The sequence below is a fragment of the Stenotrophomonas sp. YJH_SMC_130 genome (assembly GCF_059369035.1).
This window is the reverse complement of the sequence record NZ_JCAFSH010000022.1, coordinates 1-45,995: the sequence shown is the minus strand read 5'-3', so window position 1 is coordinate 45,995 and position 45,995 is coordinate 1. Positions and strand designations below refer to the sequence as shown.

Annotated in this window: 45 protein-coding genes and 2 pseudogenes; 23 read left to right on the top strand and 24 right to left on the bottom strand. The window is 67.9% G+C overall.

Annotation, left to right across the window (positions count from 1 at the left end; genetic code table 11):
• Positions 1-492: 492 nt before the first annotated feature.
• On the bottom strand, positions 493-1,221 hold the full coding sequence (locus AC5P5V_RS16825) for a response regulator (RefSeq protein ID WP_134969072.1): 729 nt from the start codon (positions 1,219-1,221) through the stop codon (positions 493-495).
• Between the two features lie 127 nt (positions 1,222-1,348).
• Between AC5P5V_RS16825 and rlmD the strand changes: the two genes are divergently transcribed.
• The 9 genes from rlmD to AC5P5V_RS16780 all read left to right on the top strand — a co-directional run bounded on the left by rlmD (position 1,349) and on the right by AC5P5V_RS16780 (position 8,708).
• Positions 1,349-2,683, top strand: a complete 1,335-nt coding sequence (rlmD, locus tag AC5P5V_RS16820) for a 23S rRNA (uracil(1939)-C(5))-methyltransferase RlmD (protein WP_134969073.1) — start codon at positions 1,349-1,351, stop codon at positions 2,681-2,683.
• Between the two features lie 34 nt (positions 2,684-2,717).
• The gene (locus AC5P5V_RS16815) at positions 2,718-3,203 is read left to right on the top strand and encodes a CYTH domain-containing protein (protein ID WP_031270571.1); all 486 of its coding nucleotides are present in this window, start codon (positions 2,718-2,720) and stop codon (positions 3,201-3,203) included.
• 113 nt (positions 3,204-3,316) lie between these two features.
• On the top strand, positions 3,317-4,012 hold the full coding sequence (locus AC5P5V_RS16810; RefSeq protein WP_134969074.1) for a DsbA family oxidoreductase: 696 nt from the start codon (positions 3,317-3,319) through the stop codon (positions 4,010-4,012).
• Positions 4,013-4,176: 164 nt separating this feature from the next.
• Positions 4,177-5,184, top strand: coding sequence for a beta-N-acetylhexosaminidase (nagZ, locus tag AC5P5V_RS16805; protein ID WP_061479808.1), 1,008 nt, complete (start codon positions 4,177-4,179; stop codon positions 5,182-5,184).
• Positions 5,184-5,738, top strand: a complete 555-nt coding sequence (locus AC5P5V_RS16800; protein ID WP_005418223.1) for a hypoxanthine-guanine phosphoribosyltransferase — start codon at positions 5,184-5,186, stop codon at positions 5,736-5,738. The genes nagZ and AC5P5V_RS16800 overlap by 1 nt, the downstream gene beginning before the upstream one ends.
• A gap of 81 nt (positions 5,739-5,819) precedes the next feature.
• Entirely contained in the window at positions 5,820-6,566 is a 747-nt protein-coding gene (locus tag AC5P5V_RS16795) for an S-methyl-5'-thioinosine phosphorylase (RefSeq protein ID WP_005418222.1), read from the top strand.
• Positions 6,567-6,654: 88 nt separating this feature from the next.
• Entirely contained in the window at positions 6,655-6,861 is a 207-nt protein-coding gene (locus AC5P5V_RS16790) for a cold-shock protein (RefSeq protein ID WP_005410590.1), read from the top strand.
• 128 nt (positions 6,862-6,989) lie between these two features.
• The gene (locus AC5P5V_RS16785) at positions 6,990-8,258 is read left to right on the top strand and encodes an FAD-dependent oxidoreductase (protein WP_134969075.1); all 1,269 of its coding nucleotides are present in this window, start codon (positions 6,990-6,992) and stop codon (positions 8,256-8,258) included.
• A 180-nt stretch (positions 8,259-8,438) separates the two neighbouring features.
• Positions 8,439-8,708, top strand: coding sequence for a hypothetical protein (locus tag AC5P5V_RS16780; RefSeq protein ID WP_053500349.1), 270 nt, complete (start codon positions 8,439-8,441; stop codon positions 8,706-8,708).
• A gap of 1 nt (position 8,709) precedes the next feature.
• On the opposite strand, the gene pdeM is transcribed toward AC5P5V_RS16780, so the two are convergent.
• From pdeM to AC5P5V_RS16755, 5 genes and pseudogenes are all read right to left on the bottom strand, one after another.
• Positions 8,710-9,351, bottom strand: coding sequence for a ligase-associated DNA damage response endonuclease PdeM (gene pdeM, locus AC5P5V_RS16775; RefSeq protein WP_061479805.1), 642 nt, complete (start codon positions 9,349-9,351; stop codon positions 8,710-8,712).
• Positions 9,341-11,576 (bottom strand): annotated as a pseudogene (locus tag AC5P5V_RS16770) (ligase-associated DNA damage response DEXH box helicase); the annotation flags it as partial. The gene pdeM and the pseudogene AC5P5V_RS16770, both read right to left, overlap by 11 nt.
• Positions 11,571-11,798: pseudogene (locus AC5P5V_RS16765) on the bottom strand (hypothetical protein); the annotation flags it as partial. The pseudogenes AC5P5V_RS16765 and AC5P5V_RS16770, both read right to left, overlap by 6 nt.
• Complete coding sequence (locus AC5P5V_RS16760) at positions 11,795-13,402, bottom strand: ATP-dependent DNA ligase (RefSeq protein WP_231352242.1); 1,608 nt, start codon at positions 13,400-13,402, stop codon at positions 11,795-11,797. The gene AC5P5V_RS16760 and the pseudogene AC5P5V_RS16765, both read right to left, overlap by 4 nt.
• Positions 13,399-14,397, bottom strand: a complete 999-nt coding sequence (locus tag AC5P5V_RS16755; protein WP_061479802.1) for a ligase-associated DNA damage response exonuclease — start codon at positions 14,395-14,397, stop codon at positions 13,399-13,401. The genes AC5P5V_RS16760 and AC5P5V_RS16755 overlap by 4 nt, the downstream gene beginning before the upstream one ends.
• A 113-nt stretch (positions 14,398-14,510) precedes the next feature.
• Here AC5P5V_RS16755 and AC5P5V_RS16750 point away from each other — a divergent pair, with 113 nt between their 5' ends.
• Positions 14,511-16,148, top strand: a complete 1,638-nt coding sequence (locus AC5P5V_RS16750) for an acyl-CoA dehydrogenase family protein (RefSeq protein ID WP_134969109.1) — start codon at positions 14,511-14,513, stop codon at positions 16,146-16,148.
• Between the two features lie 278 nt (positions 16,149-16,426).
• On the opposite strand, the gene AC5P5V_RS16745 is transcribed toward AC5P5V_RS16750, so the two are convergent.
• The 3 genes from AC5P5V_RS16745 to AC5P5V_RS16735 form a co-directional block, all read right to left on the bottom strand.
• Positions 16,427-16,837 (bottom strand): hypothetical protein, encoded by a 411-nt coding sequence (locus tag AC5P5V_RS16745; protein WP_005418205.1) that lies wholly within the window; start codon positions 16,835-16,837, stop codon positions 16,427-16,429.
• 154 nt (positions 16,838-16,991) lie between these two features.
• On the bottom strand, positions 16,992-17,333 hold the full coding sequence (locus AC5P5V_RS16740) for a hypothetical protein (RefSeq protein WP_005418203.1): 342 nt from the start codon (positions 17,331-17,333) through the stop codon (positions 16,992-16,994).
• A gap of 124 nt (positions 17,334-17,457) precedes the next feature.
• On the bottom strand, positions 17,458-18,633 hold the full coding sequence (locus tag AC5P5V_RS16735; protein WP_049413060.1) for a thiolase family protein: 1,176 nt from the start codon (positions 18,631-18,633) through the stop codon (positions 17,458-17,460).
• 182 nt (positions 18,634-18,815) lie between these two features.
• Between AC5P5V_RS16735 and AC5P5V_RS16730 the strand changes: the two genes are divergently transcribed.
• Positions 18,816-21,659, top strand: coding sequence for an autotransporter serine protease (locus AC5P5V_RS16730; RefSeq protein WP_231352241.1), 2,844 nt, complete (start codon positions 18,816-18,818; stop codon positions 21,657-21,659).
• 47 nt (positions 21,660-21,706) lie between these two features.
• Here AC5P5V_RS16730 and AC5P5V_RS16725 read toward each other — a convergent pair whose 3' ends face one another.
• Positions 21,707-22,804 (bottom strand): Glu/Leu/Phe/Val dehydrogenase dimerization domain-containing protein, encoded by a 1,098-nt coding sequence (locus tag AC5P5V_RS16725; protein WP_049413064.1) that lies wholly within the window; start codon positions 22,802-22,804, stop codon positions 21,707-21,709.
• Between the two features lie 277 nt (positions 22,805-23,081).
• On the opposite strand from AC5P5V_RS16725, the gene AC5P5V_RS16720 reads away from it, so the two are divergent.
• The gene (locus tag AC5P5V_RS16720) at positions 23,082-24,158 is read left to right on the top strand and encodes an HDOD domain-containing protein (protein WP_231352763.1); all 1,077 of its coding nucleotides are present in this window, start codon (positions 23,082-23,084) and stop codon (positions 24,156-24,158) included.
• A 3-nt stretch (positions 24,159-24,161) separates the two neighbouring features.
• Here AC5P5V_RS16720 and AC5P5V_RS16715 read toward each other — a convergent pair whose 3' ends face one another.
• The 3 genes from AC5P5V_RS16715 to AC5P5V_RS16705 form a co-directional block, all read right to left on the bottom strand.
• Complete coding sequence (locus tag AC5P5V_RS16715) at positions 24,162-25,718, bottom strand: phospholipase D family protein (RefSeq protein ID WP_231352240.1); 1,557 nt, start codon at positions 25,716-25,718, stop codon at positions 24,162-24,164.
• Between the two features lie 163 nt (positions 25,719-25,881).
• Complete coding sequence (locus AC5P5V_RS16710; RefSeq protein WP_231352239.1) at positions 25,882-26,580, bottom strand: RNA pseudouridine synthase; 699 nt, start codon at positions 26,578-26,580, stop codon at positions 25,882-25,884.
• Positions 26,581-26,627: 47 nt separating this feature from the next.
• Positions 26,628-27,128, bottom strand: coding sequence for a M48 metallopeptidase family protein (locus AC5P5V_RS16705; RefSeq protein WP_049414246.1), 501 nt, complete (start codon positions 27,126-27,128; stop codon positions 26,628-26,630).
• A 63-nt stretch (positions 27,129-27,191) separates the two neighbouring features.
• Between AC5P5V_RS16705 and AC5P5V_RS16700 the strand changes: the two genes are divergently transcribed.
• Both AC5P5V_RS16700 and AC5P5V_RS16695 read left to right on the top strand, forming a co-directional pair.
• A complete protein-coding gene (locus AC5P5V_RS16700; protein ID WP_134969447.1) occupies positions 27,192-27,749 on the top strand; it encodes a DUF2058 domain-containing protein in 558 nt (185 codons plus the stop codon).
• A gap of 170 nt (positions 27,750-27,919) precedes the next feature.
• Positions 27,920-28,186: a DksA/TraR family C4-type zinc finger protein gene (locus tag AC5P5V_RS16695; RefSeq protein WP_061479821.1), complete on the top strand. Its 267-nt coding sequence runs from the start codon at positions 27,920-27,922 to the stop codon at positions 28,184-28,186.
• Positions 28,187-28,789: 603 nt separating this feature from the next.
• Here the strand turns inward: AC5P5V_RS16695 and AC5P5V_RS16690 are convergent.
• Together AC5P5V_RS16690 and AC5P5V_RS16685 are read right to left on the bottom strand one after the other, a co-directional pair.
• Positions 28,790-29,383, bottom strand: a complete 594-nt coding sequence (locus AC5P5V_RS16690; RefSeq protein ID WP_134968338.1) for a mechanosensitive ion channel family protein — start codon at positions 29,381-29,383, stop codon at positions 28,790-28,792.
• 35 nt (positions 29,384-29,418) lie between these two features.
• On the bottom strand, positions 29,419-29,598 hold the full coding sequence (locus AC5P5V_RS16685; protein ID WP_134968337.1) for a hypothetical protein: 180 nt from the start codon (positions 29,596-29,598) through the stop codon (positions 29,419-29,421).
• 132 nt (positions 29,599-29,730) lie between these two features.
• On the opposite strand from AC5P5V_RS16685, the gene AC5P5V_RS16680 reads away from it, so the two are divergent.
• The 3 genes from AC5P5V_RS16680 to AC5P5V_RS16670 are packed head-to-tail and all read left to right on the top strand — an operon-like array spanning position 29,731 to position 31,732.
• Positions 29,731-30,309 (top strand): RNA polymerase sigma factor, encoded by a 579-nt coding sequence (locus tag AC5P5V_RS16680; RefSeq protein WP_005418173.1) that lies wholly within the window; start codon positions 29,731-29,733, stop codon positions 30,307-30,309.
• The gene (locus AC5P5V_RS16675; RefSeq protein WP_134968336.1) at positions 30,306-30,839 is read left to right on the top strand and encodes a hypothetical protein; all 534 of its coding nucleotides are present in this window, start codon (positions 30,306-30,308) and stop codon (positions 30,837-30,839) included. The genes AC5P5V_RS16680 and AC5P5V_RS16675 overlap by 4 nt, the downstream gene beginning before the upstream one ends.
• Before the next feature lie 11 nt (positions 30,840-30,850).
• Positions 30,851-31,732: a DUF4097 family beta strand repeat-containing protein gene (locus AC5P5V_RS16670; RefSeq protein ID WP_061480626.1), complete on the top strand. Its 882-nt coding sequence runs from the start codon at positions 30,851-30,853 to the stop codon at positions 31,730-31,732.
• Positions 31,733-31,781: 49 nt separating this feature from the next.
• On the opposite strand, the gene AC5P5V_RS16665 is transcribed toward AC5P5V_RS16670, so the two are convergent.
• The 3 genes from AC5P5V_RS16665 to AC5P5V_RS16655 all read right to left on the bottom strand — a co-directional run bounded on the left by AC5P5V_RS16665 (position 31,782) and on the right by AC5P5V_RS16655 (position 33,860).
• Positions 31,782-31,964 (bottom strand): hypothetical protein, encoded by a 183-nt coding sequence (locus AC5P5V_RS16665; RefSeq protein ID WP_005410566.1) that lies wholly within the window; start codon positions 31,962-31,964, stop codon positions 31,782-31,784.
• Between the two features lie 11 nt (positions 31,965-31,975).
• Positions 31,976-32,269: a YkgJ family cysteine cluster protein gene (locus tag AC5P5V_RS16660; protein WP_072169117.1), complete on the bottom strand. Its 294-nt coding sequence runs from the start codon at positions 32,267-32,269 to the stop codon at positions 31,976-31,978.
• Between the two features lie 229 nt (positions 32,270-32,498).
• A complete protein-coding gene (locus AC5P5V_RS16655; protein WP_231352237.1) occupies positions 32,499-33,860 on the bottom strand; it encodes an Hsp70 family protein in 1,362 nt (453 codons plus the stop codon).
• A gap of 179 nt (positions 33,861-34,039) precedes the next feature.
• On the opposite strand from AC5P5V_RS16655, the gene AC5P5V_RS16650 reads away from it, so the two are divergent.
• Positions 34,040-34,375, top strand: coding sequence for a zinc ribbon domain-containing protein YjdM (locus AC5P5V_RS16650; RefSeq protein ID WP_010482882.1), 336 nt, complete (start codon positions 34,040-34,042; stop codon positions 34,373-34,375).
• Positions 34,376-34,382: 7 nt separating this feature from the next.
• On the opposite strand, the gene AC5P5V_RS16645 is transcribed toward AC5P5V_RS16650, so the two are convergent.
• Positions 34,383-35,534: a transglutaminase domain-containing protein gene (locus AC5P5V_RS16645; RefSeq protein WP_134968335.1), complete on the bottom strand. Its 1,152-nt coding sequence runs from the start codon at positions 35,532-35,534 to the stop codon at positions 34,383-34,385.
• A 229-nt stretch (positions 35,535-35,763) separates the two neighbouring features.
• Here AC5P5V_RS16645 and AC5P5V_RS16640 point away from each other — a divergent pair, with 229 nt between their 5' ends.
• From AC5P5V_RS16640 to AC5P5V_RS16625, 4 genes are all read left to right on the top strand, one after another.
• Entirely contained in the window at positions 35,764-36,366 is a 603-nt protein-coding gene (locus AC5P5V_RS16640) for an HD domain-containing protein (RefSeq protein ID WP_088496759.1), read from the top strand.
• A gap of 49 nt (positions 36,367-36,415) precedes the next feature.
• Positions 36,416-36,589: an oxidoreductase-like domain-containing protein gene (locus tag AC5P5V_RS16635; protein ID WP_061480629.1), complete on the top strand. Its 174-nt coding sequence runs from the start codon at positions 36,416-36,418 to the stop codon at positions 36,587-36,589.
• On the top strand, positions 36,586-37,203 hold the full coding sequence (locus AC5P5V_RS16630; protein ID WP_134968334.1) for a DUF998 domain-containing protein: 618 nt from the start codon (positions 36,586-36,588) through the stop codon (positions 37,201-37,203). Before AC5P5V_RS16635 ends, AC5P5V_RS16630 begins: the two co-directional genes overlap by 4 nt.
• Positions 37,204-37,281: 78 nt before the next feature.
• Complete coding sequence (locus tag AC5P5V_RS16625; protein ID WP_308140859.1) at positions 37,282-38,628, top strand: virulence factor family protein; 1,347 nt, start codon at positions 37,282-37,284, stop codon at positions 38,626-38,628.
• Between the two features lie 128 nt (positions 38,629-38,756).
• On the opposite strand, the gene mprF is transcribed toward AC5P5V_RS16625, so the two are convergent.
• Positions 38,757-41,321 carry a bifunctional lysylphosphatidylglycerol flippase/synthetase MprF gene (gene mprF, locus AC5P5V_RS16620; protein ID WP_134969371.1) on the bottom strand — a complete coding sequence of 855 codons (2,565 nt, stop codon included), beginning with the start codon at positions 41,319-41,321 and terminating at the stop codon, positions 38,757-38,759.
• A gap of 192 nt (positions 41,322-41,513) precedes the next feature.
• Between mprF and AC5P5V_RS16615 the strand changes: the two genes are divergently transcribed.
• Positions 41,514-41,861, top strand: a complete 348-nt coding sequence (locus AC5P5V_RS16615) for a RidA family protein (protein ID WP_005418155.1) — start codon at positions 41,514-41,516, stop codon at positions 41,859-41,861.
• Between the two features lie 50 nt (positions 41,862-41,911).
• On the opposite strand, the gene rnfB is transcribed toward AC5P5V_RS16615, so the two are convergent.
• The 4 genes from rnfB to AC5P5V_RS16595 all read right to left on the bottom strand — a co-directional run bounded on the left by rnfB (position 41,912) and on the right by AC5P5V_RS16595 (position 45,636).
• Positions 41,912-42,325 carry an Rnf electron transport complex subunit RnfB gene (gene rnfB / locus AC5P5V_RS16610; protein WP_061480619.1) on the bottom strand — a complete coding sequence of 138 codons (414 nt, stop codon included), beginning with the start codon at positions 42,323-42,325 and terminating at the stop codon, positions 41,912-41,914.
• Between the two features lie 24 nt (positions 42,326-42,349).
• The gene (locus tag AC5P5V_RS16605) at positions 42,350-42,940 is read right to left on the bottom strand and encodes an HAD family hydrolase (protein ID WP_061480618.1); all 591 of its coding nucleotides are present in this window, start codon (positions 42,938-42,940) and stop codon (positions 42,350-42,352) included.
• 78 nt (positions 42,941-43,018) lie between these two features.
• Positions 43,019-45,091: a methionine--tRNA ligase gene (gene metG / locus AC5P5V_RS16600; protein WP_061480617.1), complete on the bottom strand. Its 2,073-nt coding sequence runs from the start codon at positions 45,089-45,091 to the stop codon at positions 43,019-43,021.
• Between the two features lie 101 nt (positions 45,092-45,192).
• Positions 45,193-45,636: a DUF2147 domain-containing protein gene (locus AC5P5V_RS16595; protein ID WP_049415741.1), complete on the bottom strand. Its 444-nt coding sequence runs from the start codon at positions 45,634-45,636 to the stop codon at positions 45,193-45,195.
• Positions 45,637-45,995: the final 359 nt, after the last annotated feature.

Genomic DNA, 45,995 nt, shown 5'->3' with positions numbered 1-45,995 from the left:
CGACTCGGCCAACTCCACGGCTTGGTGCTTGAACTCATCGGTGTAGCTACGACGGGTGATACGGGACATAAGGGACCTCCAAGTGCGATCAAAGTATCGCTTCTTGGCGTCCGCTGACGGGGGGCCAGATCACACGCCCCCTCAACCGGACCCACCCCGCCTTCGACAGATTCTTGCGAGCTGTCGGAATGGCATGGGATCGGATCCGTTTTCCACAGGAAAACGGATCCGAACCCAGATTGATTTCGATATCTGACAGAGATTCATCCACGCATGGCGTGGATCTACCCGATCGCGGAAAACTGTCAGAGGTGGGGCGGTATCGGAGGGCGGGGTGTCAGCCGCATGGATGCGGCTGCCAAGCCTACAGGGACGTACTTGCGGCGTCCCCGCACTCCGACACCGCCCCGCCAGCCCACGGAATGCCAGCTTTTGCTGTTGCCTTGGCTTGAAGCCTCTGCGGGTGCAGGGCGCAGCCCTGCCGAGCAACCCTCAATGCAGCAGGGCCGCCACCGCGTCGCGGAACCCCGCCTGGGCCTGCCCGGACTCGGGCGCGTGATGCAGTTGCCGCACCGCGCGCCCCAGCCGTGCCGCGCCGACGAAGCCACAACTGGCCTGCAACCGGTGCAGCTGGCTGCGCAACTGGCGCTCGTCGTGCTGGTCGACCGCCTGCTCGACCGCGTCGCGCACGCCCGGCAACTCGGCCAGGAACAGTTCGCGCAGTGCGATCAGGTGGTTGCGCTGGCCATTGAGCGCTGCCAGGGCTGCGGTCTCGTCCCAGTCCTGTACGGCCAGTTCGACCGCGGCCGGGGCCTGTGCCACGAAGATCCCCGCCGGGCTGTTGACCAGCGCTCGGCGCACGGCCTTCAGCAGCTGGTCGCGGCCCAGTGGCTTGACCAGGGTGTCGCTGAAACCAGCTTCGCGCAGGCGGGCGTGAATGGAGGCATCGCCGTCGGCGGTATGTGCCAGTGCCGGCGTGTCGGGATGTGAACGGCGCAACTCACGCAACAGCTGCGCGCCATTGCCGTCCGGCAGGTTGACGTCGATCAGCCACAGGTCATGCGAGCCGGGCTCGGCACTGGCCAGGGCACTGGCCAGCGAATCTGCGGTATCCACATCCGCCGGTAACGTTTCCAACGCCGCCTTGAAAAAACCGCGGCTGATGATGTCGTCCTCGACAAGCAGGAAGCGGGGCCGTGTGGCCCGCGGGGTCATCTGCATCAGGGCTGCCTCCATGTCAGCTGTCCCAATCATCAAGCACGGCGGCCACGGGCGCAAGCGGGTCCGGGCCCCATCGGTCAGGATCTGCGACAATACGCCCCCATTTTTGCCCGCAGCCTGTTGCCACGTGGCCCGATCCCGCTCCCGCACCGACCGTACCCCGTTCCAGACCGAGATCCTCGACCTCAGCCATGATGGTCGCGGTGTCGCCCGCCGTGAAGGCGAGGGCGGCAAGGTCACCTTCGTCAGCGGCGCCCTGCCCGGTGAGGTGGTGATGGCTGAACAGACGGCCCGCAGCCGCCATTTCGACGAGGCGCGCACGCTGGAGGTGCTGCAGGCCTCGCCGCAGCGGGTGACCCCCAAGTGCCCCCATTTCGGCACCTGTGCCGGCTGCGTACTGCAGCACCTGGACGAGGCCCAGCAGATCGTCGCCAAGCAGCGCGTGCTGATGGACAACCTGGAGCGGATCGGCCATGTGAAGCCGGGCACCGTGCTGCCGCCGCTGGTCGGCGAGAGCTGGGGTTACCGCCGCAAGGGCCGCTTCTCGGTGCGCCGGGTCGAGAAGAAGGACAAGACCCTGGTCGGCTTCCGTGAACAGGATCCGCGTTTCGTCGCCGACCTCAGCCAATGCCTGACGGTGATTCCGGAAATCGGCACCAAGGTCGAGGCGCTGTCCACCTTCATTGAAACGCTCGATGGCAAGCGCGACATCCCGCAGATCGAGTTCATCGCCGGTGACCAGGCGGTGGTGCTGACCGTGCGCCACCTGCAACCGCTCAGCGATGCGGACCGCGCGGCCTGGGCTGCCTTCGGCCAGCAGCATGGGTTCGTGATCTACCTGCAGTCCGGCGGCGTGGACACCGTGCAGCCGCTGGACGGGCAGGGCGTGCCGCTGTCGTTCCGGCTGGCGCCGTGGGATGTCGAGCTGGCGTTCCGCCCGTTGGATTTCATCCAGGTCAACGCCAAGCTCAACGAGAAGATGATCGCCCACGCCCTGGACCTGCTGCAGCCGGGTAAGGACGAGCGCGTGCTGGACCTGTTCTGCGGCCTGGGCAACTTCACCCTGCCGCTGGCCCGCCGTGTGCGTGAAGTGGTGGGTGTGGAAGGCGATGCCGGCCTCGTCGCGCGTGCACGTGAGAACGCGGAGCGCAACGGCCTGGCCAACGCGCAGTTCTTCAGCGCCGACCTGACCCAGGACCAGCGCAGCACGGCGTGGATGCGCCAGGGCTTCGACAAGCTGCTGCTGGATCCGCCGCGCTCGGGCGCGATCGAAGTGCTGCAGCAGCTGCCGCTGAAGCAGTTCAAGCGCATCGTCTACGTCAGCTGCCACCCGGGCTCGCTGGCGCGCGATGCCGGCTATCTGGTCAACGAACAGGGCTTTACCCTGGTCAGCGCCGGTGCCATGGACATGTTCCCGCACACCGCGCACGTGGAAAGCATCGCGGTATTCGAAAAGCGCTGAGCAGCTGTCATCACCCGTGGCGCATAATTGCGCCATGGGCATCGAAATCGAACGCAAATTCCTGGTCAGCAGCGATGGCTGGCGCACCGCCGCGCATCGGGTGATCCCGATGGCGCAGGGCTACATCAACGACATGGGCGCGCTCGACCGCGGCACCCAGAACGCCTCGGTGCGCGTGCGCATCGAAGGCGACCACGCCGCGCTGAACCTGAAGTCGCGCACCCTCGGCCACACCCGGCAGGAGTTCGACTACCCGATCCCCGTGGAGGACGCGCGCGCACTGCTGGCGTTGTGTGTCGGCGGCCTGATCGACAAGCGCCGCCATCTGGTCGAACACGCCGGCCTGACCTGGGAAGTGGACGAGTTCCTCGGTGACAACGCCGGCCTGGTGGTGGCCGAAGTCGAGCTGGAAAGCGCGGACCAGGCCATCGACCTGCCGGACTGGGTCGGCGCCGAAGTGACCGATGACGCCCGCTACTACAACGTTGCCCTGGCCAGCCGCCCGTATTCAGAGTGGTGAACCCCCAAAAAGGGGACGGAGGGGATTAAGTCGTCTTTACCCCGCCTGTGCGGAAAGCGACTTAATCCCCTCCGTCCCCTTTTATCGAGGAAGGCGGTCCCCATGTCGTGGGGATGAGAATCGACATCTACTCCGACGTGGTCTGCCCCTGGTGCTGGATTGGCAAGCATCGTTTCCAGCAGGGCGTGCAGTTGCTGGGCGCCAATGCGCCTGACCTCGATATCCACTGGCAGCCGTTCCAGCTGGACCCGGATGCGGACGACACCCCGGTGCCGCTGCGCGAGGCCTATGCGCGCAAGTTCGGGGGCGTCGAGCGCACCGAGCAGATCCTCGGCCAGACCCAGACCACCGCGCGCGCGGAGGGGCTGCCGATGGATTTCAACCAGGGCCAGGTGCGGGTGACCACACTGCCGGCGCATCGGGTGTTGTGGCTGGCCGGCCAGCATGGCGTGCAGGATGCGGTGGGTGAAACGCTGTTCCGCGCCCACTTCGAGCATGGCCAGAACCTGGCCGATACCGCAGTGCTGGTGAAGGCCGGCGTGGCGGGCGGCCTGGACGGTGGTGAAATCGCGCAGATGCTGGCCTCCGACCGGGGGCTGGCCGAGGTCGAAGCCAAGCTGGCGCAGGCCCATGCACTGGGCATTTCTTCGGTGCCGACCTTCGTCATCGATGGGAAGTGGGCGATTTCCGGGGCCCAGCCGCCAGAAGCGTTCGCCCAGGCCCTGCAGCAGATCGCGGCCGAACAGGGCGCCCCGGCCACCCCGGCTGACGGCGACGAGGCCTGCGGCCCGGACGGCTGCAAGGTCTGACCGGCTCCTCAAAAGGGGACGGAGGGGATTAAGACGTATCCAGCCCCTTGGGGCCGATTGCGCCTTAATCCCCTCCGTCCCCTTTTTCTGACCACTGCGCCTGTCGGCCGGTTCTGCGACAATGCGGCACTGCGCCATGCGGGCGCGCGTTGTGGAGATCGACCATGCTGCTGATCGGCGTTGCCGGCACCGAACTGACCGCCCAGGAACGTGACTGGCTGCAGCACGACGCCGTGGCCGGAGTGGTGCTGTTCAAGCGCAACTTCGCCTCGCGCCAGCAGGTGACCGATCTGAGCGCGGCCATCCGTGCCGCTGCCCCGCGCCCGCAGCTGATCTGCGTGGACCAGGAGGGCGGCCGCGTACAGCGCTTCCGCGAGGGCTACAGCGATCTTCCGCCGCTGCAGGACATTGGTGCCCTGTACGCCACCGACCCGCAGCAGGCCCTGGCGCTGGCCGAGCAGCACGCCTGGCTGATGGCCAGTGAAGTCCGCGCCAGCGGCCTGGATCTCAGCTTCGCCCCGGTGGTTGACCTTGGCCGCGGCAACCGCGCCATCGGCAACCGCGCCTTCAGTGAAGACCCGCAGGTCGTGGCCGCGTTCACCGCAGCCTATGTGCGCGGCATGCACGCGGTCGGCATGGCCGCCACGCTCAAGCATTTCCCTGGCCACGGCACCGTGCTGGAAGACACCCACGTGGATACCGCGATCGATCCACGCGCGCTGGACGAACTGCGCGCGCAGGACCTGGTGCCGTTCCAGGCCGGCATCGCCGCCGGTGCCGATGCGGTGATGATGGCGCACGTGATCTATCCGCAGGTGGCACCGGAGCCCGCCGGCTATTCCCCACGCTGGATCCAGGACATCCTGCGCGGCGAACTCGGCTTCCGCGGCGTGGTGTTCTCCGATGACATCGGCATGGCCGCCTCGCACAGCGCCGGCGGCGTGCCGGCACGCGTGCACGCGCACCTGGACGCCGGCTGCGACGTGGTGCTGGTCTGCCATCCGGAACTGGTCGATGAAGCCCTGCATGCGGTGCAGGGACGCTCCCTCAATACTGCTGCGCTGCTGGGCCTGCTCGGCCGCGGCGCACTCGGCTGGGACGGCCTGCTGGCCGATGCCCGCCATGGCGACACCCAATCCCGTCTGCTTGAAACCCTTGGAAGAACCGTCTGATGCCCAACCTCACCATTTCCCAGGCCCTGGCCCAGGCTGACCTGCTGGTCGACCGCCCCACCATCGACAAGGCCATCGCTGCTATCGCCGACGCCATCGCGCGCGATTACAAGGGCGAGGTGCCGTTGTTCCTGTCGATCATGCATGGTGCGCTGCCGTTCGCCGGCCAGCTGGCGCTGGAACTGGGCGCGCGCGGCCAGGACGTGCAGTTCGATTACCTGCACGCCACCCGCTACCGCGGCGAAACCACCGGCGGTGACCTGGTCTGGAAGCACAAGCCGGCCACCTCGCTGTTCGGCCGCCGCGTGCTGCTGGTCGACGACATCCTCGACGAGGGCTACACCCTGCAGGGCGTTCGCACCTGGTGCCTGGAGCAGGGCGCGACCGATGTGCGCATCGCTGCGATGACCGTGAAGAAGCACGACCGTGCGCTGCCTGACGTGACCGCCGATTACGCGGGCATCGAGCTGCCGGACCGCTACGTGTTCGGCTTCGGCATGGACGTCAACGAGACCCTGCGCTGCGTGCCGGCCATCTACGCAATGAAGGAATAACGGCGCGGCCGCCCGCGGCGCGTCTTTTCCATCGCCGGCATCCTCGGGTGCCGGCGTTCGTCTTTTCATGGAGTGCTTCGAATGCAACAGATCGCCCTGGCCGTGATCGGCGGTACCGGTGTCTACAACCTGGCCAAGCTTGACGACGTGCAGACCCACGAGGTCGACACCCGCTTCGGCCGCCCATCGGGCCCGGTGCGCGTGGGCACGCTGCTCGGCCATCGCGTGGCGTTCCTGGCGCGGCATGGGGAGGGGCATTCGCTGCCGCCGCACAAGATCAACTACCGCGCCAACCTGGCTGCGCTGCAGCAGCTGGGCGCGCAGCGGGTGCTGGCATTGAACACGGTGGGTGGCATCACCGAGAACTTCGGTCCGCGCGTGCTCGCCTGCCCGGACCAGATCATCGACTACACCTGGGGCCGCATCAGCACGATCTGTGAAGAAGAAGGCTCCGACGTGGTCCACGTCGATTTCGGCCATCCGTACACGCCGATGCTGCGCAGCAAGATCCTGGCGGCAGCCAAAGTGACCGGTGTCACGGTCCATGACGGTGGCTGCTATGGCGCAACGCAGGGCCCGCGCCTGGAAACGATCGCCGAAATCGCCCGCATGCGCCGCGACGGTTGCGATCTGGTGGGCATGACCGGCATGCCGGAAGCCGCACTGGCGCGGGAGCTGGGGCTGGATTATGCCTGCCTGGCGATCATCGCCAACTGGGCCGCCGGCTGCGGTGATGGCGAGGAGATTACGATGGCCGAAGTGCTGGCCAATGTGCAGGCGGCCAGCAACGGACTTCCGGAACTGGTGGGCGAATTGGCGCGGGGGTGATTGTCTTCCCCGAGCAAGCTTTGCATACTCAGCTTGTGCGCGGGTTCAGCGTACACCACCCATTCATTGCATAAGGTCTCGCATCACCATGCCGAACGGTACCGTCAAGTGGTTCAACGACGCCAAGGGATTTGGCTTCATCTCGCCGGAGGATGGCAGCGCCGACGTGTTCGCGCACTTCTCCGCCATCAACTCCAAGGGCTTCCGCAGCCTGCAGGAAGGCCAGCGTGTCACCTATGACGTGACCCAGGGCCCGAAGGGCGCCCAGGCTTCGAACATCACGCCGGCCGAGTGATCCACTCGACAGTGCGTTGAAAACCCCGCTCCGGCGGGGTTTTTTTTTTTGCGCTGCGACAAGAATTGCGCTGCCGTGGGCGGAGGCCCCGCTGGGCATCCGGATTTGCGCTCGGGCACAATGCGCCCATGAAGGAACGACTGCGCATCGCCGTGATCGGCTACGGCACCGCTGGACAGGCATTGTCCATCCTGCTCTCCCGTGATGGCCACGAGGTGGAGATCTTCGAACGTGTGCCCACGCCGGGACCGGTTGGCGCCGGTTTCCTGCTGCAGCCCAGCGGCCTGCAGGTGCTGTGGCAGATGGGCCTGCTTGACGCCGTGCGCGCGCATGCCGCGCCGGTGCATCGCCTGTACGGCGATACGCCGTGCGAACGCGCAGTGATGGACATGCGCTACGCCGGCCTGGACGCGCGCCTGCACGGCCTTGGCATGCAGCGCGGCGCCCTGTTCTCGTTGCTGGATGATGCGCGTGCAGGTGCGGGCCAGCTGCATGCCGGCGTCAGCATTGCCGCAGTGGATGCCGAGCACGGCCGCCTGCGTGACAGCGAAGGGCGCCTGCACGGTGCGTTCGACCTGGTGGTGGCCGCCGATGGTGCGGCCTCGACGCTGCGCGGCACGATCAAAGACGGTAACGGACTGGATCGCGTGTATCCGTGGGGTGCGCTGTGGTGCCTGTTGCCGGCCGAAGACTGGCCACACCTGCAGGAGCTGCGGCAGCGCTACGTGGCCGCGCGCAAGATGATCGGGCTGTTGCCGGTCGGTACGCGGCCCGGTGATGACACGCCGCGCCTGAGCTTTTTCTGGAGCCTGCCACGCGCCGATTTCGAACGTTGGCAGGCCGACGGCATGACGCCCTGGCTGGACGAACTGCATGCGCTGTGGCCGCAGGCCAGTGCACGCTTCGCGCATCTGCGTGATGCCGGCCAGCTGGCACGGGCCGTCTACCGCGACGCGGTGATGACGCGCTGGCATCACGGCCGCATGGTGCTGGCCGGCGATGCCGCGCATGCGATGAGCCCACAGCTGGGCCAGGGCGTGAACATGGCGCTGCTCGATGCGCTGGCGCTGCGCGATGCCTTGCGCGCGCATGGTGGCGGTGCCGCGGCATTGCAGGCCTACCAGGCGCAGCGCAGGGCACACGTTGCGGTCTACCAGCGCTGGAGCCGTTGGCTGACGCCGCTGTTCCAGTCCGATCGCGATGCCTGGGCCAAAGCGCGCGACGTGCTGCTCGGCCCGATGGGGCGCCTGCCGGGTGGACGTGGTCACATGCTGCGTGTGCTCAGCGGTACCCAGCATGGCTGGTTCGGTTCGCTCGCGCTGGATCCGGCTTTCGTCGACGCGCTGGCCACTGCGGCGCAGGTGCCTCGCATCAACGCGATCACAGCCACTGCGTGAAACGCGTCGTCACGTGAATTAACGGTTGCCTCACTGCGCATATGCGAGAAGTAGGTTGCACGCGATTGCGCGTCGCCCGTTTTCCTTTCCGTGATCAACATCGCGCGTGGCCCGGGAGGCGCTGCCGTCGCGGCCTGTTGCGGCCCGGATGTGCCGCCTGTTGTCGAAGAGGAGGATGCCATGTTGTTCGCGGTCGAGGAGCTGGAATCGGAAATCTGCAAGCTGCGCGGTCTGTTGCAGATGCTGCACGAGGACCAGCCCGACGTACTGGAGGACGTGTTCGAGTTCCATGTCGGCAGCCTGATCAGTCATGCGTCGCCTGAGCACCACACGCGCATCCGCACCTGCGCGCAGGAGATGCTGGCGGCGATCCAGGCATTGCCGCGGCGACGGGAAGAGGACACGCCTGAGTTCCAGCTGATGCCGCAGCTGGATATCCGTCCGGCCTGATTCAAGCCAGGGGCAGTGCCACCAGGCCGTTGTCCACGCAGGCGACCATCTGTTCGCCGGCAGCGGGAACAGGAACGATTCCGGCGGTGAACGCGGAGAAGGCCGGCAGGAGCGTCATCCTGTCACGCAGCCAGAATGCGGGGAAGCGCCGCCGCAACGGAGGCAAAGCGATCTGTGGATGCAGATGCCCGGCGATCACATGCAGCTCCGCATCGGGCACCGGCTCATGCCGAAGCAGGAACGGTGGCAACCGTACTTCGTCGTGGATCTGCACCTGCAGCTCGGCATGCGGCAGCTGCCGGTCATGATTTCCGCGCAGGACATGCACGTCCAGTGCGGCATTGCGTTCGCGCCATCCCAGCCATTGCTGGTACCACGCAGCACGATGCGCCGGGCCATGCAGGATGTCGCCCAGGATCCACACCTCGCGGCAGGCACGCGCGTCCAGCAGCCCCTGCAGGCGTTGCAGGTCCTTGCCGGTACCGCCGCCGGGCAGCGCGATGCCTGCGCGGCGGAAGACATCGGCCTTGCCCAGGTGCAGATCGGCGAGCAGCAGTGCCTGCCGCGCGGGCCAGTACAGTGCACGCGCGCCAAGCAGCACCAGCGGCTCGCCTGCGCGCAGCAGCGGCAGTTCATCGGCCATGCCGACGCTCCAGCTGCTGGGCCACGCGTTGCACCCGGGTACGCCAGTCTTCGTTGCTGAACTGCCCGCGCAGGCGTTCGGCCCACAGCGGGAAACCCAACGGCGTCAGTGACGCCGGGCGCTGCACCGAGAGGGTCTGCATCCGAATCCTGGCCAGTACCTGTTGCAGCCCCGGCATGTCGAGGCTGTCATTCAGCACTTCCTGTTCCGCCAGCGCCAGCAGCAGGTGATCCGGGTCGTGCTCGCGCAGTACGTCGTAGAGCAGTCCCGCGGACGCCTGCAGCTGGCGCAGTGCCCGTGGCATGCCACCGGGCAGGCTGGGGACCAGCAGGCCGGCGACGCGTGCGATGCCGCGGAACTGGCGACGCGCCAGCTCGCCCAGGTTCACCGCAGCACGCAGGTCATCCAGCAGCTGATCGGAGGCGAACAGCGCCCGCCATTGCGCCGCGTCCAGATCGATGGCCTGTGCCGGTGCCAGCACCAGGCCGTGATCGTTCACCGCATAGCCGATGCTGTTGCGCTGCCGGCGGGTACAGCGCAGCGCCAGCAGGGCGGCCAGCGCCTCATGCACGTGGCGGCCGGCAAAGGGATAGACGAACAGGAACTGGCCTTCGCGACGCCGCACCTCTTCCACCAGCAGGTGGTCCGGGCCGGGAAGCGCCGACAACTGTTGCTGCAGTGCCAGCAAGGGCGACAGCCAGCGTGATTCGGCGCTGTCGTCAGCACCGGACAGTACCCACTCCAGCTCGCGTCCGAGTGGCATCGACAGCGGCAACTGGCCTCCCTGCCAGCGTGGCACGACACCGTCTCCGCGCCCTCGTGCCAACCGCACGAAGGCGGTCATGTCGCGCAGCTGCACAAGCTCCAGCAGGCGCCCGGCGAACTGGAAGCGGTCGCCACGGCGCAGGCGGCTGGCGAACTGCTCCTCCACGGCGCCCAGGCTGCCGCCGCGCAGGAACTGCACGCGCACGCTGCCATCGCTGCTGATGGTGCCGATCGACAGCCGATGACGCAGCGCCTGGCGGCGGTCGTGCATGCGGTACCACCCATCGGCATCTCGCACGACCTTGTGGAAATCGGGGTACTGGGCCAACGCCTGCCCGCCCTGCACGATGAACGTGAGCACGGCCTGCCACTGGTCGTCGCCGAGCGACGCGAAGGCATGGGTACGCCGGACCTGTGCCAGCAGCGCAGTGCTGTCGAAGCCGCCCGCCAGTGCGCGGCTGACCGCGTGCTGGGCCAGCACATCCAGCGACAGCGTCGGCGGCCTGCGCGCTTCGACCACACCTTCAGCCAAGGCACGGCGCACCGCAGCGTACTCGGCCAGTTCCAGCGCATGGCTGGGCACGCACAGGATGGCGCCGCTGGCACCCGGGCGGTGGCGTGCGCGTCCGGCGCGCTGGCGCAGGCGCGCCACGCCCTTCGGGCTGCCCAGCTGCAGGACCTGCTCAACCTCGGGGAAGTCGACACCCAGGTCGAGGCTGGAGGTGGCAACCACGCAGCGCAGCGCGCCCGCGCGCAGGCCATCCTCCACCTGCTGGCGCAGCGCCGGATCCAGCGAGCCGTGGTGCAGCGCAAGCGTGTCCGGTTCTTCCGGCCAGACCGCCGCCAGCGCCTGATGCCACAGTTCCGCCTGTGCACGGGTGTTGGTGAACAGCAGGCTGCTGCGTGCCTGCATCAGTGCCTCCAGCACGCGTGGCAGCTGTGCCAGGCCCAGATGCCCCGCCCATGGGAAGCGCTCGCCGGGGTCTGGCAACAGGCTGCGCACGCTCAGTGGGCGCGGTCGTACGCCCTGCACGATCGGTGCTTCCGGTCGCCCGGGCAGCAGCACGTCGCGCGCCTCCTGCAGATTGCCCAGGGTGGCTGACAGTCCCCACAGCTGCAATGCCGGCGTGGTATCGCGCAACACCGCCAGGTTCAACTGCAGCAGGACGCCGCGCTTGTTTCCCAGCAGTTCGTGCCATTCGTCCACCACCACGCAGCGCAGCCGCTGCATGCGCGGCAGCGTATCTGGATAGCTCAGCAGCAGCGCCAGTGATTCCGGCGTCGTCACCAGTACGTCGATGCGGCCTTCGCGCGCCTGGCGCCGCTCGCGGTTGCTGGCGTCACCACTGCGCAGGCCGACACGCCAACCCAGCCCCAGCCCATCGACCACGATCTGCAGCGCGCGCGGTGTCGCTGGCCAAGGCGCGCAAGGGGGTCACCCACAGCACCTGCAGCGGGCGTACCGCGCTGGCGCGGCGGGGGGAGGGCGGCGGGTCGATCATGGCCTGCAGCAGCGGCCCTCCGAACATCGCCAGTGTCTTGCCGCTGCCTGTGGGTGTGTGCAGCAGTCCGGATTCGCCGGCGAGATAGTGACGCCACATCGCGCGCTGGAACGGCAGTGAGCGCCAGCCTCTGGACGCGAACCAGTCTTCCAGCCGGCGCAGTGCCTGGCTGCGGTTCATCGTGCCAATGCCTGCAGCGTGGCCAGCTGATCGGCTTCGCTGGCGGGCTTGTCGTGGCGCCAGCGCAGGATGCGCGGAAAGCGCACAGCGATGCCCGACTTGTGCCGGCTGCTGCGGTTGACCGCCTCGAAGCCCAGCTCGAAGACGTGTTCGGCGCGAACGCTGCGCACCGGGCCGAAGCGCTCGCGGGTGTTGGCGCGGATCCAGCGATCAAGCGCGAGGATTTCCTTGTCATCCAGGCCCGAATAGGCCTTGGCCACCGGCACCAGCGTGTCGCCGTCCCAGACGCCGAAGGTGTAGTCGGTGTACAGCGTGCTGCGCCGCCCATGGCCGGCCTGCGCGTACAGGAGCACCGCATCGATGGTGAGCGGATCGACCTTCCATTTCCACCAGTCACCACGGCGGCGTCCGGCCTGGTAGGGCGAGGCATGCCGCTTCAGCATCAGTCCTTCCACGCCGCGTTCGCGTGCCACGTCGCGCATTGCCGCCGCCTGAAGCCAGTCGTCGGCGTCAACGCCGGGTGAGAGCTGGATCCGTGCATCGTTCAGTGCACCGACGACCTCGGCGAGCCGCGCGCGCCGCTGCTGCAGCGGACGTTCGCGCAGGTCCACGCCATCGAGTTCAAGCAGGTCATAGGCGAGCACCCGCACCGGCGTGTTGCGCAGGGTGGCCGCACCGGGTTTTCGGCGCTGGATACGCGTCTGCAGCGCGGTGAAGGCACGCGGCAGGTCCGCGGCTTCGTCCCAGGCCAGCAGCTCGCCGTCCAGCACGCAGCCATCGGGAAGCGCCATCGCCGCCTGTTCGATCTCGGGGAAGCGGCCATCCAGCCGCTCTTCGCCGCGTGACCACAAGGCGACCTCGCCGCGCCGGCGCAGCAGCTGCAGGCGGATGCCATCCCACTTCCATTCCAGCAGCCAGTCATCGATCGCGCCAAGTCGTTCGGCAGGGTTGCCCTCCAGTGGCGAGGCGAGGAAGAACGGGTAGGGCTGCTGCCGGTCCAGCGGCAGCTCATCCGGCGACAGCAGCTGGGCCAGCAGCCCGGGCGAGGGCACCCACTCGCCCAGCATGCGCTGGGCGATGCGTGCGATGTCCAGGCCGGACCATTCGGCCAGCGCCTGCTGCACCAGTCGTTGCGAGACGCCAATGCGCAGGGCGCCGGTCAGCAGCTTGTTGAACACCAGGCGTTCGCTGCTGCACAGCTGCTGCCAGCCGGCCACGACTGCCGCACGGCGCATCGCCTCGGGTTGGTTGGCCACCGCCAGCAGGTGCTGTTCGATCCATTCGGCCAGGGGCCGGTCAGGCGAGGGGTTCGGTGGGTCGTCCAGCAGCAGGGTCAGCGTTTCGGCCAGGTCACCCACCTGCGCATAGCTGTCCTCCACCAGCCACGGTGGCAACCCTGATTCCTCGGCAATCCAGGCGCGCAGTTCGCCACTGGCGGCGATCTTCCTGCGCGCGCCGCCCACCTTGCCACCACTGAGCAGGTACAGCGCCCACGCCGCATCGTGCGCGCCTGCCTGGCCGAAGTAATCGACCAGTGCCGCTCGCTTGTCCAGCGTGGCAGTGCTGCGGTCCAGGCGTTGGTAGAGCGCTGCGAAGGCCTTCATTCCTCGCTCCCGAAATCGGTACGGAAGGCTTCGGCAGCCACGCCGCGTTCGCGCAGGAACGGAATCAATGCATCGGTATTGCCATGGGTGGCGATCACCCGCTGCGCGCCGGTCTGTTCGATCGTCTGCAGCAGTGCGGGCCAATCGGCGTGGTCGGAAATGACGAAGCCACGATCAACGTTGCGGCGGCGGCGGTTGCCGCGCAGTTGCATCCAGCCCGAGGCGAAGCCCAGCTGGTGACGGCCGAAGCGGCGCATCCAGGGCGTGCCCGCAGCCGAGGGCGGGGCGAGGATCAACTGGCCGGCGGCATCGGGCTGGCGGCCCTGTTCGGCCACGGTGAGCGTCTCCAGCATCGGTACGCCGGCCTGCCGGTACACCGCCACGCCATTGGCGATGGCGCCATGCAGCCAGGCCGGCCGATCATCCAGTGGCCGCAGCTCGGCCAGCACCCGCTGTGCCTTGCCCAGCGCATAGCACAGCAGGATCGCAGCCTCGCCGCGTTGTTCGCATTCGCGGCGCCACGCCACGATCTCGGCAGCGACGGCCGGCGTGTCCGGCCAGCGGTAGATCGGCAGGGCGAAGGTGGCTTCGGTGATGAAGGTATCGCAGGGCACTACTTCAAACGGCGCACAGGTTGGGTCAGGCTGCCGCTTGTAGTCGCCGGAGGCGACCCAGACCTGCCGCCCGTCGTCGATGCGCACCTGCGAAGATCCCAGGACGTGACCGGCTGGATGCAGCGATACCTGTACCCGGCCCAGGCGGAACGGCACGCCCTCGACGTGCGCCTGCACCGGCACATCGCCCAGGCGCCAGCGCAGGATCGGCAGGCTGCCTTCGCTGCAGTGGTACTCGCCCATGCCCGGGCGGGCGTGATCGCCGTGGCCATGGGTGATGACCGCGCGCGCTACCGGTCGCCAGGGATCAATGTGGAAATCGCCGGCGGCGCAGTACAGCCCTTCCGGGCGCAACACCACCAGATCGTCGTTGGCTGCCATGCGGTCACTGTGGCCTGCCGCTCGTGCACAGGGCGAGAACCGGCCTGAACACGGGCTTGGCAAGTCATGCGGCACAATCGGACCGCATACCTCTTGCCGCCAGGATGGACCGGATGAGTGGACCGAGCTTCAGCAGCGACGCGCCCTACGAAACCCATGTGGTGTTGAACCAGCCGCCACCGTTCGCGGGGCGCCAGTTGTGGACTGACGACGTGGCGCTGATGGAAGCTGTGCAGCGCGAAGGCGCTGGCAGCTTCGCGCCACGCCTGGCGGTCTATGGCGCGCTGGCCGGCGACGAGCTGTACCGGCTCGGCTTTGATGCCAACCGCGACCGCCCACGCCTGCGCACGCATGATGCGCAGGGTCATCGCATCGATACGGTGGAGTTCCATCCGGCCTATCACCAGTTGATGGAAACGGCGAAATCGCACGGTGTCGCCGGCTTGTCCTGGCACGAACCGCAACCCGGCGCGCACGTCGCGCGTGCGGTGTTGAGCTACCTGCACCACCAGGCCGAGGCCGGCACCAGTTGCCCCTTGACGATGACCCATGCAGCAGTAGCGGTGCTGCACGCGCAGCCGCATCTGGCCGAGTGGGCACGCAAGGCCGCAGCGCCGGTCTATGACCCGCGCGACGTGCCGGTGGCTGACAAGGCCGGCATCACCCTGGGCATGGGCATGACCGAGAAGCAGGGCGGCTCGGATGTGCGCGCCAACAGCACGCGCGCCGAACCGATCGATGGTGAGCGCTATCGCCTTGTCGGCCACAAGTGGTTCTTTTCCGCACCGATGTGCGATGGCTTCCTGGTGCTGGCGCAGGCGCCGGGAGGACTGACCTGCCTGCTGATGCCGCGCCGGCTGGCCGACGGTGACCGCAACGCGTTCCGCCTGATGCGGTTGAAGGACAAGCTCGGCGATTGGGCCAATGCCTCCAGCGAAGTCGAGTTCTGCGGCGCGCAGGCATGGCGGGTGGGCGAGGAGGGGCGTGGCGTGGCCACCATCATCGGCATGGTGATGATGACCCGCCTGGATTGCATGCTGGGCGCAGCGGCGGAAATGCGCATGGCGTTGGCGCAGGCGTTGCACCACGCACGCCATCGCCGCACCTTCGGCAAGCTGCTGGTCGAGCACCCGTTGATGACCAACGTGCTGGCCGACCTGGCGCTGGAATCGGAAGCAGCCACGGTACTTTCGATGCGCATCGCACGCGCGGTGGATCGCGCAGGCGTGGATGCCAACGAAGCTGCGCTGGCACGGGTGGGAACGGCGCTGGGCAAGTACTGGCTGTGCAAGCGCGCGCCGGCCTTCGTCAACGAAGCGCAGGAATGCCTCGGCGGCGCAGGCTATGTGGAGGAATCGATGCTGCCGCGGCTGTACCGGCAGGCGCCGTTGAATTCGATCTGGGAAGGCAGTGGCAACATCCAGTGCCTGGACGTACTGCGCGCGCTGGCACGTGAACCGGAGGCACTGGCGGCGCTGCGCGCCGAGCTGGCAGCGGTGGCCGATCGTGATGCGCGCTACGCAGCGGCATTGCAGCGTTGGGCAGCGGCACCGGCACCGGATGAGTCGCAGGCGAGGCTTTTCTGCGAGCGCACTGCGCTGCTGCTGCAGGCGGCGTTGATGTTGCGGGCGGGCAGTCCAATGGCTGAAGCGTTCGTGCGCAGCCGGCTGGAAGGGCAGCATGGGCTGGTGTTCGGGACGCTGCCGGCGGGTGTGGATCTGTCGGCAATGCAGGCGCGCGCGCTGCCTTAGGGGCGGCCAACGGCGAAGCCCCTCGTGGTGGCCGCTGATACTGATGGGTGGGCCGCGCGGGTAGGTCGCGCGGGCGCTGTGAATACGTCCTTGTAGGCGCGGGCGCGCCATCCATGGCGCTTACGCCCCTGCGCAACCTACCCGCGCGTCCTTGGACACTTTCCGTACGCGTCCAGCATGGAATCAACAGAAAGAGCAGAGAGCGAAAAGCAGAAAAGCCGCGGCAGTGCCGCGGCTTTTCCTGGGGCGCCGAGCCGATGCCCGGCTGCCGGTACGCCTTAGTGCTTGGCTTCTTCCTTGGCGGCGTTGGCCTTGGCGTCATTGGCGACATCACGGGCCTTGTCAGCAACCTTCTGTGCGGCGTCCGCAGTGGCGTCGCTGGCATGTGCAGCGGCGTCGGTTGCCGCAACCTTGGCCTTGTCTGCGGCGTTTGCGGTGGCGTCTGCGGCCTTGTCCAATGCCTGCTGGGTATCGGCGGCGGCCTGCTCGGAAGCGGCAGCGGTCTTGTCGGCAGCGTTGCGGGTGGCTTCGGCGGCCCTGTCCACGGCGTCACGGGCGGCAGCGCCGGCGCTGTCGGCGGCCTGCTGCGCGTCCTGCTTGGCCTGTTCGGCTTCCGGACCCTTGCAGGCGGCCAGGGCCAGCAGCAGGGAGGCGGCCAGCAGCGTGGTGGTGATCGGGCGAATCTTCATGGCGGTCTCCGGTACTGCAATGGATGGGGACGCCAGCCTATTCATGCCGTTGTGAAGACGGGGTCGCGATCCGAGGCGCGCGCAGGCAGCAGGCCAAAGAAAAAGCCGCTGGCGAACCAGCGGCTTTTCCAGAACAGCCTGAAGAAAGAAGTTATTACTTCTTGGCTTCTTCAGCAGCGTCCTTGGCCTGCTCAGCGGTAGCTTCGGCAGCCTTGGCAGCGTCCTTGGCTTCGCCAGCAGCAGCGTCGGTCGCGGCAGCAGCGGTGTTGGCAGCAGCGTCGGTCGCAGCGTCAGCAGCGGTGGCGGCGGTGTTGGCAGCCTGCTGGGCAGCGTCGGCGGTCTGGGCGCCGGCAGCGGCGGCCTGGTCGGCAGCAGCCTGGGCTTCGGTGGCGGCTTCGTTGGCCGAAGCAGCGGCGTCCTGGGCAGCTTCCTGCTTCGAGCAGGCGGCCAGGGCCAGAGCCAGGGACATCGCGACCAGCAGCTTGTTGATGCTCATTGTGTAAATCCTCGTCGTTAGAATTAGGCAACGCGCATGCTGCGCGCCGACAACATGATGACAAGCCAAGATTGGGTGTCAAGCGATCCCGCATTCATTTTTGCGAAATCGTCGTTAAATCTTTTTAAATCAATTCGATGGCGATGGCTGTTGCTTCACCGCCACCGATGCACAGGGTGGCAATGCCGCGCTTGCCACCGCGCGTGCGCAGGGCGTTGACCAAGGTCACCACCAGGCGTGCACCGGAGGCACCGATGGGATGGCCCAGTGCGCAGGCCCCGCCATTCACGTTGAGCTTGTCGTGCGGGATGCCCAGTTCACGCATCGGTGCCATCGCCACCACGGCGAAGGCCTCATTGATTTCGAACAGGTCGATCTGGTCCAGCGACCATCCGGTCTTGGCCAGCAGCGTGCGGATCGCGCCGATCGGGGCGGTGGTGAACCACTCCGGTTCCTGCGAATGGGTGGCGTGGCCGACGATGCGCGCCAGCGGGGTAATGCCACGTGCGTTGGCGTCTTCCTCGGTCAGCAGGACCACCGCAGCGGCGCCGTCGGAGATGCTGGAGGAGCTGGCGGCGGTGACGCTGCCGTCCTTCTTGAAGGCCGGGCGCAGGGTCGGGATCTTGGCGATGTCGGAGCGGCCGGGTTGCTCGTCGGTGGCGACCTCGACCTCACCCTTGCGGGTGGCGACCTTCACCGCGACGATCTCGTCGGCGAATGCCCCATTGGCCTGTGCGGCCTGTGCGCGCTTGACCGATTCGATCGCATAGGCGTCCTGTTCCTCGCGGCTGAACTGGTACTTGTCCACGGCGCATTCGGCGAATTCACCCATGGCCTTGCCGTCGTAGGCGTTGACCAGGCCGTCGTGGGCCATGTGGTCGATCGCCTGGAAGTTGCCGAAGCGGTTGCCGGTACGCGAGTTGGGCAGCAGGTGCGGGGCGTTGGACATCGATTCCATGCCGCCGGCAACCACGATGCTGGCCGAACCGGCCTTGATCAGGTCATGGCCGAGCATGATGGTCTTCATGCCCGAGCCGCACACCTTGTTGAGGGTGGTGGCACCGGTCGACAGCGGAATGCCGGCGGCGATCGCCGCCTGGCGGGCGGGCGCCTGGCCGAGGTTGGCCGGCAGCACGCAGCCCATGAGGACTTCAGAGACGTCGCTGGCCGGCACGCCCGACTGTTCCAGGGCGGCCGCGATGGCGGCCGCGCCGAGGGTCGGGGTCGGCACGCCGTTGAACTGGCCGAGGAAGGAGCCGATGGCGGTGCGCTTGGCGGCGGCGATGACGATGTTGGACATGGCAATCTCGTTGATGCGTAAGCAATGTTCGGAAAGGAGACCGAAGACGTTGGAAGCGCCGCGATTTCCCGGCAGACTGCGTGGGGGTCGACCCAAGTATAGAGGGTCGGGGAGGGCCGCCGCTGGGCGGCACCGCACGCCTGCCGGGATGTAGGCAGGCCAACGTTCATGGGAAGGAATCGATGGAACGCACGATGATGGTGAGGTCGGCGCTGGCGTCGGCGCTGGCGATGGCATTGACGGCATGTGGTGGCGGCGGAGGCGGCGGCAATGTCCGCATCGATCCACCCCCGACCACCCCGACGCCCCCGACCACGCCCCCGCCGACCACCCCGCCTCCGGCCAAGCCGCAGGAGCCGGCCTTCGACGCGCACCTGTCCGTGACCAATGCGCGTGCCGCACAGGCCGCCGGCCTGACCGGGCAGGGGGTGCGCATCGGCATCGTCGATTCGGGCGTGCAGCGCAACGCAGTGGCGCTGAACGGGCGCGTGGTCGCCAACCTCAACTACATCGACCCCGCCCGCAACAACCTGCAGGTGGACGACGTGGTGGGTCACGGCACGGCGGTGGCCAGCCTGGCCGCGGGTGCTCCAGTGGGGTCCTGGCCGGGCGGCATCGCCCCCGGCGCACAGATCGTTTCGGCGCGGATCATCGCCGACAAGCCGCCCGTCGATGACGGCAGCGGCAAGGGCAATTCCTTCAGCGGCCCACTGGGCGTGGCGCAGGTCCACCAGGACCTGATCAGCTACAACGTGAAGGTGATGAACAATTCGTGGGGCGGCCTGTACTGGACCGACCTGCCGACCACCGCGCAGGTGGCGGCCGAGTACCGGCCGTTCGTCATCAATCATGGCGGCCTGGTGGTGTTCGCGGCCGGCAACGATGCGCGCCCCGAGCCGAGCAGCCTGGCCGCGCTGCCCAGCCAGCTGGGCGTTGCCGGCTCGCTGCCAGCGGCCGATCTGGAGCGCGGCTGGCTGGTGGCCACTGCGGTGGATCCGTATGCACCGGGCACGCTGGCCAGCTACGCCAATGCCTGCGGCCAGGCCGCGCGCTACTGCCTGGCGGCGCCGGGCAGCGCGGTCTATCCCGATGCCAACGGCGGCAGCTATTACTGGAACTACGGCACGTCCTTTGCCGCCCCGCTGATTTCCGGCGCCGCCGCCCTGGTCTGGCAGCGCTACCCGTACTTCGACAACAACCTGGTGCGGCAGACCCTGCTGGGCACCGCCAAGGACATCGGTGCGCCCGGCGTGGATGCGGTGTTCGGCTACGGCCTGCTCGACATCTCGCGGGCGATCAAGGGGCCGGGGCGCTTCGACTGGGGCGATGTGGTGGCCAATGTCGATGCGCCATCGAGTGGCTCGCTGTGGAGCAACGACATCGTCGGCAGCGGTGGCCTGGTCAAGCAGGGCGGGGGAACCCTGGTGCTGGGTGGCAACAACAGCTACAGCGGCGCCACCCGCATCGAGCGCGGCATCCTGTCACTGCAGAACGGCAGCGTGATCCGCTCCAACGTGACGATCCTGGCGCAGCCCGATCCGGATTCGACCGGCCTGCAGTTCAATGGCGGTACGCCGCGCGTGATCGGCAATGTGGTCAACGGCAGCAGCGTGTTCCTCACCACCGGTAGCACCACCGGCACCATCGAGGGCAACTACACCCAGCAGGCCGGTGCACAGCTGATGATCGCACTGGGTGCCAATGCGCTGCAGGTCACCGGCAAGGCCACGATCAACGGGGGCGTGCGCGTGCACGGCTTCGTCTCCGGCTATGTGCCGCAGAACGGCAGCCGCCAGGACCTGATCCACGCCGCCGGCGGCCTCAGCGGCACCTTCAGCAGCCCGGCCACCTCCAGCGGCCTGCAGGGCCTGTCGCTGCTGCAGAGCAGCTATGGCTATGACAGCAACAACGCTTGGTTGAACCTGACCCAGGTCAGCGTCACGGCGGCAGCGACCGGGCTCACGGCCTCGGCGCAGTCGGCTGCGCAACGCGTGGACAGTGCGTTCAGCGCGCTTGATGGCGATACGACGCTGCAGGGCTCGGCCTTCGGTACGGCCGCCGGTGCGCTGCAGTGGACCGGCGGTGGCAGCAAAGGCCTCGAGGCCAGTTTGCAGAGCCTGTCCGGACAGGCGCATGCGCGGGCCGAGTCGGCCACCTTCGACAGCATCGACATGTCACGCCGCGCGATCGCCGAGCGCTTCGATCGCGTGCAGGCGGCGCCGCGCCTGCGCGGGGCCTGGCAGAGCGCGCTCGGCGAAGCCGGGCAGGGCAGTTTCGCCGGCAATGCCGCCGACAGCCGTGGTTGGATGGCCGGCCAGGACCTGCCGCTGGGCAGCAATGGGCTGATGGGTGTGGCCTTCGGCGAAACCCGCAGCGATGGTGGCAGTGGCTTCGGCGGTGATCGTGGGCGTGATCGCCAGGCGCAGGCGCAGCTGTACGCCGGCTGGAACCTGGGCCGGGGCTATGCGCTGGCGCAGGTCGGCAGCGGCCAGTTCACCCGTGCGCTGGATCGCCAGTTGCTGCTGGGCGCCGGCGCCTACGGTGTCTCTGCACGTTACGGCGGACGTTTCAGCAGTGCCAGTGTCGAAGGCGGCTATCGCTTCGGCAACGCGGGTGCGTCGTTGACCCCGTATCTGGGCGCCAGCACGACGCGCGTGGATACCGATGCCTTCAACGAACTGGGCGGGTTCGGCTTCGGCCTGCGTGGCGATGCCAACCGCGTACAGCGCAGCCAGATGCTGGCCGGTATCCGCGGCGAACGTGGCTGGGGGCGCTGGACCCTGCGCGGGCATGCCGAATGGCAGCAGCGGCTCGATGGTGCCGATGCGGACTGGCAGGCCAGTTTCGTCGGCGTTGATGCATGGGCGCCACTGGCGGGCTGGAACGCGCCGCGAGGCAGTGCGTTGTTCGGCGTGGCGCTGGAGTCGTGGTGGGGCCGCAACGGCCGCCTGAGCCTGGGCTTTGACCAGCGCGTCGGAGGCGAAGGCGCGCGCCAGGCGGCGTTGCGCTACAGCACCGGCTTCTGAACGGGCGGTCGCGCCGGGTCGAAAGGCCCGGCGCGACATCGGCAGGCTCAGCCGCCGCGCAGGTTGCCCAGGCGCGGGGTGCTGCGGCCCAGCGGCATCTTCAGCTTGCCGATCGACAGGATACGGCTTTCGGCGATGCGGTCGGCTGCCCGCTGCGGCGCGATGTTCTCGCGTTGCGACAGTTCGAAGATGCGGGTGAGGTTGTGGTAGATGCTGCGGATCAGGCGCATCGCGCGTTCGCGGTTGTAGCCATCGATCTCCAGCGACACGTTCATCACGCCGCCCGCGTTGACCGCGTAGTCAGGTGCATACAGGATGCCGCGCGCATGCAGTTCATCGCCGATTTCCAGGCTCGCCAGCTGGTTGTTGGCGGTACCGCAGATGATCTTCGCCTTGATCCGCGGCAGGGTGTCGGCGTTGATCGCGCCTTCCAGCGCGCACGGTGCGAACACATCGGCGTTCACTTCGTGGATCTCGTCCGGCTTGACCGCTTCGGCGCCGAAATCGCTGACCGCGCGATCAACCAGCGCGCTGTCCAGGTCGGTGACATACAGTTTGGCGCCGCGATCGCGCAGCAGCTTGACCAGCTCCATGCCGATGTGGCCCAGGCCCTGCACTGCGATGCTGGTCTTGCCCACTTCCTCATGGCCGAACTTGAAGCGCATCGCCGCCATCAGCGCCTGCAGCGCACCGTAGGCGGTGAACGGGGCCGGATCGCCGGAGCCGCCATGGACCTGGTGCACGCCGGTCACGAACTGGCTCTCCAGGTAGATGTTCTCCATGTCGTTGACGTCGGTACCGACGTCCTCGGCGGTGATGTAGCGCCCTCCCAGCGAGTCGACATAACGGCCGAAGGCGCGGAACAGTACTTCAGTCTTGTCCACCTTCGGGTCGCCGATGATCACCGCCTTGCCACCACCGACGTTGAGGCCGGCCAGCGCATTCTTGTAGGTCATCGTCCGGCTCAGCCGCAGCACGTCGGCCAGCGCCTCGTCGGTGCTGGCATACGGACGCATGCGCACGCCGCCCAGGGCCGGGCCCAGGGTGGTGTTGTGGATGGCGATGATCGCCTGCAGGCCGGCATCGTGGTTGTGGCAGAACACCACTTGTTCGTGGCCGGTGGTGGCGAGGGTTTCGAATAGCATGGCGTCTCCGATGGCGCGAACAGCGGCGAACTGCAGCGAACGGCCAGTGAACGGTAGGGTCCCAAAACAAAAAAAGCGACGTCGTCATGGCTGGGGGACGGGTCGCGCGGCGCCATTCTAGTCCATTCCCCCGGCCGGTGCCGTCGACATCGCATGCCTTGCAGTTAAAGAAGATGAAAATGCGGCCGATGCTGCGACGACGGCGGGTGGCCGGATTCGCGTGAAGAGGCAGGCGGTCAGTGACGGCAAGGGCACCACAACGACAGGGCAGGCGGCGATGACAGCGGCCTGGTGGCGATCGCTGCGCGGCTGGCTGGCGCGTTCGACCGGGGCGGCACCGTCGCGGCTGGTTGCTGCGTCCCGCCAGGCGGTGGCCGCCGCAGCGGCGAGCCTGCAGGGCGAGGCGCTGCCCCCGGCCGAGATCGCTGCACATCTGCAACGTGGCCTGCATGCGCTGGCCCTGTACCCGCGTCTGGCCGGTGAATCCACGCCGGTGCAGGCCGCAGGGCTGGGCGAGGCGGTGGCGCGCGCGCTGCAGGACCGCAACTGGGCGGCCAGGCAGCTGCCCCGCCGGCCGCAACTGCTGCCGCAGCTGATCCAGACCGTCAACGACGATGCCGCCTCAGCGCGGGTGATGGCCGCGATCATCGGCCAGGACCCGGTACTGACCGGCAACCTGCTGCGCATCGCCAACAGCCCGGCCTACAAGGTGCATGAGCGCCCGGTTGAAAGCCTGCAGCGGGCGGTGACACTGGTGGGTACCGAAGGCGTGCGGCAGATCATCAGCGCGGTACTGGTGCAGCCGGTGATGCAGGTGCAGTGCGAAGTGTTCCCGCAGTTCAGCGCGATCATCTGGGAGCACGCGCTGCTGGCCTCGCGCGTGGCCGCCGATCACGCACGTACGGTCACCTTCGGTGATGCCTTCGCTGCGCAGTGGCTGGGCCTGGTGCAGGGACTGGGCGCGTCACTGGTAATGCGCCAGCTGCTGCAGGAAGCGCAGGCCCGCGGCGAGGCCGTGGAGCCGGCGTTGGCCCTGCAGCTGCTGCAGCAGTGGTCGTTACCGTTGGCGCAGCGGGTGGCCGCCGCATGGGAGCTGCCTGAGCCGGTTCACCAGGCCCTGGCGGTGGATGCAGAAGGGGCGCTGGCCGACAGCCTGCGCCTGGCCAGCGCCGCCGCAGCGGCCAGCCTGTTGTGCCGCCATGGGCATGCCAGCCAGAGCCGCATGCTGGCGCTGCTGGAGCAGCTGCCTTCAGCGCCGCCGCATGCATTGCGCTGGATCTGGCGGCGCCTGCATGGGCGCAGCGTGGAAACGCTGGATGAGGCCGGACAGGACCAGGCCGGCCCGGCGGCCTGAGTGCTACAGCTGCGATTCGACAGGCAGCCAGCTGATCACCCGCGACAGCCAGCGTTTGCGCGCCGTTGCCCCTGGCTCGGCCTCGACCCAGTTCGGTGGCGGCTCGCGCTCCAGCCAGCGCAACCGGCCACGGTCGTCCAGCGCCAGCCACCAGCTGTGCCTGGGGCCTGCCAGGCGCAGGTACTCATCGCGCAGCCGCGCCCCCAGCACCGGGTCGTCGAACAGTACGCCCATTTCGGTGTTGAGGTAGGCCGAGCGCGGGTCGAGGTTGAACGAGCCGACGAAGCCGCGGCGGTCGTCGACCACGAACGCCTTGGTGTGCAGGCTCGCGCCGCTGCTGCCGAACATGCCGGCATCGCCGGACTGACCCTGCGCCTTCAGTTCGTACAGGTGGACGCCCGCTTCGAGCAACGGCACGCGGTAGCTCATGTAGCCGCCGTGCACGGCGGCGACGTCGTTGGCAGCCAGTGAGTTGGTCACCACGCCGATCTGCACGCCCCGCCCGGCCATGGCCGAAAAGCCATCCAGGCCTTCGTTGCCTGGCACGAAGTAGGGCGAGATCAACAACGTTTTGTGCCGGGCGGCCTGCAGCTCGCTGATCAGGGTCGACACCAGCCAGGCAGCGCGATCATCCCTGCGATGCTTCAGCGGCGGGTCCGAGACGATGCGCACTGCACTGCTCCAGTGCAATGGCTCGGGACTCGGGCGCTGCCGCTGGCGTGATTCGGCCACGCGCGCGAGGTAGGGCCGGGCCACGTCCCGCTGCGCCTCATGATCCGATTCGCGCACCAGCAGGCGCAGCTGCGCATCGGTATGGAAGGCAAGCGCGGATACCGGAATGGCGGCCTCGCTGTTCCAGTAGTCGTCGAAGATCCGGTTGGCCTGCTCCACGGCAGGGCCGGCGACCAGCAGGTCCAGATCCTGGAAGTTCACATCGGTGCGCGCGCTGAAGTACTCCTCGCCGATGTTGCGGCCACCGACGATCGCGACGCGGCCATCGGCGATCCAGCTCTTGTTGTGCATGCGGTGGTTCACGCTGAAGAAGCGTTGCACCATCTCCACCATGCGCAGGATGCCGGTCCGGTTGCGGAACGGGTTGTAGAGGCGGATTTCAATGTTGGGGTGCCGGTCCAGCGCCATCATCAGCGCGTCCTTGTCCTTGGCATTCATGTCATCGAGCAGGATGCGCACGCGCACACCGCGCTCGGCGGCGTCATGCAGCGCCTTGGCCATCAGGTGGCCGATCAGGTCGTCGTGCCAGATGTAGTACTGCAGGTCCAGGCTGCGGCCAGCGTGCGCGGTGATCATCGCGCGCGCGGCGAAGGCATCCATGCCATCACTGAGGAACGCTACGCCTGATTGCCCGGGATGCGCGTCCTGCAGCGGCACGATCTGCTGGTCGATGCGGGTCTGCGCCGGCTGCAGTGGCAGTACATGCGAGGGCGCGCCCTGTGCCTGTGGCGTGAGATGGTCGGCCAGCAGCAGCCCGGACAGGACCAGCAGCAACAGCGCGGCGAGGATGATTGCAGCGACGCGCAACAGGCGTCGCCACAGGGGCATGGGCAGGCTCATGCCTCGATGGTAGATCCACGCCCTGCGTGAAGGAATGCCTGCAGGATCGATAGGGCATCAGCGCGCTTGCCTTCGGCAACGGATCCGACCCCGGGGGCGTCACAATGGGGGCGGACCCGTTTCCGCAGGAAAGGGCCCTGACCCGCAGGCCTCAGAACCGCTCGTCGCTGCCCAGGTAACGCCACTGCGCCGGCGGCAGCGGCCCCAATGCCACGCGGCCGATGCGCAGTCGGCGCACGGCCAGCACCTGCAGCCCGGCGGCGGTCACCGCCACGCGCAGGCCCTTGGCGGTCAGCCCCTTGCCGGCAAAGCGCAGGCGCTGCTCGCTTTGCCAGCTGACCTTGGCGCCGCCGGATTCCTGCTGCAGCCGCGCCAGCAGCCACGGTCCTCGCTCGGGGCCGCCTTCGGCCACTTCGATCAGGTATTCCTGTTCGGTGCGGCCCAGATTGCGCTGTAGATGGGCCAGCGTGGCCGGATCCTGGCTGACCACCACCAGGCCGCTGTCGCTGGCCGGAAGCGCAGCGGCCAGCTGCAGGCCGTGGAAATGGCGCTGCAACGGACGGATGTCGCTGGCATCAAGTTCGCTGCGGCTGTCACTGCTGACCAGCGCACACAGGGTCTCAGCAGCAACGCCGGCCGGCTTGTGCAGCAGCATGCTGACCCGCTCGGCCTTTTCATCGCTGGCCTGCTCGGCCACGACGATCAGCACGCTGTCATCGACCGGGCGCTGCGGCTGTTCCACCACTTCGCCGTTGACCGTGACCCAGCCGCCTTCGATATAGCGCCGCGCTTCGCCGCGGGGGATGCCGAGCAGGGCGGACAGGCGTTTGTCGAGACGGATCGGTTCCATGGCGGGCAGGTCGGGCAGGGGGCGCGCAGTGTAGCTGCTGCGGCCGGTCAGCGCTGGCTGCGGTTGGCCAGCTCGGTCAGGTACAGACGGGTATCGAACTCCAGCTGCAGGTAATCCGGTTCCATGTGTTGGCACAACTGGTAGAAGGCCTTGTTGTGGTCGGCTTCCTTCAGGTGGGCCAGCTCATGCACCACGATCATGCGCAGGAACGCCGCTGGCGCCTGGCGGAATACCGTAGCGATGCGGATCTCGCGGCTGGCCTTGAGGCGGCTGCCGTGCACGCGGGAAATGGCGGTATGCGTACCCAGCGCGTGCTTGATCACTTCCAGGGTGTTGTCGTAGCAGACCTTGTTGAGTGGCACCGACTTGCGCAGGTAGCGGTCCTTCAGCTCCTGGGTGTAGTCGTACAGCTGGCGGTCGCTGCGCACCTCGTGCGGGTCGGGATAGCGCTGCTGCAGCCAGGGGCCGAGCTTGCCCTGCGCCAGCAGTTCGCTGACCTGGGCGACCAGGGGTTCGGGGTAGCCGGTGAGGTACTTCAGGACTGCCATGCAGGGGCGGCGGGGCGTCGGTAGAATGGAAGCATCCAAGATTACACGCGGTACGTACCGACCATGGCAAAGCCCAACGCGCTGCAGGAACAATTGCTCAAGGCCGGTCTGGCCAAGAAGTCGCAGGCCAGCGCCGCCGCGCGGGAGCAGGCCAAGGCCCGGCAGGGCAAGGCCGAATCGGCCTCGGCCGAGGTCCAGCGTGAGGCTGAACGTGCCCGTGCCGAGAAGGTCGAGCGCGACCGTGCGCTGGCCGCCGAGCGCAATGCCCAGGCCAGGCAGGCGGAACAGAAGGCGCAGGCGAAGCAGATCATCGCGGCCCATGCAGTGCCCCACAAGGGCGATGACGAGTATCGCTTCAGCGATGGCGCGGCGATCCGCACCCTGCTGATCGACCCCAAGCTGCGCAAGGCGCTGTCGGTGGGCGTGCTGGTCATCGTCGCCAATGGCGAGGGTCACGCCCTGCTGCCGCGCGCCGCCGCCGAGAAGGTACGCGAGCGGACCCCGGAGGCGATCATCGTCGACCACGGCCAGCCGGGCTCGACCGCCGAGATCTCCACCGGCAACGCCGAGGACGACGCCTACTACGCCCAGTTCCAGGTGCCGGACGACCTGATCTGGTAAGCAAAAAGGGGACGGAGGGGATTAAGTCGCAATCGGCTTGATCGTACCCATCCGCGCTCTGTTCGTCTTCCTGAAGAGCAGCCGAGCGTGGCTCGGCTCTACATTAAGGCGTGCCTTTTTGCCGGGGTGTATTGTCTCCATATCAGGCGACACACCTGCGGAGGATGGCCATGGCTACCGGTTGGGCGGGAGACGGCGCGGTCCAGGACCAGATCGACGCCACCGTCGACGATGCGATCGCCCGCGCGCGGCGCCAGCTGCGCGAGGGCCCGGGTCTGGAGCACTGTGAGGAATGCGGCGCGCCGATCCCGTTGGCGCGGCGCCAGGCCGTGCCCGGTGTCCGGCTGTGCGTGGCGTGCCAGCAGGCGCATGACGACGAAGAACAGGCGCATGCCGGCTACAACCGGCGTGGCAGCAAGGACAGCCAGTTGAGGTAAAGGTTGTTCGGCAGGGCTGCGCCCTGCACCTGCTTGGAGCAACGGCAACGGCAACGGCAACGGCAAAAGCGTGCGATCCGAGGGATGGCGGGGCGGGTCCGATTGAGGGGGACGCTGCAAGTACGTCCATGTAAGCTCGGTCGCCGCATCCATGCGGCTCACGCCCCCTCAACCGGACCCACCCCGCCTTCGACAGATTTCCGCGATCTGTCCGTTCTTCTGTAGAGCCGAGCCATGCTCGGCTCAAATCATTCCGATATCGAAATTTTCGATTTCGATGGAAATTTATCCACGCATGGCGGGATCTACCCGATCGCGGAAATCTGTCGGAGGTGGGGCGGTGTCGGAGTGCGGGGTGTCAGCCGCATGGGCCCGAGGCATGCCTCGGGCGGGTTGGGCAGGACGCCCAACCCCGGTCTTGCCGTGTGCGCAGGAAAGCGCACACGAGCAAGCGGCTGCCAAGCCTGCAAGGACGTACTTGCGGCGTCCCCGCACTCCGACACCGCCCCGCCACCCCACGGAATGCCAGCTTTTGCTGTTGCTGTTGCCTTGGCTTGAAGGCTTCGGCGCGTGCAGGGCGCAGCCCTGCCGAAAACCCCACCCTCAGCCGTCGCCCTGGATGCCGCCGGGTGCCTGCGCCGGGTCACGCCAGCGGCGCACCGTGCGCTGGAAGAACAGGTTGTTCGGCAGCTGCAGCACCGTGCCTTCGTGGCCGTCGCCGGTTTCCTGCAGTGTGGTGTAGATCAGGTTCACGTCGATCACCCGGCCCTTCAGGCCCGGCTTCTCGCCGTTCTCCAGCACTTCGATGTAGTCATGCAGGCGGAACGGGCGAGTGGTGAAGATCAGCAACGTGCAGAAGATGTTGGAGAGCACGCTCCAGGCCGCGAAGAAGGCCACCGCGCCCACGGCGGCGAAGCCGGTAAACGCGGTCCACAGCACCGACGGCTTCGCGCCGAGCAGGCTGAGGATGTACAGCAGGGCACTGAAATAGACCACGAAACTGGTGATCCGGCGTGCACCCATCGCCATTTCGGGCGGCAGCGTGTAGTGCTCGGCAAAGCGCCGGATCAGGCGACGGGCGAGTACCCGCAGCAGCCAGGCGACCAGCAGCACCAGCACGATCTGCAGGGCCACGCCCGCGTAGTTCAGCCATGGGTGGCTCCAGGCCGGCAGGTGATCCTTCAGCGACAACATCATGGGGGCGAAAACAGGTGGCGGGAACGGCCTCGATGTTACCCGGCGCGTGCCGGGGTTTCGACCATCGGTGACCACGCCAGGCAGACCAGCTCCTGGCGATCCTGCTGCAGGCAGGCGCGGCCGTTGTCGGGCCACAACCGCAAGGACAGGCCCGATGCCTGCAGCACGACGCAAGCGACGATTACCAGCAGGGCGGCGCAGGATGGGCTGGACATGGCGGAACTCCCTGGAGGTGTTTTCTCGAATGACCTTGCATGGATGCAGCCATCGTCGAAAAGGTTGCATGGCCTTGATCGGCGATGGCAATCGGCTCTAAACCTTTTTCCGGGTCGCCGCATCCAAACGATATGCTCGACACCACCATGCCAGCGCCGCCTGCCGCCCACGCCCCTGTCGACGAACCCGCCCTGGTGCGGGCGGCCGCCGCCGGTGACACTGCGGCCTACGAACTGCTGTACCGGCGCCATGCGCCGCGCGTGTTCGCCGTACTGTGGCGCCTGTGCGGGGGCCAGCAGGCGCGTGCCGAGGATGCCCTGCAGGAAGCGTTCCTGCAGGCATGGAAGGCGCTGCCGGGGTTCCGGTTCGAAAGCAGCCTGTCGACCTGGTTGCACCGGCTGGGCGTCAACGCCGCACTGATGGAACTGCGCGGGCGCGCCGCCGGGCAGGACCACGACAGTCTGGAGGAGGTCGACGGCGGCCTGCAGGAGCTGGCGGTGCACGACCGTTGTGCCGGTACCGAGCGCGACCTGGAGCGCGCACTCGCGACGCTGCCTCCGAGGGCGCGTGCGGTACTGGTACTGCACGACATCGAAGGCTGGAAACACCAGGAAATCGCCGAGCAGCTGCAGATGGCCGTCGGCAGTTCAAAGGCACAGCTGCATCGTGCGCGCGGCCTGCTGCGCGCACGGCTGGGAGACATGACATGAGTACACACGAACACGATTGCGATCACGATCTGCTAGCCCGGCTGCGCGCGCTGCCGAATGAGCGCGATGTACCGGCCGATGGCTGGGCACGCCTGTCTGCCCGGCTGCCGCCGCGTGAACCAGAGGCAGCACCTGCGCCAACCGGCAAGGTGGTGGCCCTGGCAACGCGTTCGCGGCGCCGCTGGTGGTTGCCGGCCGGCGCTGTCCTGGCTGCCAGCCTGGCGATCTACGCCGTGGCCCCTTGGCGGCATGCGCAGCCGGATATACCGGTGCCGTCCACGCTGCAGTTGCAGGCTGCGGCGATGACCGAGCAGTACCGGCAGGCGGTGGCCGCGCTGCCCGCAGGCCGGGCACCGGAATGGCAGCCGGCGCTGCACGAACTGGATGAAAGCGCGGCACAGATCCAGGCCGCGCTGGCGCAGGACCCACGTGCGCCTCACCTGCTTGGCCAGCTCAAGCGCACCTATGCGCTGCGGCTGGAACTGACCCGGCAGGCGGCCTATGCCGCCGAGTCCGGCCTGACGACCTGAGGAGACCCCCGATGACACGAACCCTGATGACCTGCTGCGCCGCGCTGTTGCTGCTGCCCGCGGTGGCCCTGGCTGACACCCGGATCGACGAACGCCACAATCTAGCCGCCGGCGGCCGCATCGAACTGAGCAACGTGGCCGGCAAGGTGACCGTGCGTGGCTGGGACCGCAACGACGTGCAGCTCACCGGTACGCTCAGTGATGGCCTGCAGCTGCGCCAGGAAAAGAGTGCCAACCGCGTCCGCTGGGAGATCGAGTATCCGCGTCGCAGCAACAACGGCGGCGCAACGCTGGTGCTGAACGTGCCGCGCTCGGTGGAGCTGCTGCTGAGCACGGTCAGTGCCAGCCAGGACATCAGTGGCATCGACGTGCGCCGCCTGCAGGCCGACACCGTCAGCGGCAGCCTCAGCGCCTCCGGTCGCAGCGGTGACAGCAAGCTCAATACGGTCAGTGGCGGTGTCAGCGCGCGCCTGCAGACGCCGAAGCTGGACGTAAATACGGTCAGTGGCCGGATCGTGGCCGGGAGCGGCGTGTCCGGCGACATCGGTGCACAGACGGTATCCGGCCGGGTCGAGGTCGATGCCGGGCGGGTGCAGCGGCTGGCGGTGGAAACCGTATCGGGCAGTATTGACCTGTCGGCGGCCGGGCTGGCGCCGGGAGGCCGTATCAATGTCGAATCGGTGAGTGCGTCGGTCAACCTGCGCCTGCCGCGCGCCGTCTCGGCGCAGCTGTCGGTGAACAGCTTCAGCGGGTCGATCAACAGCGATGCTGGCCAGGTGGAGCGGCCGCGCTACGGCCCCGGCAGCCATCTTGACACGCGGCTGGGCAGCGGCGACGGTGATATCCGCATCCAGTCGCATTCGGGCAGTGTTCGGGTAAGCCTGGATCGCTGAGCGCGATCCGGCAGGCCGCGGCGGCAGCGCCGCCGCGGTCGCTACTGGGTCAGCTGGCTTTCTTCAGCGCCCAGGTGGTGCCGAGGACTTCGATCTTGCCACCGGCCTTGCGGAACGCTGCCAGGTCCGAAGCGATCGAATCGCTGCTGACCACGGTGCTGGCGGCCGCGCCCTTGCGTTCGCTGCGGATGCTGTTGCTGGCCTTCGCGGGGGTCTTTGCCTTGCGGGGCATGGTTGCTCCTGTCAGGTGGAAGGGGAGGAAAGCGCCCAGGCATCAGCCTGGCGCAGGTAGTCCTGCCGCTCGCGGCGGCAGTCACTGCCGCCCATCGAGAACTGGCGGCAGATCGCCGGGCGCTGCGAATAGATCGTGCAGCGCAGGTGATAGGGATCGATCGCCGCACACCAGCCTTCCTCGTTGCGCGCCATCACGGCACGGCCGTGGGTGTCGCGTGACAGGAACTGGCCGGGCACGTGGTCGCCGGACTGCAGCAACACGGGCAGCCGGCAACAGACCGCGTCACAACGGCGGCAGTCGATGGGTGCATGTGCTGCGTCAGGTTGTAAGGCCTCAGGGGCCTGGCGGGTGCCCAAAGCGGGTCTCGATGGCGGCTCCGGTGGTACGCGGACCATGAACGAGCCAGGAAGGCATGGCCGCTAGGCCCGCAGGGCGGGCCAGGCTGCACCGTGGACACACACCGGCGTGGCCGGTGGAAGGTGCAGCAGGGTTCTAGCCGACCAAGAGTAACTTGGATCGCGTAACGTTTTGTTAATCCTGGCTGGCTGCCGCCAGCGCAAGGCCCTGGACCACGCCCAGCGAGGGCTCGCCGTGGACCATGCGGGCGCCCGGGAAGGCCTCCGCAACGGCCTGGCGCAGATACCCGGCGCGGGACATGCCGCCGGTCAGGAACACCGCGTCCGGGTCGCCGCCGATGTCGCTGCGGACCTGGGCCAGCAGCTCCCGGAGCTGCTCCAGATAACCATGGGCGGCTGCGGCCAGGCCGTCGGCGCTGCTGTCGGCATGCAGGTCGCGGGCGATGTAGTCCAGCGTGCTGCGATGTTCGCTGGCGGCGCTGAGGGCGATCTTGGCGCGCTCGACGTCGCGGTACAGGCGGGCGGTATTGCCGGTGTCCTGCAGGGCCTGCAGGCGCGCGCCCCACGGATTGTCGACATGGTCATACTTGTGCTGGCGGAAGTCGCGCTGGCGGGTCATGTCCTGCACGGTGGCCGCTTCCACGTAGTGGTGGGCGGGCACGCGGGTGATGCCGCGGCCGAACAGCGGCATGTAGCTGGACAGGCTCAGCGCCAGGTCGATGTCGGTACCGCCGCGGGCGATGCCCCAGGCGCGGTGGATGCGCGGGGCGTCGTCGCCGCCGACTTCGGCGTGGGCGATATCGGTGGTACCGCCGCCGATGTCGACGATCACGGCCTGGTGCCGTTCGCGGCTTTCGGCGTGATAGTGCATGGCCGCCGCGGCTGGTTCCTCGAGGAAATCGATCTGGTCGAATCCGGCTTGGCGGGCGGCTTCGCGCAGGATGTCCAGCGCCTGGTCATTGCCGGCCGCACCGATCGAGCTGCGGAACTGCACCGGACGCCCGAGCAGGGCCGCTCGCAGCGGCTGGCCAAGCTGGGCGCTGGCGGTCAGGCGGATGTGTTCGAGGATGTGCGCGGCGATGCCGGTGATGGTCTGCTTGGCGCGCGGGTGCAGGTTGTAGCCGAGCATCGATTTCGGGCTCTGCACCAGGTTGCCTTCGTGTTCCTCGAAATAGGCTTCCAGCGCTTCGTCACCGTAGACCGCATTCTGCAGCAGGTCGCTGGCACTGCGTTCCTTGCCGGCACGGGCCTCCATCCATTCCCGGCGCAGCGCGCGCAGGGCTTCGCGGCGCAGCGCCTGCGGCGTGCGTTCCTGGCCGGCGGCGCGCGCCGCACGCGCAGCGCTGTTGATCATCTGCTGCAGCTGGTGCTCCTGGCCGTCATCGAGCTGGAAGTCATCCGGGTCGGGCACCACGCCGGGGAAGTACACGCTGGTCCGGAACTGCTCGGCGTCGCCGAAGCGGATCGGCAGCAGCTTCCCTTCATGCACGATGGCGGCGGCGGAGTTGCTGGTACCGAAGTCGATGCCGAGGCGCATGGGGAGTTCCGGGGGCGATCAGGGGCCGCGCACTCTGCTGCAGTTCGCCGCCGACTGCAAGGTCCCGCAGTTTCCTGTTCCGGGCCGGGTCAAGGAGGTCGCGGCGTACTGCCCGGAAAAGGCCAGGGGAGCCGGGCGGTTACAATGGCGGCTGTTGATTCACTTTGAGGTACTTGCTGATGTCTTCTGCCCCTGCCTGCCCGCAGTGCACCCTGGAAAACACCTACGCCGATGGCGCGCTGTGGATCTGCGCCGACTGCGGCTTCGAATGGACCGCCGAGGAAAGTGCCGGTTCGACCCTGGTCGTGCGTGACAGCAACGGCAATACCCTGCAGGCCGGTGACACCGTCACCGTGATCAAGGACCTGAAGGTGAAGGGCTCCTCGATCCCGCTCAAGCAGGGCACCGTGATCCGCAACATCCGCCTGGTCGAGGACGATGCCGAGCACATCGAAGGCAATTCGGACAAGATTAAGGGCCTGGTCCTGAAGACCTGCTTCCTCAAGAAGGCCTGACCGGCCTTCAGCGCCTGGCCTGCTGCCGTGCGCGCCAGCGGGCCAGGCTGTCCAGCTTGGCCTGGTAGCGCGCCTGCTGCGGCGCCCCGCCCAGTTCCCGTGCACGCAGCAGCTCACGATCAGCGTGCTTGAGCTGGCCCGCCAGGAAATAGACCCGCGCCAGCCCGAAGTGGAACTGGTGCGCGGTGTCGTACAGGCGCACGGCCTTCCGGTAATAGCGGATCGCCTGCTGCAGTTGCCCGGCGCGTTCGGCCTCGGCTCCGAGCAGGTACTGCGCGAACGGGTCTTCGCGCTGCACCGATTGCAACCGCTGCTCCAGTGCCTGGGCCTGCGCAATCATGCCGAGCTTGCGGTAGAGGGCGCTGGCGTTGGTCAGTGCAGCATCCTGGCGGCCGTCCAGTCGCAGCGCCCTTTCCAGTGCCCGTCGCGCGGCGGCGGTATCGCCCGTGCGGTTTTCCAGCACACCCAGGTTGTTCCAGGTGGCAGCGAAGCTGCCGTCCTGCGCCAGCGCGGTATCGAAGAAGGTACGTGCGCCCGCCATGTCGCCGCTGGCCATGCGTTCGGCACCGCGATTGTTGTAGAAGTGCGCCAACGCCCGCGCCTGGCTGATCGGCAGCGGCCCGCGGCGGTCGTACAGCACATTGCGATCCAGATCGACGGTGGCGAAGCGGCCGGCGAAGCCGACCCCGGCATTGACGTGGCCTACGCTGTAGACCAGGCCCTGGGCCTGGTCCTGGTACCACGACACCACCTGGCCGACCTCCTGCACGCGCGCCTGGATGCCGGCTTCGCGTGCCAGCGCGACGAACATCAGGGTAAAGGCCAGGCAGTTGGCGCGTCGCTGCTGCCAGATCTCGCTGACGGTAAGGGTCGCGTCGGCGTCGTACTGCAGGTCCATGCCATGGCGGTCGAAGATCATCTCCACCAGCGCCTGCAGGCGCTGCTCGCGCGAATAGCTGCGACGGGTCACCTGGGTGTGCAGCATATCGAGCATGGCCGGTGGAATCGCGAACACCTGCTGCGGCGTCGGAATCGTCGGCGCGGCGGTGCTGGCAGTGAGCGCAGGGACTTCGTTCGCGCCAGGGTTCAGGGCGATCGCGGAGGGTGCCGCCAATGCGGCCAGTGCGAGCAGAACGGATCGGGCGGCAGGACGGTACATGACGGCTCCCGGCAGCGGCGGGCGCTCCCGCCTGAGGCGAGTGTAGACCTGTGCGCGCCCCCCTGCAGTGACCGCTGGTCGGTCCGCGCGTTCATCCACAGCCGGTGTGGACCAGCGCTCGACAAAGCTGTGGACAACCGCGTTGGGGCCCCGTGCGAAGGGCGTTGTGAGGGTGTGGTGAAAAAATGGCCAGCTTGCCCGCTGCCGGCGCAGGCGGGATGATCCGGTCATGGACTTCTCCCCGCTGACGCTCGCTCCGGCGCAGTGGCAGGCGCTGCAGGACAGCTATGCGACGCCACCACGTGCCTACCATCACTTCGGCCACGTACGTGCGGTGCTGCAGCACTGCCAGGAGGTTGCCGACGGTCCAGGCTGGCAGCAGCCGGCCGAGGTCTACCTGGCCGCGCTCTACCACGATGCGATCTATGTGGCGGGGCGAAAGGACAACGAGGCGCGTTCGGCGCAGCTGGCCCTGCAAGTGATCGCGCAGGCGCCGGAACTTGCCACGGTCGACGCGGCCCGGGTCGAGCAGCTGATCCTGCTGACTGCCCGCCATGGCGAGCTTGGCCCGGACGATGTCGATGCCGAGGCCGCGTTGTTCCTGGACTGCGACATGGCGATCCTGGCCGCGCCGGAACCGGTGTTCAGCGCCTATGACCGCGGCGTGGCCGAAGAGTACAAGGGCGTGGTGCCGGGCTTCCTGTATCGCGCCGGCCGCCGCCGTTTCCTGCAGGGCCTGCTGCGTGCACCGCGCATCTTCCTCAGCGAATTCTTCCACCAGCGACTCGATGCGGCCGCGCGCGACAACCTGCGCCGGCAGCTGGGCCGCTGAACCAGCCCGGTACACTGGGGCCTGTTTCCACCGATTGCCGCTTCCAACCGTGTCCGTCCCTGATCCCGATCCCCGCCCGTTGCCGCCGGAAGAACCCGGTCCGAACGAATGCTGCGGCAGCGGTTGCCCGCTGTGCGTGCTGGACCTGTATGCCGACGAGCTGCAGCGCTATCGCAAGGCGTTGGCCGAATGGCTGGCGCGGCACCCGGAGGCGTCCGCATGAGCCGCGCGCGCCCAGCGGCACTGCTGGCGTTGGCGGCGCTGCTGCTGTTCGTGGCCACCGCGCTGTGGACCCAGTTCGCACGCACCGATCTGGACTGGGTGCGGGCCACGCTCAGCCTCTATCTGCACGGGCCGTGGGGGCTGGCATTGCGCGCGGCCTACTGCCTGCTGGCATTGGCGATCGCCCTGCTCGGCATCAGCCTCTACCGGGGCAGCATCGGCCCGCGGCGCAGCGCGGCGGCGCCGCTGCTGTTCACTGTCTCGGCACTGGGCCTGGCCACGGTCGCCATCGGTGACAGCTGGCTGCCGGAAGCGACGCCGCTGCTGGCACCGTTCATCCATGGGCTGGCGGCCAACACCGCGTTCCTGTGTGCCAGCGTCGGCATGCTGCTGCAGGCCTGGTACCTGCGCCGCGAACCGGGTTGGCAGTCCGCCGCGGGCCTGCTCTGGGGCTGGGCCTGGCTGGCGTTCGTACTGTTGTGGCTGCATGTGTTGTGGCGCGCCGGTCCGCCGCGCGGGCTGGGCCAGAAGGTCGTGATCGTGGTGATCGTAGGCTGGCTGCTGTACCTGGCGTTGGCACTGTACCGGCGCAGTCGGCGTACCACGGCCGACTGAATCGCCAACGGCCTGCACCGGTACGTGCCGTGCACGCGGTGGCGGCGTATCGTGTGCGCATTCCATCGGGGATGCGATATGAAGCGTGCAGGGCTGGGCAGGGCAATGGGTGTGGTACTGGCGCTGGCCGCGCTGCCGGCGACGGCGGCGGGGACCCCGCAGCAGTTCAGCCATGGGCGGTTCGAGCAGATTCCGGTGCACATGCCGGCCGGCACGCCGCAGCGGGTGGTGATCTGGTTCCACGAGCCCACCCCGGGTGGTGACACCAGCCGCCTGCCGATCGAAGCCCTGCGTGCCGACGGTGCCATGGTTGCCGCTGTGGACATCGCGCACCTGCGCGGCGTGCTCAAGCGCGAGGGTGATCCGACCTGTTCGTTCGGCGCCGGTGACGTCGAGAACTTCTCGCGCTGGCTGCAGGCGTCCCTGCATCTGCCCGGCTACCACCTGCCGCTGGTCGGCGGTGACGGCGAGGGTGCCGAGATGGCCTATTCGCTCGCGGCGCAGGCTGACACCCAGGTGTTTGCCGGCCTGCTCACCACCGGCTTCTGCCCGGACCACAACCACCAGCGCATGGTCTGCGGCGATGGTGTGAAGCACAACACGCTGCAGCCCGCCGAACTGAATTTTCCGTGGTTGAGTGCCGCTGGCGATCACGGCTGCAAGGTGGGCGAGGCCAGCCAGTTCGTGCAGCAGGTGGCGATGGCGCGCGAATTCAAGCGCACCGCGCGCGGTGATGCGTCGCCGGGCCTGGTCGCCGCGGCGCGGGTGATCGGCGCGCAGGCCGGGGTCAGTCTGGCACCGCCGCCGGCCGCGCTGAAAGGCCTGCCGGTGGTGGAAGTACCGGCGACCGGTAGCGGCGATACGCTGGCGGTATTCGTTTCCGGCGATGGTGGCTGGGCCGGCCTGGACAAGGACGTGGCGTCGTCGCTCAACGAGCACGGCGTGGCCGTGGTCGGCATCGACTCGCTGCGCTACTTCTGGAGTGAGCGCACGCCGAAGGGCTTTGCGGGCGACCTGCAGAAGATCATCGATCACTACCGCCAGCAGTGGCACCGCGACAAGGTGATGCTGATCGGTTTCTCGCAGGGCGCCGACGTGCTGCCGGCCACGATCAACCAGCTCGACGCCGGTACCCGCGAGGCGCTGGAGCGCATCGTGCTGCTGTCGGTGGGCAGGAAGGCCGACTTCGAATTCCATGTCAGCAACTGGCTGGGCGGTGGCGGCGACGGCCTGCCGATCGCGCCGGAAGTGGCCAGGCTGCCGGCGGAAAAAACGTTGTGCGTGTACGGCGACAAGGACGAGGACGCACTGTGCCCGGACCTGCCGGCCAATGACGGCGTGAAGCGGGTGAAGCTGCCGGGCGACCACCATTTCGGCGGTGACTATGATCGGCTGGCCGAGGTGATCCTCAAGGGCGGGGCGTGAAGCGGAGAGCGTGCGAACCAACGGTTCGCACCCACCAGAACGAGCCGCGGTAACGCCGGGCCACGCCCGTCAGCGTGTTGGCGCTGGCGTGTCGACCAAGGTCGACACCTGCCGGGTGGTGCGGGTCGTCAGTTGCGCCGCGGGTCCAGAGAGATCAGGCGCGTGGCGTCCAGCAGCGCCGCCGGCAGGTGCATGCCGCCAGGCGCGGCGAGATAGCGCGGCCGCCACTGCGGATCGAACTTCGACTTGAAGCGGCGTAGGCCACTGAACCCGTAGAAACGTTCGCCATGCCGCGCCAGCAGGCCGGCCAGGCGGTTCCAGCGGCCAGCCAGACGATGCTGTGCCAGCCCGGAAAGCGGCGCCATGCCCAGCGAGAAACGTGCATAGCCCTGTGCGCGGCCCCACAGGAACAGCTCGATGAAGAGGAAGTCCATCGTGCCCTTCGGTGCTTCGCTGACGTGGCGCATCAGGTCCACCGACAGCTCGGCGCCGGCCGGTGCCTGCCACAGGTTGGCGAAGGCCACGATCTGGCCTTCGGCCTCGACCAGCGCCACCGGGAAGCGCACCAGGTAATCCGGGTCGTAGCTGCCGAGCGAGAAGCCCTTTTCGTCGCCGGCCTTGTCTTCCAGCCATGCGTTGGAGATCGCGTGCAGGCGCGGCAGCAGGCTGGGAATTTCCTCCACGGGCGCCACGCGGAAGGACAGGCCACCCCGCTTGCCCCGGTTCCAGGCCTGGCGCAGGTCGGCGCGCTCGCGCCCTTCCAGGCCGAAATCATGCAGCGGCACCATCGCTTCTTCGCCCAGCTTGACCAGCCCCAGGCCGAGGTCAAGATAGGTCTGCCAGTAGGACTCGCCGACCTGGTAGAAGACAGGGCGCAGGCCGAGGCGGTCGGCTTCCTCGCGGAAGCGCCAGATCAATGCGCGGGCGACGTCCGGCGGGCCGACCGGGTCGCCCATCGCGATCAGCGAACCCCCATAGCGCTGCATCATCACGAAGCCCAGTTTCGCTTCATCGCGCAGCACTGCCTTGTCAGCAGTCAGCACCAGGCAGGCCTGGGTGTCGGTGGCACCGGCCAGGACCGGCGCCAGCGATTGCAGCGTCGCTTCATCGGCGGCGGGCAGCGGGCTGCGTGTGCTGTGCAGCAGCCGCGCCAGGCCGAACATCACCAGCGCGATGGCCACCACCAGCAACGCACGCAACGCGCGCGGTGCGTTGCCGGAGACCGCGAACTGCCACCACAGCTCGTTCTGGTATTCGACATGGCTGTAGGTGAAGAACAGCAGCCAGGTCACTGCCACCAGCACCAGGCCCAGGTTGCGCAGCCACGGCCAGGACCAGGCTTCATCCAGCAGCGCACCCTGGCGGTAGAACTCGCGGCGCGCGGCCCACAGCGCCATCGCCACCAGCACCGCCGAGACGGCGATCAACGGTTGGCCACCGCGCAGCCACAGCGGCAGCGGGGTGACCACGCACACCGCCATCGCCAGCATCCACGCCGCGTGGCTGCGACGGGCCAGGCCCTGCCCGATCAGCAGCAGCGCAACACCGCTGAGGCTGCCGATCAGGTGCGAGGTTTCCAGGATCGGCAGCGAGGCATTCACCAGGTGCCGGCGTGGCGTGGGCAGGGTGCCATCGATGACCAGCGCGGCGCCGATGCTGAACACCGCCAGCGCGATGATCTGCGGCAACCATGGGCGCAGTGCGTTCCAGCCGGCGCGGGTTGCCCCGGCACTGGCCTGCAGCGGCTGGCGCAGCGCGGGCGCAAGGGCGAGCAACGTGGCCAGCACCAGCGGTAGTACGTAATAGGTCACGCGGTAGATCAACGCGGCCGCCAGCACCGCCGCCGGTGCCACCTGGGGCAACAGCTTCAACAGGCTCCATTCGAACACGCCCAGGCCGGCCGGCACGGTCGAGACCAGGCCGGCCAGTACCGCGACGAGGTACAGGCCGACGAAGCCGGGCAGGCCGGTGGGCGTCGAGTCCGGCAGCAGCACATAGAACGCGGCGCTGGCCAGTACCAGTTCGATCACGCTGAGCACGGTGACGCCGAGCATGGTGCGGCGGTCGGGTAGCCACAACGCATGTCCGAACACGCTGAACTGCCGTCCATCGCGACCGACCAGCAGCACGGTACCCAGATAGGCGAGCAGGGCGACGATGCCGACGATGCGCACGGCATCGGGATTCAGTGGCAATGCCAACGCCGCTGCCGCCGGTTCCATGCAGAGCGCCACGCTGATCAACAGCCACGCACCGAATACGAAACCGAGCGTGCTCATCAGCACCACCTGGCCGATCTGCGCCAGGTCCAGGCCGGCGCTGCGGTAGCCACGCAGGCGCACTGCGCCACCGGTCAACGCGGCAAAGCCCACCGTCTGGCCCAGCGTATGCGCAAGGAAGGCGGTGATGCCGATGCGTGCCGGATGCACGCGGATGCCGCTGCGGCGCAGGCCGATGGCATCGAAGCCGATCAGGCAGGCGTAGCTGGCCAGGCCGAGCATCACGGTGAGCGTGATCTGCAGGCCACTGAGCTGGCGGAATGCCTGGCGGATGGCGCGGTAGCCGTGCTCATCGAATTCACTGGCCAGGCCATGCAGGGCCAGCGACAGGATCAGCAGGGGAACGACAATGGTGATAACCCGCTTCCATGCCGGGGTGGAGGAAGCGGCGGCGGGGTTGGTGGCTGCGGTCATCGGCGCAAGGGTGCGTCAGGAGGGGCGAGTGCGGTGTCAACGCGGGGCGTGGCGCATCGTGCGCCTGTCGCCGCCATTTGACCAGCGGATGTGTCGGAGCCCGGTAGTGACGTGTCGCGCGGGGACCCGTGCACCCACCGTTGACCGGATTGGAGGACAATGCGGGCCTGATCACCCGCAGGAGCCACGCCCATGATGGAGCGTTACGACGTCGGACCGCGCATGTCCGAAATGACCGTGTACAACAAGGTCGCCTACCTCTCCGGCCAGATTCCGGAAGACACCAGCCAGGACATCACCGGCCAGACCCGGCAGGTGCTGGCGGAGATCGACAAGCTGCTGGCGCTGGTCGCCAGCGATCGCCAGCACGTGCTGCGTGCGGAAGTGTTCCTGGCCGACATCGCCGACTTCGACGGCATGAACAAGGCGTGGGACGAGTGGGTGGTCGAGGGCGCGACCCCGGCCCGCGCAACCTTCGAAGCCAAGCTCGCCCACGCCGAGTGGAAGGTCGAGATCGTGGTGACGGCAGCGGTGCCGTAACTGCGGGATGGGGTCAGGTCCCTTTCCTGCGGAAAGGCATCTGACCCCTGTTACAGCGGCAGCAGCTCGATGCAGTCCACCGGGCACGGCGGGATGCACAGCTCGCAGCCGGTGCACAGGTCGGCAATGACCGTGTGCATGTACTTGGCGCCGCCGACGATGGCGTCCACCGGGCAGGCCTGGATGCACTTGGTGCAGCCGATGCAGTCGGCTTCGACGATCAACGCGACCTGGGCCGCCTTGTGCTCGCCGCGCGAACGATCGAACGGAATCGCCGGTACGCCCAGCACCTGCGCCAACGCCCGTGCACCGGCGTCGCCACCCGGCGGGCAGCGGTCCACACCCGCCTCGCCACGTGCCATTGCCTGCGCGTACGGGCGGCAGCCGTCATAGCCGCATTGCCCGCATTGGGTCTGCGGCAGCAGGCGGTCGAGGCGTTCGGTCAGGGGCGGGATCAGGCTCATGCGTGGCGAAGGCTGCGCGTTGGGTTATTTCAGGGGCTTGCCGCGGAACCAGCGCTCGTGGGCCAGCGCCAGCATCGGCTTGTCTTCGGAACTGTCACCGTAGGCATGGATGCGCACGTAGCGCGACAGATCGAACTGGCGGCGGATGTGCTCGGCCTTGCGCGGACCGCAGTCGCCACCGGCGTAACGGCCGGTCAGGCGGCCGTCCTGGCTTTCCAGCCGGTTGCAGATCAGCTGCAGGCCCAGCTGCTCGCACCACGGCCGCAGGTACAGGTCCAGCGAGCCGGACACGATCACGACGGTGTGCCGCTGTTCCTTGTGCCAGCGAATCTGCTCCAGCATTTCCGGGCGCACCACGTCGGGCAGGAACTCGCGCGAGAAGCCTGCGGCCAGCGTGGCGATGTCATCGCTGTGGCGGTCACTGAAGGTCAGGCGGGTGACGCGTGCACGGATGCGTTCGGCCGAGATCAGCTTCAGCCTGTACGCGGCCAGCCACGGCCCGACTTTCCACCATGCCTGTGCCAGCTGTTCGGCGGTGGCCACGCGGCGCAGGAAGCGGCCATAGGTATCGCAGGTGGTCACGGTGTGGTCGAAGTCGAACAGCGCCAGTTCCATTGCGTTGCTTCCCATCGCGTTGCCTCCCGGGGCCGGAGCTGCCGGCGGGCGTGGCCGCAACCACGCCCGCTGCAGGCATCAGCGGACCGGCATGCCCGGCTGCGCGCCGCTGTCGGCGTCCAGCAGCGCCAGTGCGCCACCGTCGAAGCCGGCCGACAGGATCATGCCTTCGCTCAGGCCGAAGCGCATCTTGCGCGGGGCCAGGTTGGCGATGAACACCACGCTGCGGCCCACCAGCTTCTCCGGTTCGCCGTAGCTGCCACGGATGCCGGAGAAGATCTGGCGCTTGCCCAGCTCGCCGGCGTCCAGTTCGAAGCGCAGCAGCTTGTCCGAACCTTCCACGAACTCGCAGACCAGCACCTTGCCGATGCGCAGGTCGAGCTTGGCGAAATCGTCAATGCCGATGTAGGCCGGGGCGTCGGCGCTCTTTGCTTCGTCCTTGGCCGGGGCCGGAGCCGGGGCGGCCGGCTTGGCGGCGGGGGCAGCGGCAGCCGCCGGCTGCAGGGTGTCCTTGGAGGCGTCGATCATGGCGTCAATCTTCTTCGGGTCAATACGGGTGAACAGCGGGGTGTACTCGGTGATGCGGTGTCCCAGCAGCGGTTGCGCCAGCTCGGTCCAGTCATTCACCGGCGCGGCGAGGAAGGCCTCGGCCTGCGCGGCGGTGGCCGGCAGCACCGGCTTCAGGGCGGTGACCAGCACGCGGAACAGGTTCAGGCCCTGGCTGCACACGGCCTGCAGCTGCGCATCGGCGCCTTCCTGCTTGGCGATGACCCACGGCTTGACGTCGTCGATGTAGCGGTTGGCTTCGTCGGCCAGGGTCATGGTCAGGCGGATCGCCGCGGCCGGGTCGTTGCGCTCGTAGGCTTCACGGATCGGCGCCAGGCCATCGACGAAGCGCTGGTACTGCGCCGCATCGGGGAGCTGCGCGGCCAGCTGGCCGTCGAAGCGCTTGCTGATGAAGCCGGCGCAGCGGCTGGCCAGGTTGACGAACTTGCCGACCAGGTCGGCGTTGACGCGGGCGATGAAGTCACCCAGGTTCAGGTCGAGATCGTCGACGCCACCGCCGGACTTGGCGGCGTAGTAGTAGCGCAGCGCTTCCGGCTCCAGGCCGGCATCGAGGAAGGTACGGGCCATCACGAAGGTGCCGCGAGACTTGCTCATCTTGGCGCCGTCCACGGTCAGGTAGCCGTTGACGTGCAGGCGGGTCGGCGCGCGGTGGCCGGTTCCGTGCAGCACCGCCGGCCAGAACAGCCCGTGGAAGTTGACGATGTCCTTGCCGATGAAGTGGTGCAGTTCGGTGGCGGTGCCGGCACGCAGGTGCGCTTCGAAGTCCTCACCGTTCCTGCCGCACAGGGTCTGGAAGCTGGACAGGTAGCCGATCGGCGCGTCCAGCCAGACATAGAAGTACTTGCCCGGCTGGCCGGGAATCTGGAAACCGAAGTACGGCGCATCGCGCGAGATGTCCCACGCGCGCAGGCCGCCTTCGGCATTGAGCCACTCGCCCAGCTTGGCCTTCACGCCCGGCAGGGCGACATCGCCGGCCAGCCACTCGCGCAGGAACGCATCGAAGTGGCCCACCTCGAAGAAGAAGTGCTCCGAATCGCGCATTTCCGGCGTGGCGCCGGAGATGACCGAACGCGGCTCCTTCAGGTCGGTCGGTGCATAGGTCGCGCCGCAGACTTCGCAGTTGTCGCCGTACTGGTCGGCACTGCCACAGTTCGGGCAGATGCCCTTGACGTAGCGGTCGGGCAGGAACATGCCCTTGGCCGGGTCGTAGAACTGCGCGACCGAACGGCGGCTGATGTGGCCGGCCGCTTCCAGCTTCAGGTAGAACTGCTCGGTCAACGCCTTGTTGGCCGCCGAATTGGTCGAGTCGTAGTGGTCGAAGGCCACGCCGAAGGCGGCGAAGTCACGTTCGTGGCTGGCCTGGATGTTGGCGATGAAGGTTTCCGGGGTGACCCCGGCCTTTTCCGCGGCCAGCATGATCGGCGTGCCGTGGGTGTCATCGGCGCAGACGAACCAGGTCCTGCCGCCGCTCATTCGCCGCGCACGTACCCAGATGTCAGCCTGGATGTAGCCGACCAGATGGCCCAGGTGCAGCGGGCCGTTGGCGTAGGGCAGGGCGGTGGTGACGAGCGCGGTACGGGTCATGGTCGCGGGGTGAAGCCGAGGGGAACCGCAGAGTATCGCATGCCCGCAACGACGTGACCCGGCCGGGGCCGGGTCACGGGGTTGAAGCAGGTGCGGAGCGCTTATTCGCGCTGCCAGGTCTGCGCGCGGCAGATGAAGGCGATGCAGCCGGATACGTCCAGCCGGGTGCCGCCAGGCTGCAGTTCCATCTTCGACTTGTAGGTCTTGCCGTTGGCCGGGTCGAGGATGGTGCCGCCGGACCACTTGTTGGCGCCGTCGGCCTTCAGGTTCCAGAGGATGGTCATGCCCTTCACCGGCTTGTTCCTGTTGGCGCCTTCACAGCCGTCACAGACCGGGTTCGGGCCCTTGTCCGAGTGCAGGATGTCGACCACCTTGCCGGTCAGCGTGCCGTTGGGGGCCTGGGTGATCTCGACGATCGACTTCACCTTCCCGGTCTTGTCGTCGATGGTCTTCCAGCGGCCGGCGGCGCCGTCGGCGGCCTGCGCCGAAAGTGCGGCCAGGCACAGCGGCAATGCCAGCAGCAGGGTCTTGAAGGTCTTGCGCATGGTCCCCTCCCAGGGTTCATTCCGGCACGGTGCCGGCATGGGTCGACTGTATACCCATTCGGCGGAGTATGGGGAAGGGGGGCGTTGCAGGGTTGCGCCCTGCACCCGCAGAGGCAACGGCAACGGCGGGATTCCGTGGGATGGCGGGGCGGGTCCGTTTGCGGGGGGCGCTGCAAGTCCCCCTCCGGGGCCCGGCCCAGCCGCTGGCGGCTGTGCGTTCGGGCGCTTGCGAAGCAGTGCTTCGCAAGCAAAGCGCCCTCACCCATGTAAGCTCGGTCGCCGCTTGCTCGTGTGCGCAATCCTGCGCACGCGGCAAGACCGGGGTTGGGCGTCCTGCCCAACCCGCCCGAGGCATGCCT

What these genes read in the sequence shown, in the direction of transcription:
- AC5P5V_RS16825 (WP_134969072.1), bottom strand. Translation starts at nt 1,221, where the DNA reads ATGCAGATGACCCCGCGGGCCACACGGCCCCGCTTCCTGCTTGTCGAG.
- AC5P5V_RS16815 (WP_031270571.1), top strand. Translation starts at nt 2,718, where the DNA reads ATGGGCATCGAAATCGAACGCAAATTCCTGGTCAGCAGCGATGGCTGG.
- AC5P5V_RS16810 (WP_134969074.1), top strand. Translation starts at nt 3,317, where the DNA reads ATGAGAATCGACATCTACTCCGACGTGGTCTGCCCCTGGTGCTGGATT.
- nagZ (WP_061479808.1), top strand. Translation starts at nt 4,177, where the DNA reads ATGCTGCTGATCGGCGTTGCCGGCACCGAACTGACCGCCCAGGAACGT.
- AC5P5V_RS16800 (WP_005418223.1), top strand. Translation starts at nt 5,184, where the DNA reads ATGCCCAACCTCACCATTTCCCAGGCCCTGGCCCAGGCTGACCTGCTG.
- AC5P5V_RS16795 (WP_005418222.1), top strand. Translation starts at nt 5,820, where the DNA reads ATGCAACAGATCGCCCTGGCCGTGATCGGCGGTACCGGTGTCTACAAC.
- AC5P5V_RS16790 (WP_005410590.1), top strand. Translation starts at nt 6,655, where the DNA reads ATGCCGAACGGTACCGTCAAGTGGTTCAACGACGCCAAGGGATTTGGC.
- AC5P5V_RS16785 (WP_134969075.1), top strand. Translation starts at nt 6,990, where the DNA reads ATGAAGGAACGACTGCGCATCGCCGTGATCGGCTACGGCACCGCTGGA.
- AC5P5V_RS16780 (WP_053500349.1), top strand. Translation starts at nt 8,439, where the DNA reads ATGTTGTTCGCGGTCGAGGAGCTGGAATCGGAAATCTGCAAGCTGCGC.
- pdeM (WP_061479805.1), bottom strand. Translation starts at nt 9,351, where the DNA reads ATGGCCGATGAACTGCCGCTGCTGCGCGCAGGCGAGCCGCTGGTGCTG.
- AC5P5V_RS16760 (WP_231352242.1), bottom strand. Translation starts at nt 13,402, where the DNA reads ATGAAGGCCTTCGCAGCGCTCTACCAACGCCTGGACCGCAGCACTGCC.
- AC5P5V_RS16755 (WP_061479802.1), bottom strand. Translation starts at nt 14,397, where the DNA reads ATGGCAGCCAACGACGATCTGGTGGTGTTGCGCCCGGAAGGGCTGTAC.
- AC5P5V_RS16750 (WP_134969109.1), top strand. Translation starts at nt 14,511, where the DNA reads ATGAGTGGACCGAGCTTCAGCAGCGACGCGCCCTACGAAACCCATGTG.
- AC5P5V_RS16745 (WP_005418205.1), bottom strand. Translation starts at nt 16,837, where the DNA reads ATGAAGATTCGCCCGATCACCACCACGCTGCTGGCCGCCTCCCTGCTG.
- AC5P5V_RS16740 (WP_005418203.1), bottom strand. Translation starts at nt 17,333, where the DNA reads ATGAGCATCAACAAGCTGCTGGTCGCGATGTCCCTGGCTCTGGCCCTG.
- AC5P5V_RS16735 (WP_049413060.1), bottom strand. Translation starts at nt 18,633, where the DNA reads ATGTCCAACATCGTCATCGCCGCCGCCAAGCGCACCGCCATCGGCTCC.
- AC5P5V_RS16730 (WP_231352241.1), top strand. Translation starts at nt 18,816, where the DNA reads ATGGAACGCACGATGATGGTGAGGTCGGCGCTGGCGTCGGCGCTGGCG.
- AC5P5V_RS16725 (WP_049413064.1), bottom strand. Translation starts at nt 22,804, where the DNA reads ATGCTATTCGAAACCCTCGCCACCACCGGCCACGAACAAGTGGTGTTC.
- AC5P5V_RS16720 (WP_231352763.1), top strand. Translation starts at nt 23,082, where the DNA reads ATGACAGCGGCCTGGTGGCGATCGCTGCGCGGCTGGCTGGCGCGTTCG.
- AC5P5V_RS16715 (WP_231352240.1), bottom strand. Translation starts at nt 25,718, where the DNA reads ATGCCCCTGTGGCGACGCCTGTTGCGCGTCGCTGCAATCATCCTCGCC.
- AC5P5V_RS16710 (WP_231352239.1), bottom strand. Translation starts at nt 26,580, where the DNA reads ATGGAACCGATCCGTCTCGACAAACGCCTGTCCGCCCTGCTCGGCATC.
- AC5P5V_RS16705 (WP_049414246.1), bottom strand. Translation starts at nt 27,128, where the DNA reads ATGGCAGTCCTGAAGTACCTCACCGGCTACCCCGAACCCCTGGTCGCC.
- AC5P5V_RS16700 (WP_134969447.1), top strand. Translation starts at nt 27,192, where the DNA reads ATGGCAAAGCCCAACGCGCTGCAGGAACAATTGCTCAAGGCCGGTCTG.
- AC5P5V_RS16695 (WP_061479821.1), top strand. Translation starts at nt 27,920, where the DNA reads ATGGCTACCGGTTGGGCGGGAGACGGCGCGGTCCAGGACCAGATCGAC.
- AC5P5V_RS16690 (WP_134968338.1), bottom strand. Translation starts at nt 29,383, where the DNA reads ATGATGTTGTCGCTGAAGGATCACCTGCCGGCCTGGAGCCACCCATGG.
- AC5P5V_RS16685 (WP_134968337.1), bottom strand. Translation starts at nt 29,598, where the DNA reads ATGTCCAGCCCATCCTGCGCCGCCCTGCTGGTAATCGTCGCTTGCGTC.
- AC5P5V_RS16680 (WP_005418173.1), top strand. Translation starts at nt 29,731, where the DNA reads ATGCTCGACACCACCATGCCAGCGCCGCCTGCCGCCCACGCCCCTGTC.
- AC5P5V_RS16675 (WP_134968336.1), top strand. Translation starts at nt 30,306, where the DNA reads ATGAGTACACACGAACACGATTGCGATCACGATCTGCTAGCCCGGCTG.
- AC5P5V_RS16670 (WP_061480626.1), top strand. Translation starts at nt 30,851, where the DNA reads ATGACACGAACCCTGATGACCTGCTGCGCCGCGCTGTTGCTGCTGCCC.
- AC5P5V_RS16665 (WP_005410566.1), bottom strand. Translation starts at nt 31,964, where the DNA reads ATGCCCCGCAAGGCAAAGACCCCCGCGAAGGCCAGCAACAGCATCCGC.
- AC5P5V_RS16655 (WP_231352237.1), bottom strand. Translation starts at nt 33,860, where the DNA reads ATGCGCCTCGGCATCGACTTCGGTACCAGCAACTCCGCCGCCGCCATC.
- AC5P5V_RS16650 (WP_010482882.1), top strand. Translation starts at nt 34,040, where the DNA reads ATGTCTTCTGCCCCTGCCTGCCCGCAGTGCACCCTGGAAAACACCTAC.
- AC5P5V_RS16645 (WP_134968335.1), bottom strand. Translation starts at nt 35,534, where the DNA reads ATGTACCGTCCTGCCGCCCGATCCGTTCTGCTCGCACTGGCCGCATTG.
- AC5P5V_RS16640 (WP_088496759.1), top strand. Translation starts at nt 35,764, where the DNA reads ATGGACTTCTCCCCGCTGACGCTCGCTCCGGCGCAGTGGCAGGCGCTG.
- AC5P5V_RS16630 (WP_134968334.1), top strand. Translation starts at nt 36,586, where the DNA reads ATGAGCCGCGCGCGCCCAGCGGCACTGCTGGCGTTGGCGGCGCTGCTG.
- AC5P5V_RS16625 (WP_308140859.1), top strand. Translation starts at nt 37,282, where the DNA reads ATGAAGCGTGCAGGGCTGGGCAGGGCAATGGGTGTGGTACTGGCGCTG.
- mprF (WP_134969371.1), bottom strand. Translation starts at nt 41,321, where the DNA reads ATGACCGCAGCCACCAACCCCGCCGCCGCTTCCTCCACCCCGGCATGG.
- AC5P5V_RS16615 (WP_005418155.1), top strand. Translation starts at nt 41,514, where the DNA reads ATGATGGAGCGTTACGACGTCGGACCGCGCATGTCCGAAATGACCGTG.
- rnfB (WP_061480619.1), bottom strand. Translation starts at nt 42,325, where the DNA reads ATGAGCCTGATCCCGCCCCTGACCGAACGCCTCGACCGCCTGCTGCCG.
- AC5P5V_RS16605 (WP_061480618.1), bottom strand. Translation starts at nt 42,940, where the DNA reads ATGGAACTGGCGCTGTTCGACTTCGACCACACCGTGACCACCTGCGAT.
- metG (WP_061480617.1), bottom strand. Translation starts at nt 45,091, where the DNA reads ATGACCCGTACCGCGCTCGTCACCACCGCCCTGCCCTACGCCAACGGC.
- AC5P5V_RS16595 (WP_049415741.1), bottom strand. Translation starts at nt 45,636, where the DNA reads ATGCGCAAGACCTTCAAGACCCTGCTGCTGGCATTGCCGCTGTGCCTG.